Origin of the sequence: Streptomyces sp. NPDC005492 (genome assembly GCF_040605995.1) — a bacterium.
Taxonomy (GTDB): domain Bacteria; phylum Actinomycetota; class Actinomycetes; order Streptomycetales; family Streptomycetaceae; genus Streptomyces.
Genome location: NZ_JBEXDX010000027.1, coordinates 1 through 52,790 on the forward strand (window position 1 = coordinate 1; position 52,790 = coordinate 52,790).

Consider the following 52,790-nt stretch of genomic DNA (forward strand, 5'->3'; position numbering starts at 1 on the left):
GGACCTCACACGGAGGTCCCGCCCGTCGTCGTAGAGCAGTCGTAAAGCAGGTGATGCGGTGGTGCCGGTTTACGGCTCGAACTTGTAGCCAAGACCCCGCACCGTCACCAGATACCTGGGCGCCCCCGGATCCGGCTCGATCTTCGCGCGCAGGCGCTTGACGTGGACGTCGAGGGTCTTGGTGTCGCCCACGTAGTCGGCGCCCCAGACCCGGTCGATGAGCTGCATGCGGGTCAGTACGCGGCCCGCGTTGCGCAGGAGCATCTCCAGCAGGTCGAATTCCTTGAGGGGCAGGTCGACCTTGGAGCCGGAGACCGTGACCACGTGGCGATCCACGTCCATGCGGACCGGACCGGCTTCGAGGGCTGCCGGGGTGACCTCCTCGGGCTCGCCGCGGCGGCGCAGGACGGCCCGGATACGGGCGACCAGTTCGCGGGACGAGAAGGGCTTGGTGACGTAGTCATCGGCTCCTATTTCCAGGCCTACGACCTTGTCGATCTCGCTGTCCTTGGCCGTCACCATGATGACGGGGACGTTGGAACGACCGCGCAGTTGGCGGCAGACCTCGGTGCCGGGCAGGCCCGGCAGCATCAGGTCGAGCAGGACGAGGTCGGCGCCGTTGCGCTCGAACTCGTCGAGTCCGTCGGGCCCGGTGGTCGCGATGGCGACCTCGAAGCCCTCCTTGCGGAGCATGTACGACAGGGCGTCGGAGAAGGACTCCTCGTCCTCGACGACGAGCACTCGGGTCACGGAAGGACCTCCGGGGCGGGAAGCGGTTCGTACGGGGATGGATCAGGGGACCCCTCGACCTCGTCGTCGAGGTCGGGGTGCTGGTGAGCGCGGTCGCGGGCCGCACCCGCCTCCGGCAGCCTCAGGGTGAACGTGGAGCCCTGTCCCTCGGAACTCCACACCGTGACCTCCCCGCCGTGCGAGGCGGCCACGTGCTTGACGATCGCCAGCCCGAGACCCGTACCGCCGGTGGCCCGCGAGCGGGCCGGGTCGACACGGTAGAAGCGCTCGAACACGCGCTCCTTGTCCTTCTCGGAGATCCCGATGCCCTGGTCGGTCACGGCGACCTCGATGTGGTCGCCGCCGGCGGCGGTGAGCCGACGGGCGGCTATGCCGACTCGGGTTCGGGCGGGCGAGTAGTTGACGGCGTTCTCGACCAGGTTGCCGAGGGCGGCGGCCAGTTGGCCCCGGTTGCCCCAGACGTGCAGGTCGGCGGTGCCGCCGGCGGCCATGGTGATCTGCTTGGCGCCGGCCTGGTGCCGGCAGCGGTCGATGGCCTCGGCGACCAGTTCGTCGACGCGGACGGGTTCGGCGTCTTCGAGCGGGTCGTCGTTCTGGACCCGTGACAGGTCGATGAGTTCCTGCACGAGATTGGTCAGGCGCGTGGCCTCGATCTGCATCCGGCCGGCGAAACGCTCCACCGCCTCAGGATCGTCGGAGGCGTCCATGACCGCCTCCGACAGGAGGGAGAGCGCGCCGACCGGGGTCTTCAGTTCGTGGCTGACGTTCGCCACGAAGTCTCGTCGTACGGCCTCGATACGGCGGGCCTCGGTGAGGTCCTCCACGAGGAGCAGGACGAGCCGGGAGCCGAGGGGGGCCACACGTGCGGACACGGCGAGTGCCTCGCCGCGTCCGGTGCCCCGCCTGGGCAGATCCAGTTCGACCTGGCGTATCTCGCCGTCGCGCCGGGTGTCCCGGGCCATCTGGAGCATCGGGTCGACGGAGAGCTTTCCGCCGCGGACCAGTCCGAGGGCGTACGCCGCCGAGCTGGCCTTGACCACGGCGTCCGCCTCGTCGAGAACGACGGCCGAGGAGCGGAGCACCGAGAGCACGGTGTCCACGCCGGGCGGAAGCACCGGATCCGTATGCAGGGAGGTCCTGGTCGGTCGCTTCTGGTCGCGTTCGCTCCAGCGGAACGCCAGCATGGCGATGACACCGGTGAGTACCCCGGCGATCGCTGCCGCTGCGGCGACCGCCGCGTTCACGTCCATGCTCCCAGGTTAGGCATGGGATACCTCCTGGCCACAGCCATCGGAGGGCGACCTCGAACACTCGTCGCCCAGAGTTCACCTTGGAGCCAGTATTGATTCATTTGGGTTGGCGGAAACAGTCGCGTAGGAGCGGGAACGTGGGAGCGTGGGGTGGAAGGGCCGGATTTAAGTCACACGGACAGGCCTTTCAGTCACACCGACAGGCCGGGCCACCTGAGCCCACGAAGCAAACGTAGGAGAGGGAACCCTGATGCGGGACGCGTACCACGAGGAACTTGACTCGATCGGCGACGGTCTGGTGGAGATGGCCCGGCTGGTCGGGTCGGCGATCGGACGCGCCACGACGGCCATCCTGGACTCCGACCTGAAGCTGGCCGAGAGCGTCATCGAGGCCGACAAGAAGGTCGACGACCTCCAGCACGACCTGGAGGCCCGGGCCATAGCCCTGCTGGCCCGCCAGCAGCCGGTGGCGACGGACCTGCGCATCGTCGTGACATCCCTGCGCATGTCGGCCGACCTGGAGCGGTCCGGCGACCTCGCCCAGCACGTGGCGAAGCTGGCCCGGCTGCGCTTCCCGGAGCACGCGGTCCCGCACGACCTGCACGCGACCATCCTGGAGATGGGCCAGCTCGCCCAGCGCCTGATGGCCAAGGCGGCCGAGGTCATCATCACGAAGGACGTCGACCTCGCCCTCCAGCTGGAGGCGGACGACGACGCCATGGACCTCCTCCACCGCACGCTCTTCCAGCACCTGCTGGACGACAAGTGGAAGCACGGCATCGAGACCGCGGTCGACGTGACCCTGCTCGGCCGCTACTACGAGCGCTTCGCCGACCACGCGGTGTCGGTCGCCAAGCGCGTGGTGTTCCTGGTGACGGGCGAACACGCGGACGAACTGCAGCCGGACATCCAGCCGGTCACGGGGGCTGAGGGCGCGTAGGCCTCCGGCGGTGGGGCGGGGGCTTGTGTTCGGTTGTCCTCGGGCGGGGTTCAGGTCTCCGGGCGAGGGGATCGCGGTGGAAGCCTCCATGCGCCGTTGATGCGCCTGGCGGAGTGGGCATCCAATGGGGGCAGGCACGAGCCTCCAGGAGGACCCATGGCCGAATCCCCCGGTACGACCCCCGACCCGACGCAGGAGCGCGAGACGCAGCAGCCCGCCGAGATCAAGAGCCTTCCGCTCTTCGGCGCCTGCGGCTGTGGCTCGGGCTGCGGGTGCGGATGCCAGTCCGGCAATCCGTGCCAGTGCGGCTGACGGACACGTGATGCCATGAGAGGGGCCCCGGCGCGGCAAGCGCCCGGGCCCCTCCGCCGTACGCAAGGGGTGGTGCCCGCCAAGGACCACGACTCCAGTGGTAGCCGCCGACGGCGAACGGGCGCAGCATGAAAGAGGAAGAAGTGAGAGCGGGCGAGCGCACGGAAGGAGGTGCGCGGCCATGGCTCAGTACATGGACGTACACCACGGAATGAAGGGCATCACGGCCGACCAGTTGAGGGAGGCCCACAAGGCGGATCTGGCCGTGGAGAGGGACGAGGGCGTCCACTTCGAGCGGGCCTGGGCGGACCCCGAATCCGGAACCGTCTACTGCCTGTCGGAGGCCCCGTCGCCCGAAGCAGTCCAGCGCGTGCACGAACTCGCGGGCCACCGGGCGGACGAGGTGCACGCGGTGCCGTACTCGGTCTGACGCCGTGCCAGAAGAGGAGCCGGCCCCACCCTCGATCGGGTGGGGCGCTCCATGGTTGCCGTGAGCGGCCGAAGGCCCGGCCCGTTCGATCATTGAGTGCTGGTTGGGCAAAAGGTTCGGCATCGACAGTTCAATAGACTTGTCCTGTGCATGTCTCACTGGGTGAGATGCACGCAGACCATCGCGTCCTCGCGTGCAACTCGGAATCACCCAGGGGGGATTCATGCACATAGCCCGTACCAGACGTGGCCTCGCGGCGTCCACGGCCGCCACCGCCACCCTCGCCGCCGCCGCACTCGCGACCGCCCCGCTGGCCGGTGTCGTCGACGCCGCGCCCGCCGCCGTAGCGCGGACGAAGGCCGTCCCGGCCATCACCGGACACACCCTCGCCCGAGACGTGCCCAGCCCGCTCACCAGCGCGGAGTGCGAGGCCAAGTGGCAGATCGCCTGCTACAACCCGCTCCAGTACCGCACCGCGTACAACCTCAACTCCCTTTACAAGAAGGGGATTACGGGCAAGGGGCGGACGATCGTCATCGTCGACTCGTTCGGCTCGCCGACGATCCAGCACGATCTCGACGTCTACAGCAAGCAGTTCGGGATGCACAGCACCAAGGTCAACGTGGTCAAGTGGGGGAACGTCCCCGTCTTCGACCCGAAGAACGCGGACATGACCGGCTGGGCGGGCGAGAGCACCCTCGACGTCGAGATGGCCCACGCGGTCGCGCCCGACGCGAAGATCGTGCTGGTGGAGACGGCGGTCGCCGAGACCGAGGGCGTCACCGGTCTGCCGGAGATGATGGACGCCGAGAAATACCTGATCGACCACGGCGTCGGCGACGTCATCACCCAGAGCTTCGGCGCCACCGAGAACACCTTCCCCGGCTTCGACGAGGGCGACTTCTCCAGCATCAAGAAGCTGCGCTACGCCTTCCAGGACGCCAACCGCAAGCACGTCACCGTCCTCGCCTCCTCCGGCGACGGCGGCGCCACCGACTACAACGCGGACGGCTCGGCCTTCTACGACAAGCCGGTCAACTCCTGGCCTTCTTCGGACCCGTTGGTGACCTCGATCGGCGGCACCCAGCTCCACCTGGACGACAAGGGCGACCGCGTCACCCCGGACAGCGTCTACAACGACTACGGCGCGGGCGGCGGCGGCCAGTCCCACGTGTTCTCCCGCCCGTCGTTCCAGAACGGCGTGAAGAGCGTCGTCGGCGCCCAACGCGCCACCCCTGACGTGTCGATGGCGGCCGCGGTCAACGGCGGTGCCTGGACGTACTCCAGCTTCGACCCGACCGCGATCGGCTGGGACGTCTACGGCGGCACGAGCGAGGCCAGCCCCCTCTTCTCGGGCATCGTCGCCCTCGCCGACCAGGCGGCGGGCCACCGCGTGGGCAACATCAACGAGGCGCTGTACGCGCTGGCGAGGCACGGCGCCGCCCGCAACGGCATCGTCGACGTCAACGACGGCACGAACAACTCGTATGCGGGCGTGACCGGTTACACCGCCGTCGACGGCTATGACATGGCGACGGGCGTGGGCACGGTGGACGCGCTGCGCTTCGTACCGGCGCTGGCGAAGGCGAGCCGACGGCACTGAGTTCGTACATCGCGTCTACGGCGGCCCGGGTTCCGTACCCGGGCCGCCGTTCGCCTGTTCCCGCTGCTCACATGCTGATCGACTGGGCGTACGAGACCTGGTTCAGGATGTGGAAGACCTGGTCGCGGGACTGTACCGGGACCATCGTGGAGTGGTGCCGGCCGCCGCTGTTGACGCTGACCTGCACGAAGCCGGTGGTGACGCGCTCCTTCATCAGGAGGAACAGCAGCCCGACGAAACAGAGCAGGAAGAAGACGATCGCGAGCACGATCGCGTACGGCGGGATCCGCTCCTCCGTGCGCGACATGTCGGTGGCCGTCCAGATCGCGCCCCTGAGCGGCATCGGCCCGGCCGGGCTCACGATCGTGTCACCGTTGACCGCGATGTCCCCGAGGGTGAACATCGGCCCGCCGAGCGGGGGTTGCTGCGGCTGGGACTGCGGCTGCGGCGGTACGGCTTGCGGGTAGCCGTAGTTGGGCTGCGCGGGATAGCCGTAGCCGCTCTCGCCGTACGGGCCGCCGGTGGGCGGAACCGTGGGCGGGACGGTGGGCGGCCCTGCGGGCGGGCCCGTGTACGGGTTCTTCCCGAACGGCTGGTCGGACGGCTGGCCGGGCGGCTGTTCCGGAGGTGGTCCGGGGTACTGGTTCGCCATGGGTGCTCTTCCCCCCGAGAGTGCGTGCAACGTGCCGTTCATCCTCTCAGTGCGATCACCTGCTGTATGCACGTAATGACAACAATCATGCGACAGTGGGCCATGACGGCACCCGAAGTCACGGTCGACGCCGACCAGACCTTCGGACGCCGAACTCAACACCTCGCTCCACAGCGGTACGGCCGGAATCGACCCCGTACTCCTGGAGGCATGGCGGCACTTCGATGACGACTCCTACGCCGACATGGCTGTGCGCGCGGGCCGCGCCCTCACCGACTCCGCCGCCGAACTCACCGACGATTCCCCCTACTTCGGCCGCATCGGAACGGCCCTCGCCCTGCGGTCACTTCACGACCAACTCGACGACACGTCCGCAGGCGCCGCGGCCGACAGTGCTCTACGACTGGTCCGGTGGCGCTTCCGTGGAACCCGCCGGGGCGAGCTGTTCGAGCTGATGGGCGGCAACGCGGGGATCAGTCTCGGCGCACTCCTGGCCGGCGACGCCGAGTCGGCCGTCCTCGCCGTGGAGCGGTATCTGCGGACGGCGGAGCGGACTCCGGCGGGCGTCCGCTGAGCCCACCGCCCGGGCATCGACGCCCGTCTGCACCACATCTCACACGGCACGCTGCCCAGGTCTTCCGTACCCTCCGCGACATCACGGCCCTCCCCCACCGACAACACCCCGGCTTCTGGGACAACAACGGCCGCTGCTGCGGTACGGCGGGAGTCCTGGCCCTGGCCTGCGACCGGATCGCCGAACAGACCGGGGACGCGTACGACTTCGCCCACGTCCTCGTCACGGACCTCGTCGCGCGCGCGACCCGCGACAGCACCGGCGCCCGCTGGTCCGACGTCGAACACGGTGAGTCGGGGGGGTGATCCTCGATATGCGTTCGGTCGGCCGGATCAGGTCCAACCGGCGTCATTCCAGGGTGCGTAGACCGCGTGCCCGAAAGAAGTGCCGCCCCGCGCGGAGGGTCAGGACCACCGTGGTGACCGCCAACCCGAGGTTGAGGGTGTCCATGACCATGACGACGGCGTGGGGCGCGTGCAGCAGGCGCGGCAGATTGCCGCCGATCATCCCCAGGCCGAGGAGAAGCGGCAGCCACGCCCAGAAGAACCGCACGCCCTGATCAGAACCAGCGGTCCCCTTACGCCGCCCACCCCGCTCCCACCACCGACCACCGATCCCCACAAGGACCAGCGCACACCCCATCACGACCACGGACCAGTCCATAAGCCACAGCACCACAGCCGCCCCCTTCGATCCAACTACTTGATCGTGACAGGGATGGGGCTGCTTGCCCAGCAGTCCCGGGGCAAGGGCGTTGTAGGACGGCCCGATCAACCGGCCACCACAACGACAACACGCCCCCTGCCCGCGAGGAAGCCGCGGACAGGGGGCGTAAAGGGTGCCGCCTACTTCTTCTTGCCCTGATTCTTGACCGCCTCGATCGCAGCCGCAGCCGCGTCGGGGTCGAGGTACGTCCCGCCCGGCTTGAGCGGCTTGAAGGACGCGTCGAGTTCGTAGGACAGGGGGATGCCCGTCGGGATGTTCAGGCCCGCGATGTCGGCGTCGGAGATGCCGTCGAGGTGCTTGACGAGGGCGCGGAGGCTGTTGCCGTGGGCTGCTACCAGGACGGTGCGGCCCGCGAGGAGGTCGGGGACGATGCCGTCGTACCAGTAGGGGAGCATCCGGACGACGACGTCCTTCAGGCACTCCGTGCGGGGGCGGAGCTCCGGGGGGATCGTCGCGTAGCGCGGGTCGTCCGACTGGGAGAACTCCGTGCCGTCCTCAAGGGGCGGGGGCGGGGTGTCGTAGGAACGGCGCCACAGCATGAACTGCTCCTCGCCGAACTCCGCGAGGGTCTGCGCCTTGTCCTTGCCCTGGAGGGCGCCGTAGTGGCGCTCGTTCAGGCGCCACGAGCGGTGGACCGGGATCCAGTGGCGGTCCGCCGACTCCAGCGCGAGCTGCGCCGTGCGGATCGCTCGCTTCTGGAGGGACGTGTGGACCACGTCGGGGAGGAGATCGGCGTCCTTCAGGAGTTCGCCACCGCGGACTGCCTCCTTCTCGCCCTTCTCGTTCAGGTTGACGTCCACCCAGCCGGTGAACAGGTTCTTCGCGTTCCACTCGCTCTCGCCGTGGCGGAGGAGGATCAGCTTGTACGGTGCGTCGGCCATGCCCCAGAGCGTAATCCACGCATTCGGGCCATGGCCTGGCGCCCGCCTCCCGGTCCGACAGTTGACGGCATCTGTTAATTGAGTGGTCCGCCCGGGCCCCGCGTTCGTAAGTTGTGCTCGCGGCCGTAGCCGCTTACATGCCTGCCGTCCGACCGTGGGGGAACGATCCATGTCACTCGCCGCCCTGAGACGCGCCGCCCGGGAATCCGTCTCCGGTCTGCCCCGCGAGTTCTGGTGGCTGTGGACCAGCACCCTCGTCAACCGGCTCGGGGCGTTCGTCTCCACCTTCATGGCCCTGTACCTGACCCTCGACCGCGGCTACTCCGCGACCTACGCCGGTCTCGTCGCCTCGCTGCACGGGCTCGGCGGGGTCGTCTCCTCGATCGGTTCGGGTGTGATGACCGACCGGCTGGGCCGGCGGCCCACCCTGCTCTTCGCCCAGTCGTCGACCGCCGCGGCCGTGGCCCTGCTCGGCTTCATGCACGACCCCGTCGCCATCGCCGGCGTCGCCTTCCTCGTCGGGATGGCGAGCAACGCCTCCCGCCCGGCCGTGCAGGCGATGATGGCCGACATCGTGCGGCCCGAGGACCGGGTCCGCGCGTTCTCGCTCAACTACTGGGCCATCAACCTCGGCTTCGCCGTCTCGTCCATGGCCGCCGGGTTCATCGCCGAGGTCAGCTACCGCGCCGGGTTCCTGCTGGAGGCGGGGATGACGGCGGTCTGCGCGGTCGTCGTCTTCCTGAAGCTGCCCGAGTCACGGCCCGCCGTCGTCACGAATGACGACGGGGAGAGGGCCGCGGACGCGGTCGGGCTCGGGACCGTACTGCGCGACGCGCGGTTCATGAGTGTCGTCGGGCTGTCCTTCCTCGTCGCCGTCGTCTTCCAGCAGGGCTCGGTCGGACTGCCGGTCGCGATGGGCCAGGCAGGGTTCACACCCGCCGACTACGGCACCGCGATCGCCGTCAACGGCTTCCTCATCGTCGCCCTCCAGATCCCGGTCACCCGTCTCATCGAACACCGCGACGCCAAGCGCCTGCTGGTCGTCTCCTCACTCCTCGCGGGCTACGGCTTCGGGCTCACCGCGTTCGCCGGCTCGGTCGGCGTCTTCGCCCTCACGGTGTGCGTGTGGACCCTCGGCGAGATGATCAACGCGCCCACACAGACCGGGCTGGTCGTCCGCCTCTCACCGATCCACGGGCGCGGCCGCTACCAGGGCATGTACACCCTGTCCTGGGCGGTCGCCGCCCTGGTGGCCCCCCTCATGTCCGGTTTCGTCATCGACCGGTTCGGGGCGAAGTGGCTGTGGGGGATGTGCGCGGTCGTGGGGATGGGGGCGGCGGTGGGGTATGGGGTGCTGATGCGACGGATGTCGGACGGGCAGCCGGCGAGGGCTACGGCGGAGGCGGAGCCGGCGGTGGTCGGCGCGGAGGCGGACGTCACGGCGGCCTGATCATGGCAGCAAGCCCTCCACCAGCGGCGAACCGCAGGTGGAGGGCTTGTCGGCGCAAGCGGTCGGACGCCCGCTGATTCAGATGCCGACGGTCACGCTGACCTGGGGAAGCTGGGCGACGGTGCCCAGGGCCAGGTCCTTGACCGAGGCGACCTGCGTCAGGACGTCCGCGCTGGTGATCGAGGTGTCGCCGGCGGTGAGGCCGATCTGCGGGCTCAGGCCACCCGAGACGGTGTCGAGCTCGGCGTCGGAGATCTCAAGGGTCTGAACCTGGGGAGCGGAGTTCATGAGGAGACTGCCCTTCGCGTGGATCACGGATGGTGCACGTGGTGCACTTGGGGGAGAGCGGCTCCGCTGGGGGGCAGGCGGTGGGCCGCGGTGCGCAGGATCAAACCACGCCACGTGCCGGGCATCCACTCCGTCCCTGTTCCCGACAGGCAGTTGAGTGGATCGGCGGCCGAACCGTGTGGACACGCACACGAGTTGGGGCCGGCTTCTCTACACACGGCGCCGCACAGAGAGTCCACAGACGGTGCCGCCGCCGAGCCGAACCGGACAACTCCGCACCAACAGCACCCACTCGCCCCACGATTGCGCAGCCGCTGTGCAGATTCGGTCGTAGCCGCGGTCACGGGTGCATCCGCGCCCCCTTCACCACCTTGTCCACCCCGTTCCGCGGCCCATACACCGCCAGCCCCACCACATCCAGCTCAGCCGTGGCCACGGCCCGCACAGCCGCGCGGTTGTCCCGGTCATTGCCGGTACCGAAGAGGTCGGACGTGAAGATCGCGCGCGGCAGGGCGCGGGACAGGGAACGCGCGTGGGCCGCCGTCAGCGTCTCCTTCGTGGCCTCCAGAACCACCACCGGCTGCCGGAACATCGGCAGGTACCGCACCCCGTCCGCGTCCTCGTACGGCTCCCCGATCACCTCGGGAACCTGCGTGCCCAGGCCGCTGACCAGGAAGGACGTGACGTTCAGGCGCTGCCAGGGCTCAAGGTCCTCGCGCAGCAGGACAGCGATCTTGGTGTCGAAGCGGATCGGTTCGCCCGTGATGTCAGTGCTCATGGATCGAGACTGCCGACCGCCCCGCGCCCCCGTCTTGTACGTTCTTTGCATGGCCCCGCAAACCGGCCCACCTCGCCCCCAGCAGGAGGTCTCCGCGTGGCGGCCCCGCATCCCCGGTGTCGTCGAGGTCTTCCACGCCCACTTCACCGAGTACGCGTACCCCATGCACGTGCACGACGCCTGGACGCTGCTGATCGTCGACGACGGGGCCGTACGGTACGACCTCGACCGGCATGAGCACGGCACCCCGCACGACACGGTCTCCCTGCTCCCGCCGCACGTCCCGCACAACGGCTCCCCCGCCACCCCGCACGGCTTCCGCAAGCGCGTCCTCTATCTCGACGGCACCCACCTCCCGGACGGCCTGATCGGTTCCGCCGTCGACCGGCCCGACCTCCGTGACCCCGAACTCCGGCTGCGGGTGGGGCAGTTGCACACCGCGCTCGACCATCCCGGCGACGAACTGGAGGCCGAGAGCCGCCTCACCCTCATCGCCGAACGACTGCACGCCCATCTACGGCCGTCCGCCCCCGCCCCCGCCGGTGACCCCGCCCTCGCCCGCACCCTCCGCGAACTCCTCGACGAGCGCGTCACGGAAGGCATCGCCCTCGACGAGGCCGCGCGGCTGGTGCACGCCCATCCCGCCCATCTGGTACGGGCGTTCAGCGGTGCGTACGGCATCGCGCCGCACCAGTACCTGATGTCCCGCCGCGTCGACCGCGCCCGCCGGCTCCTCCTCGACGGCCTCCCGCCCGGCGAGGTCGCGGCCGCCACCGGCTTCTACGACCAGTCCCATCTCACGCGCCATTTCCGGAAGTTGGTGGGGGTGACGCCGGGGCGTTATTCACGCGACAGGGATCAGCACCGCCGCTAGATTCCGCACATGGAGCGCATCGACTGGCACGAGTGGCACGACGCCTACGACTCCCCCGACTCCTACCTCAGCGAGCGCCTGGCCCTCGTCCAGGAACGCGTCCGCCACGCCCTCGACACCGCCCCGCCCGGCCCGCTCACCGCGATCAGTCTCTGCGCCGGACAGGGCCGCGATCTCATCGGCGTACTGGCCGATCATCCCCGCCGGGCCGAAGTCCGTGCGCGGCTGGTCGAGTTGGACGAGCGGAATGTCGCCCACGCGACGCGAGCCGCACGGGACGCCGGTCTCCCCCGTGTCGAAGTCGTCACCGGGGACGCCTCATTGACGGACGCGTACGCCGACCTCGCGCCCGCCGACCTCGTCCTCCTGTGCGGTGTGCTCGGCAACATCACCGACACCGACGTCGAACGCCTCCTCGACCACTGCACCGCACTGTGCCGGACCGGCGGCACGGTCGTATGGACGCGCAACCGCAAGGCCCCGGACCTCGTTCCTCAGATCTGCGCCTGGCTGGAGCAGCGCGGGTTCGAGCGCCTCTGGGTCTCCGAGCCCTCCCGCCCCGCATCCGTCGGCGCCCACCGCTTCACCGGCGAGAACCGCCAACTCCCGCCCGGCACTAGCATGTTCGACTTCATCGGCTACGACACCCTGTGGCGGACCTGAGCCGACCCGACCTACAGCTCCCGCTGCGCCTCGTACAGGTTCCGCGGCCGTACGACATCCGTCGTGCCGTAGAGCTCAAGGCGTGCGTGCAGGTCGCCGGTGAAGTCGGGGACGTCGGTCTGGTCGAACTCGGTGACCGTGTTGAGGCCCACCGTGGCGCTGTACGGGGCCAGTTGGTCGATCTTCATCAGGCCGGCGCGGCCGTTGGTGACACGGACGTTCCAGTGGGTGAAGCGGGCGCCGAACAGCGGGCCGGCGCTGGCGTCGCCGCCGTGGCGGCCGTTGTTGTTCACCGTGATGTCGGTGCGGACGTTGGCGAAGGGCAGGCCGCGGTGGCTGTCGAAGGTGCCCATGCGCATGTCGCCGCGCGACCAGACGTTGTACGAGGACAGGCCCTCGACGTTGATGCCGTGGAGCTGGGTGTTGGCCGGGGCCGGGGCCGTGCGCTCCTCGATGGTGAAGTCCTCGACGAGGTTGTCGTGCGAGCCCTCGCGGCAGAAGTAGGGGTGGTGGGAGCCGCGGCCCGCCACCGTCGTGCCGCGCAGGGTGCATGCCGAGGCGGCCACCAGCCCGAAGCCGTTGTCGACATGACGGACCGTCACATCGTCCAGCCAGCAGTCGTAGGCGCATTGGAGGACGACTCCGTTGTAGCCCTTGTCGAGGAGGTGTGGTTGCTGTGGGGTCTCCACTGCTTCCAGGGTGAGGCCTTCGACGCCCGAACCCGTCAACTCCTCTACATAGGTGGTGAGTTGCGGATTCCATTCGGGGCGGATATCGAGAGGGAGCGGGCGTTCCAGGGTGACTTCGCGGCCGTGGACGCGCGCGATGCGGACGGGCCATTCGTAGGGGACGTAGGACAGGAGTTTCGTCTTGTCGTCCCAGTAGTACGACTCGGGGCCGGGGCCGCCGCCCGCCATGTGCTGGAGGAGGGTGTGGCCGGGGTCGTCGGCGAGGCGGAGGAGGACCAGGGTGCCCGGCCTCAGGTGCGAGGCGTCCGCGACCGTCACCGTCCAGGAGCCCTGCCGGGCCGGCTCGACCGTCGTCAACTGCCGCCAGTCGTCTCGCCTGTTGCCGGTCCAGCCCTCGAAGGGCCAGGCCTTCGCCCTGATCGCGGCGACCAGTGAGTCCAGGCGGGCGCTCGGGGCAAGCCAGATGAGGCCGCCCGCCCAGGACCAGGAGGATTTGTCACCGCCGTAGCGGGAGCCGTAGACACCGATCAGTTCGGTGAGGCTCTTCGTCGCATAGAGCTTCGTACGGTCGCTGCCCGCGCCCCTGACCACCACGTTCGAGTGGCCCACGCGGATCACGTCGTCGATCCGGAAGGTGCCGGGCGGGATGAGAACCGTGCCACCGCCGGCCCCACCGGCAGCGGCGATGGCACGGTTGATCGCGGGGGCGGAGTCGGTCGTGCCGTCCGCCACGGCGCCGTAGGCACGGACGTCCAGCACGCGCGAGGGTCGGGGGTGGCGCCGCGCGCCCGCCTTCCCGACGTACGGGATCTGCGGGTGGGTGAAGGGGGTGCGGGTGAACTCACGCCAGAGGGACGGGACTTGACCTCGCGATGCCCCTGTCGGCAGGGGGACCGCCAGGGCCAGCGTGCTTCCGAGCAGGGTTCTTCTGGTGAGACGGGTGCGGCTCATGTACGTACGTCCTCCCACGCGGCTCTTCATGGATATGAACGACGTTCAGAAATGTGCTGGCGGTGAGCATGCCACGATGCCCGGGCACAACGAAAGGGGTCGGTACGAGATCAGTCGGTGGGCCGCTGGGTCAGGTGCGTGAACGCGTCCAGGTTCCGCGTCGACTCCCCGCGCGACACCCGCCACGCGTACTCCTTGCGGATCGCGGAGGCGAAGCCCAGCTCCAGCAGGGTGTTGAAGCTGCCGTCGGCGGCCTCCAGGACCTGGCCGAGGAGGCGGTCGATCTCGGCCTCGGTGATGGCGGAGAGGGGCAGCCGGCCGGTGACGTACACGTCACCGAGCTGGTCGACGGCGTAACTCACGCCGTACAGCTTGAGGTTGCGCTCCAGGAGCCAGCGCTGGACGGCCGTCTCGTTCTCGTCGGGGTGGCGGATGACGAAGGCGTTGAGCGAGAGGGAGTGGCGGCCGACGATGAGGGAGAGGGTCGTCGACAGCTTGCGGGTGCCGGGGAGTTGGACGACGTAGGTGCCCGACTCGGGGCTCTCCCAAGCGAGTTCGGCGCTCTTGAGGAAACCCTCGATGACCTGCGCCGCCCGGTCCTGGTCCGTTGCCTCACCCATGGTGCGAGCGTACGTGACGGCGGTGGGCCTGCGCGGCGGCCGCGTAGACGTCCGCCGTGGCGGCGGCCGCGGTGTCCCAGCCGAAGCGCTGGGCATGCCGGGCGGCGGCCTCGCCCATGCGGGGCGCGAGGTGCGGGTCGTCGGCGAGGTCGCGCAGCACGCGCGCGTAGGCCGCGGGATCGTGGCCCTGGACGAGGAAACCAGTCTCTCCGTCGCGCACGGCCACCGGAAGGCCGCCGACCGAGGCCGCGAGCACCGGCGTACCGGCCGCCTGCGCCTCTATGGCGACCAGCCCGAACGACTCGCTGTACGACGGCATGACCAGCACGGACGCGGCCCGGAACCAGTCCGCGAGCTGCTCCTGCCCGACCGGCGGCCTGAACCGTACGACATCCGCGATGCCCAGCCGCGCGGCCAGCTTCTGCAGGCCCTCCGGCTTGGCGAGGCCGCTGCCGCTGGGGCCGCCGACGACGGGGACGACGATGTTCGAGCGCAGTTCGGGCCGCTCGTCCAGCAGGACCGCGACGGCGCGCAGCAGCACGTCCGGCGCCTTCAGGGGCTGGATGCGCCCGGCGAAGAGCGGGATCAGGGCGTCCTGGGGGAGCCCGAGGCGAGCGCGGGCGGCGGCGCGGCCGTCGGCCGGGCGGAAGCGGTCGAGGTTCACGCCGGGGTGGACCACGGCGACCTTGGCGGGGTCGGCGTCGTAGTGCCGTACGAGTTCGTCGGCCTCCTCCGCCGTGTTGGCGATGAGGCGGTCGGCGGCGGCGACGATCTGGGTCTCGCCGATGACGCGGGCGGCCGGTTCGGGGGTGTCGCCGTCGGCCAGGTTGGCGTTCTTGACCTTGGCCATGGTGTGCATGGCGTGCACGAGGGGGACGCCCCAGCGCTGGGCGGCAAGCCAGCCGACGTGGCCCGAGAGCCAGTAGTGCGAGTGCACGAGGTCGTAGTAGCCGGGGCGGTGGCCCGCCCACGCCTGCATCACGCCGTGCGTGAACGCGCAGAGCTGGGCGGGGAGTTCCTCCTTGGCGAGACCTTCGTAGGGGCCCGCGTCGACGTGCCGGACGAGGACGCCGGGGGCCAGTTCGACGGTCGGGGGGAGGACGGCGGTGGTCGCACGCGTGAAGATCTCGACCTCGATGTTGATCGCGGCGAGGCGCTGCGCGAGCTCCACGATGTAGACGTTCATGCCGCCCGCGTCGCCCGTGCCGGGCTGGTGGAGCGGGGAGGTGTGCACGGAGAGCATGGCGACACGGCGGGGTTTGCGGTGCAGCCGCAGCCGGGCGGGCGTGGCGGCGGAGCGCCGCCCGAGCCTGCTGACGTACTGGCTCACGTGGCGTTCCTCCTTGCTTGCGGGCATGCCTGACGGAGGGCGTGCGGTTCCCTCCGAGGTGCTGCAACGCCCGACGCTCGCATTCCCATTCCGAGGCCGGGGGATTTTGCTGAGCCATTACCGTGCGTCGCTCAACCGTTCGAGCGGTTGCTGCGTGGTCGGTGGGCGGGGCGGGCGTGCCACCGTAACGGTCGGACCGCTCACCGCTCCGTCTGCCCGAAGGCCGGACCCACATGCCCATGCCCCGCTCTTGATCACCCCTTGACCGCGCGCATGGCGTTCGCCGATCACTTCTTCGTCGACTCTTGACCTTCGCCGATACAACCTTTGACAGGAAGGGCACAGGGCTTGTAAACGTGACGGGCCTCAGGCTCTTCGACGTCTCGGGCACCTCCGATCTCCTCGGGCTCTCCCCACCTAAGGACAAGCGTGCCCAGATCCCCTCGTGCCGCCAGGGCGGCCCGTGTCATAGGTACCTCGACCGCCGCGGTCGCGCTCTCCGTCGCCGCCGCCCACACCGCGCTGGCCTGCGACATCAGCGACTTCTCCGCGGCCGTGGTCTGCGACAGCACGGACACCGGCGTCATCCGCGTCACCGACAAGGACGCGTCCGGCACCCCGGCCACGATCAGCGTGTACATCCAGCTGAGCATGCCCGGCGGGGAGCGGCTGACCGGCACCGAGACGATCACTCATCCGACCGCCGAGGGCGTCAGCGTCGACTTCAACCCCCACGGTCTGTACCCCGGTCAGACCTTCCGGGTGCATGTGAAGGCGGGCGACCAGGTCGACGAGGACATCACGCCGAACGTGGTGGTGCCGGACATGACGTGCGGGGCTTCCTCGTCGGCGTCGGCGTCGGCCTCCGCATCGGACTCCGCGTCGCCGCAGCCCTCCTCCACCGACGACTCCGCGTCCCCGACCGCCACCGAGAGCAGCAGCCCCGTGCCGGCGGCGAGCAGCGCTCCGTCGCCTGCGGGGGGCGGCACCCACCTCGCGGAGACCGGCGCGAGCAACGACACCACCGCCTTCACGGCCACCGCCGCAGCGCTGGTCGCGGCCGGTGCCGGAATCGTCCTCGCGCTGCGCCGCCGGGGGATGCGCGCGTCGCGCTGATCGGGGGCCTGGCTGGAGGGGCTGGGGGGGTCCGCCCGGCCCCCACACCGACATCGCCCGCATACCCTCGTAGCCATGAATGCCCGCGCGACAACCCTCCCCCACTCTCGACTTCGCTCGAGCGGGGGGACCCCCATCGTGGGAACGGTGACGCGCGGGACGACCAACCCCAACCGGCTGCGCCGCATGGACCGCTGGATCGCGGCGACGCACGGCGCGGAGCTGCGGCGGGCCGTCGATCCGGTCGCCGTCGACCTCGGGTACGGCGCGGCGCCCTGGACCGCCGTGGAGCTGCTGCAACGCCTCCGTACCGTCGCCCCGCACGCGCGCGTGGTCGGTGTCGAGATCGAACCGGCCCGGGTCGCGGCGGCGAAACCGTACGAGCGCGAGGGGCTGGCCTTCCGGCACGGCGGCTTCGAGGTTCCCGTCCCGCAGCGGCCTACGCTGATCCGCGCGGCGAACGTCCTGCGGCAGTACGACGAGGCGCGGGTCGCCGAGGTCTGGGCGCGGCTGTGCGGACGGCTCGCGCCGGCCTCGGCGCACTCCCGGGGCGGGCTGCTCGTCGAGGGGACCTGCGACGAGATCGGGCGCCGGCACGTGTGGGTCGCGCTCGGGCCGGAGGGACCGCGCACGGTCACCTTCGCCACCCGGCTCGGCTCCCTGGACCGGCCCTCCGACCTCGCCGAGCGCCTCCCCAAGGCCCTCATCCACCGCAATGTGCCCGGCGAACCGGTGCACACCTTCCTCCGTGACTTCGACCGTGCGTGGGCGGCCGCCGCGCCCTACGCCTCCTACGGCGCACGTCAGCGCTGGATGCGGGCGGTACGGGACCTCACGGCCGACTGGCCGGTGACGGACGGGCCGGTACGGTGGCGGCAGGGCGAAGTGACCGTGGCCTGGGGGGCGTTGGCCCCGCGCGGGTGAACTCTCGGCGCGTCGCGATCAGTCCCTGAGCGGCCCCCCCCCATCGGTCCCTGATCGGCCCCCGGCCGACCCCCGACCGACCCCCGACCGGCCCCCGACCGGCCCCCGATCGATCCCGACCGGTCATGACCTGGAAGGAAAGGAGAGAAGTACGGGAAGTACTGCCTCTGTCGTTTTGTGTGCGGGCATGGCACGATCCCCCAGGCGTCCGTAAGTTACTGACGGTGAATCAGATGCGTCGGGCATGTACAGATGTGGGGGCAGGGGTATGGGAGCGGGCAGGCGAGCCCTGATCACGACGGCCGTGGCGGTGGTCTGCGGGGTCACCGTACTCGCGGCACCCGGCACCGCGTTCGCGAGCCCGACACCGACCCCTTCAACGACCCCTTCAACGACAGCCTCAGCAACTCCCGTGAGCAACAAGGACCTTGAGGCCGTACGCACGAAGCTCGACAAGCTCTACCACGACGCCGCCGTCGCCACCGACGCCTACAACGCGGCCGAGGAGCAGGCGAAGAAGCAGTCCGCCGAGATCGTCGAGCTGGCCAGGAAGATCGTCCAGGGCCAGGCGAAACTGGACGAGTTGAAGGACCGCGCCGGCGCCGCGGCCCGCGCCCAGTACCGCACGGGCGGCCTCCCGGACGAGGCGCGGTTGATGCTGAGCGACAATCCGCAGGAGTTCCTGGACGGTGCCGGGCGGGTGCTCCAGGGCGAGCGCGCCACCAAGGGTCTGATCGCGGAACTGACGCGCACCCAGCAGGACTTGAAGCAGTACACCGCCGACGCCTCGGCGCAGTGGCAGCAGTTGGAGAAGAACCGCCAGGCCAAGGCCACCGCCAAGAAGAAGGTCACGGCTCAGATCGCGGCGGCCGAGAAGCTCGAGTCCCACCTGGAGAAGCAGGAGAAGGAGCGCCTGGCCAAGCTGGAGCAGCAGGCCGCGCTGAAGGCGCAGACCGCGTGGCTCGACTCCGGCGTCCTCAAGGACATCAGCGGCAAGGCGTCCACGGCGGGCAAGGCGGCGGTGGCCTACGCGACGGCCCAGCTCGGCAAGCCGTACGAATGGGGCGCCGAGGGCCCGTCGTCGTACGACTGCTCGGGGTTGACCTCGCAGGCCTGGGCGAGCGCCGGCGACCCGATCCCGCGCACCTCGCAGGAGCAGTGGAAGCAGCTCAAGCATGTCGACGTCAAGGACATGCGCCCCGGCGACCTGATCATCTACTTCGACGACGCCAGCCATGTCGCGATGTACATCGGCGACGGCGCGATCATCCACGCCCCGCGGCCGGGGCGGACGGTGACGATCGCCGGGGCGGGCTCGATGCCGATATTGGGTATTGTGCGACCAGATGCGTAATTTGCCTGCTTGGTAAGCGTGATGCCGGCCGGGTGACCCGAACCACGTGACACGGCACACGCACCACCCGCCCCAAACCCCCGCCGGGCGTGACCTTCGTCATCCCGCCCCCACCGCCGTCCTGCCCAACTGCGGTACGGATCACGGCATATGACAGTGGCCACCTGCCAAGCGACCTGCCTCACACCATTCCTTTACGGCGCCGACTACCGCTATGGTCCCCGTCGGTGGGTCGAGGTCCCTCGCCCCGCTGCCCTCGGGGGGAGGGAAGGAAACAGGACGATGCCCGCACCCATACCGCGGCAGAGAGCGATCCCGGCCGTGGAGAGTGGTCAGGCGCAGGCCGCACCCGCGGCCGACGGCCCCTCCGTAGGCAACCCGGGAGACACCGCACGGGGTGGCTCCGCGGCCACCGAGGCCCCGCGCACTCAGGACCCGGTCGACGACGACACCGGCACCGGCGACAAGGACGGCACCGGCACGGCCGAGGCCGCGCAGCGCGCTGCCCACGGCACCCCGGCCGGTCACCTCACCCTGCTGATGATCGAGGACGACCCCGGCGGCTCGCCGATCGTGCCCGAGCTGCTCGACCCGACCGGCAAGCCGATCCGGATCCGCACCGCCCGCAACCTCACCGAGGCCGAGCGGCTGCTCACCGACGACGTCCACTGCATCCTGCTCGACCTCGCGCTGCCCGCCCCCGGCCGGGCGGCGGAGGGCGCCGACGGTGTCGTGGACGAGCTGGCCGTGCTCAAGCACGTGCTGAGGATCGCGCCGCACCACGCCGTCCTCGCCCTCACCGCGTCCGGCGACACCGAGCGCGGCGCCGAGGCGGTCCGCGTGGGCGCCCAGGACTATCTCTTCCGCGACGAGCTGGACGGACGGCTGCTCAGCCGCGCGATCCGCTACGCGGTGGAGCGCAAGCGCTCGGACCGGGCGGAGCGCAAGCTCACCGAGTCCAAGCTGCGCGCCCAGGAGAACGCCCGCCTGGAACGCGGCCTGCTGCCCACGCCCCTCCTCGACGGCTCCCCGCTGCGCTTCGCCGCCCGCTACCGCCCCGGCCGCTCCCGCGCGCTGCTCGGCGGCGACTTCTACGACACCGTGCGCACCCCCGACGGCACGGTGCACGCGATGATCGGCGATGTCTGCGGACACGGCCCCGACGAGGCCGCGCTCGGCGTGGAACTGCGCATCGCCTGGCGCGCGCTCACCCTGGCGGGCCTGTGTGGCGACCAACTGCTCGGCACCCTGCAACAGGTCCTGGAGCACGAGCGCCCCGACGACGAGATCTTCGCGACGCTCTGCACGGTCGACATCGCGCCCGACGGCCGCCGCGCGGGCCTGTGCCTGGCCGGCCACCCGTCCCCGCTGCTCGCCCGCCCCGGCCGCCCGGCCGAACTCCTCCCCTACGACAACAACGGCCCCGCCCTCGGCCTGCTCCCCGGCGCCCGCTGGCCGCGGATGCAGGTGGAACTGGGCGCCGAGTGGAGCCTGATGCTCTACACCGACGGCCTGATCGAGGGCCGGATCGGCGAGGGCCGCCGCGAACGGCTCGGCCAGGACGGCATGGTGGCCATGGTCCGCCGCCAGCTCGCGGAGGGCCTGCGGGGCGAGGAACTGCTCCGGGCCGCGGTGAACGAGGTCCGCGACCTCAACGGCGGTGAGCTGACGGACGACGTGGCGGTCCTGCTGCTGGACCGGGCGCCGTAGCCCCCGGCTCCTCGGTCGCGGTCGTACGGCTTCAGCGGCCGCCGTTGTACGGGCCGTACGGGCCGTCGCTGCTGGAGCCGCCTCTGCGGCTGCGGCCGCCGCCGGGGAGGCCGCGGAGGGCCGGGCGTACGTCGACCATGTACACGATCGTCGCGACGAGGCCGATGATCGGCAGGAACGACAGGATGTTGAAGATCAGGTTCACCACGAAGGCGAGCCCGAGGATGATCAGCCAGAACGGCTTGGTCTTCTTGTCCGCCGCGCGATAGGCGTCCTCGCGACGCGTGGCGGCGTCGACGAGCGCGAAGCCGCTGAAAACGATCAGGGCGGTACTCAACAGCCACATGAACCCTGTGAAGCCCTGCATCAGCACTACGTCCACCACCCGACTCGGCTAGTCCTACGCGGTCACCGTACCCGCAACCGGATTCCCGCTACCCGCAGAACGGGCCGGGCACTCATGGAGTGCCCGACCCGTCAGCGATCACCCGTTCGTGTCACTTCGCGGGCGGGGTGGTCTTCTTCGCGGTGGTCTTGCGAGCCGGCGCGGCCTTCTTCGCGGGCGGGGTGGTCTTCTTCGCCGGGGCGGCGGCGGCCGGCGCGGGGGTCTCGGCCTTGACCACGACGGGCTCGGACACCGGCTTGGGGTCGGGCTCGACCGCGACGGCCAGCTCCTCGATCTCGTCGGCGGCCTCGCCGCGCCAGGTCTTCACGGCCTGCTCGCCGTGCTCGGCGACCTTCTCGTACGCCTCGCGCGCCTTGACGGCGTACTCGGCGGCGACGCCGACACCGCGCAGCGCGAAGTCCTGGGCGGACTCGCCGATCTTCTTCAGGTCGGCGTCGAGCGTGCTGCCGAGCTTCTTGAGGTCGCCGTCGAGACCGGTGAGGAAGTCGTTGACCTTGGTCTGGAGGTTCTCCTGCGCCTCCTTGGCCTTGGCGCTCGCTTCCTTCGCGCGGGCGGCGGCCTTCTCCTGCACGGCCTTCGGGTCGGTACCGCGTACGGCGTCGATCCGGGCCGGAGCCTCGGCCCGCAACTGCTCCACCAGTCCGGGAACCTTCTTGGCCTGCTGCAGCGCGAGGTCGGCGGTACCGGCGGCGAAGTAGAGGGGCGTGGGGTCGCTCAGGGTCTTACGCAGGTCATCGGTGATGGCCATGGTGATGGTCCTCCCGGTTGCTATCAGCTGAGGGTTTTGTGATGTACGTCCGCGGGTCAGCCGGCCGTCCTGTCCTGCTCGGCACTCCCGCCACTGTCCCGCGGGTCGGCGTCACTGCCGTCGGCACCGTCGGTCGCGCCCTCGCCCCCGTCGGCGATCTCGAACCCGTTCTCCTTGCGGAAGGACTCGTAGATCTGAAGCAGCACCTGCTTCTGCCGCTCGGTGAGCGTGGGATCGGCGAGGATGACGGCACGCGTCTCGACCTCGTCCCGATCACGTTCGGCGTCGAGGATGCCGGCTCGCACATACAGCGTCTCGGCGGAGATCCGCAGCGCCTTGGCTACTTGCTGCAACACCTCCGCGCTCGGCTTGCGCAGCCCGCGCTCGATCTGACTCAAATACGGATTCGACACCCCGGCGGCATCGGCGAGCTGCCGCAGTGACAGTTGCGCGTTGCGCCGCTGGTCACGCAGGTACTCCCCGAGATTGCCGACGTTGAGCGTTGCCATACGTCCACCTTGCACCATCGGCGCTAACTATTGCAAGCAGCCGCTTGCAAAAGTGTGTCATGCCACTCGGGGTCGGGCTCTGCCAGGGTGTGCGTCGTGGACGAACTGGTGGAGCGTGTCGACGATCAAGATCGTGTGGTGGGGGTGGTGGTCAGCCGCCGGCAGGCTATCCGGGAGGGGTGGCTGCACCGGGTCGCCGTGACGGTGTGTCGTGATGAGCGTGGCCGGATCCTCGTTCACCGCCGGTCGGAGCATCTGTCGCGCTTCCCCGGGCTCTACGAGGTCGTGGTCGGTGGCGCCGTGGATGCCGGTGAGTCCTATGAACAGGCTGCCGCACGGGAGCTGACCGAAGAGCTGGGCATCCGCGTGCTGCCGCGCCTGCTGTTCACGTTCCTCAACCGCAGCGGTCTGAGCCCTCACTGGCTCGGCGTGCACGAAGCCGTGGTGCCGGACGCCATGGCCGCCGACCCTGATGAGGTCGCCTGGCATGCCTGGTTGACCGAGCCGGAGCTGCGGTCGGCCCTGCTGGAGTGGCACTTCACCCCGGACAGCCACGAAGCCTTCAGCCGGTACCGCGTATTCCGGACCGCGGTGGCCCGGCTCCTCGCGGGGGAGGCGGAGACCGGTGTCCGGTTCGAGGCCGAACCGACCGCCTGCCGCTGGGTCTTCTAACGCGAAGGCGACGACATCTCGATCCGCCTGCTCGAACTACGAGCACTTCCCCCGGCGAGACGGGACAGGGGGCGAGCCCGGTCAGGACGCCTGGACCCCATCGAAGAGCGCGACAGCCTCCGCAGGGTCCGGGCTCACCAGGCGTTCCAGCCCCGCCGTCGTGATCCTCGCCCACTTGCCGGCCCGTGCCCACATCTGTTCCTCGAAGGCGCGGACGGCGTCGTCCGGATCTCCGGGGGCGGCGGTGGCGATGGACTCGGCGAGTTCGGCGCCCTCCAGCATCGCGAGGTTGGCGCCCGCACCCAAGGGGGGCATCAGATGGGCCGCGTCGCCCAGGAGCGTCACCCCGGGGACATGGGGCCAGGTGTGGGAGACGGGCAGGACGTAGAGGGGGCGGTGGACGAAAGCCGTGCCGTGGTGGAGGAGTTCGAGGACAGGGGCGGACCAGCCGTCGAACAGGGTCAGCAGGCTCGAGCGCACGGCCTCGGCGTCGGCCAGGTCCAGGTGCGCGTGCCAGTCCAGCGGTGCGCGGAACTGGGCGTGCACCTTGACGTGGCCACCGCTGTTGCGTTGGGCGACGAGGGCGCGGTTCACGCCGTAGACCGCCATGGAACCGTCGCCGATCAACCGCGCGAGATCGGGGTGGCGGGTGTCGACGTCATCGAGGGAGGTCTCGACCGAGGTGACCCCGGTGTAGTGCGGTGTCGCCGGCGAGACCGCCGGGCGGGTCCGAGACCAGGCGCCGTCCGCGCCGACCACGAGGTCGTACGCCTCCTGGCGCCCGTCGGCGAAATGGACCAGTACGCCGTCCGGGGTCCCCGGCACCACCCGCGTCACACCCCGGCCCCACTGGACGTCGAGCGGGCCTAGCAGCAGGTCGCGGAGTTGCCTGCGGTCGATCTCGGGATGGGCCTCGTCGTCCGGGCGGGGCCGCCAGTCGCGCAGAACGGTCCCGTCCGGGTCCAGGATGCGCATGGCCTGGCCCTCGGGGCGGGACAGCGCGCGGAACTCCGCCAGCAGCCCCGCCTTGTCCAGCGCGAGCTGGCCCCGCCCTTTGTGCAGGTCCAGCGTGCCGCCCGGGGGTCGGGCATCGGGAGCGGGATCGCGTTCGAGGATGGTGACGGAGTGGCCGTGGCGGTGCAGGACACGGGCGAAGGTAAGGCCGGCGGGACCGCTTCCGACCACTGCGATACGACGTCTCATGTCGATACACTGTATCGACTCATTACGGCGTATCGCAACGGTACGGTGGAGCCATGACTGTCTGGGACCGGCCGGAGCCGCCGACTCGACCCGTGCCGCTCGACCGGGAGCGGATCGTCGCCGCCGCCGTCGCGCTGGCCGACGAGGGCGGGCTGGAGGCGGTGTCCCTGCGCAAGGTCGCCGCCCGGCTGAACGCCGGCCCGATGCGGCTGTACGGATACATCGCCACCAAGGAGGAGCTTTTCGACCTCATGGTGGACGAGGTCCAGGCCGAGATCCTCCCCGAGGAGCGGCCCGGCGACTGGCGGGAGGCGCTGCGCGGCCTCGCCCACCGCACCCGGCAGACCGCCCTCCGTCACGAATGGCTCGCCGACCTGCTCGGCGGCCGCCCGGTCCTGGGCCCGAACGGTCTCGCCGTGGCCGAGGCCACCCTGTCCGCCCTCGACGGCCTCGCCGACATCGACACGGTGATGCGCGCCGTGGAGACGGTCAGCGCCTACTCCACCGGCGCGATCAGACGCGAGATCGCCAACCTCCGAGCCGAGCGCTCCACCGGCCTGTCCAAGCGCGACTGGCAGCGCGCCCGCGGCCCGCACATGACGAGGATGCTGGCCACGGGCCACTTCCCGGCCCTGACCAAGGCCGTCCACGACGGCACGGAGGTGGACACCGAAACCACCTTCACCACCGGCCTGGACTGGGTCCTCGACGCGGTGGCCGCGAAACTCGACCCACCGTCGACCTGACGATCGAGGGCGGGGGGGTCGACCGCCCCGTGGCAACTCGCTGTCTCGGAGCGGGTGTTGAATCATCCGGCCACCCGCACAGCCCCACTCATGTCCCCGTCGTCCAGCGCCCCCCCCCACCCCCCGACCGGCCGTCACAAAGCATCCGCATCGCGATCGACAAGGGACATCTCGGAGACCAGCGCGCGAGCGGTGTCGGCGAAGAACTGCTCGTCGGCATCAGGTGCGAGGCCGAGGGTGACCCCCTGACCGAGGCCGGTGAACAAGGCCCTGAGTGCCGTGGTCAGGCGGTGCGCCTGGGGCGGTGTCACGACACCTCCGCGGTGCGATCTCCCGGAGAACAGCGCGATCAGGTGGGTTTCCTGCGACCGGACGGACGCGGCGAGTTGGGCCCCCAGGTCCGGGTCGTGCAGGGCCATGTCCAGCAGGGTGATCTGGAGCGACAGACCGGACCGCGCGTCGGGAGCGTCACAGGTGCGCCGGTAGTACCGGGCGAAGGCGTCGACCGCTTCGAGCAGCTCCAGCCCGGCCGGAACGGCCCGCTCGACGTCGTCGTAATACGGCCGCAGGTAGTCGGCGACCAGGGCCACGATCAGGCCGTTCTTGCTTCCGAACAGGGAGTAGACGGCGCCGGTGGTCAGGCCGGCGCGCTCGGCGATCTCATCGAGCCTGGCCCGGTAGCCGTCCCGGGAAACGACCTGGAACGCGGCGTCCAGCAAGGCGCGGCGATTGCGTTCCCTGGCCTCGGCTCTCGACATTCTCATAGTCAGATTATTGCCGTAATCTCGTTATGGAACCAGCCCACACGCGCTTTCAGGGCCAGTCCGCACGCACCTCAGGACCAGTCCCCACCGGGCCTCACGCCTCAGGAAGGCACGCTCATGACTCAGGCCTTAGCCCCACCGGCCGACCGCAGAACGCTGGGCGTCATCGCCGACGGCGGCTTCAAGCTGTTGCTCGGCGTCACCTGCGCCGTCGCCGCTGCCCCGTTCGGCCGCCTGCTCGGCGCATCCGCCTGGCTGCTGGTCGCCTCCGGCGTGGCCCTGCTGATCTGCGGTGGCGTCGAGATCCGATACGCGCGCAGCCGATCGATGCGCACCTGCACCCGGCTCATGATCGCCTACGACAGCGGCTGGGTCCTGTCAGCCCTCGTCGGTGCCCTGATGGCGTGGCAGGGCAGCGGTGCCGGGGGCGAGGTGTGGATCGGGTACCAGGCGGCGGCCCCCCTCGTGTTCGCCGCACTGCTGGTCACCGCCGACCCGGCTCCTCCGCAAGCACCACCCGGCACTCCCTCCAAGCCGACTCACTCAGCAACGGCCGCAACCGACTGAACAGAGCGAGGAGTTCGGCGCCCCACCGCGCGCGGAAGGCCGGGTCGATGCGGGCGAGGTCGAGTTCGTTGGCGGCGGACAGTTCGGCAAAGTCCCGGCGCGGGCCCAGGTCCGGCGTCCGCACCCGGCCGGTGAACCGGTCGTAGAACGAGGCGTCGGTGTCCGCGAGCGTCGGATACGTGGCCTTGCGGTCGCACGAGGCGTACAGGTACACGATGCTCTCCGCCTCGGCGCCGATCACCTCGGCGAGTTCGTCGCGGCGGTCGAGGGGCAGCGGTGCGACGGGGAAGCCGTCGGTACCGTAGAACGCGTGGCAGAGGCCCGCGAGTTGGAGGGCGGGACGCGCGCCCCAGGCGGCGAGTCGGTCCTGGACGCGCTGGAGGTGCGCGAGGAGGGTGCCGCCCGGATGGGCGGTCTCCGCGGCACCGAGTTCGCGCAGGAGTGCGACGGCCCGAGCGGAAGCGTCAGCCGTGGAGAAAGCCGGCACGGTCGGGATCCTTACGTCTCGTCTCGTGAGGTCGGCACCCGTCCGCGCCTCCGCCGGTGGTCCGGACCCCGGGAAAGCGCGGACGGGTTGCCGCCTGGGCCCTGCACCGATCCTCGGGGACCCCGTCACCCCAGTCAATCCTATGGATTTCTCACCAACTCCAAGCTTTAGCTTGGTAGTTATGACTCTGGAGGATCTGCGTGTCTTCGTGGCTGTGTGCAGGGCGGGCAATCTCAGCGCTGTCGCCCGGGAGTTGGGCCGCACCCAGTCGGCGGTGAGCCAGCATGTGAAGCGGCTGGAGCGGGAGGCCGGTGTGTGCCTGCTGGAGCGTCAGCCGCGCGGGGTCGTCCCCACCGACGCGGGGCGTGTCCTGTGCGAGGCCGCCGCGGACAGCATCGCCGGACTGGATCTGGCCCTACGGCGCCTCGGGGACCTCGTCAACGGCGACACCGGCTCCGTGTGCGTCACCACCGGCGGAACGACCGTGCGGCACTTCATGGCCGAGGCCGTCGTCGCGTTCCGGCAGCGCTATCCGAAGGTCAGCCTGGAGTTCCGGACGGAGACATCGAGCCGCGCCTGCTTCGACGCCCTCCTCACCGGTGACCTGGACCTCGCCTGGGTCACGATCGCCGGTTCGGTACGAGGAGTCGAGCAGCGCCCCGTCGTAGCCCTGCCGTGGGTCCTGGCCGTACGCGCCGACGATCCGCTCGCGGGCCGGGCCCAGGTCGGACCGGCCGAACTCGCCGGCACCAGCCTCATCCGCCTCCCCCCGAACTCCACCTCGGGTGCCCGGCTCGAAGCCGCCCTCGCCGACCTCGGCGTCCAAGGCAACTCCAACACCGGCGTGGCCGACTGGGACACGGCCCTCCTGCTGGCGGAGCTGGGTCTCGGTCATGCCGTCGTGCCCGTCCTCCCCGGCTGGGAGGTACCCGGCGACGGCCCCCTCCGCCTCGTCCCCCTCCCCGACCTGCCCCCGCTCCCGGTCGGCTGGGCCGTCCGCCGCTGGGACGCCCTCACCCCGCTGGCCCGGACCTTCGCCGACACCGTCGCCCGCGGTTGCGCCGAGAAGGCCGCCCTCACGCAATACCCAGACCGCCATTCCCGTTCCACGCCCGCAGCTTGTCCGGATTGACCACCATCCACAGCTCGGTGATCAGCCCGTCCCGCACCTCCACCGCCACCACGGCGAGCGTCGTCCCGCCCATCCGCACCGCCACCCCGGGCAGGCCGTTGACGTCGTCCTCTACGAGTTCCACGCCAGGCTCCCGTCGCAGGAGGCCGAGGAGGAAGCGGGCCACCTTGTCGCGGCCGACGACCGGGCGCAGGGCAGTCCGCACCTTGCCGCCGCCGTCGCTGCGCGAGGCGACGGCGGGATCGAGGAGGGCGACGAGGGTGTCGAGGTCCCCGGTCTCGCAGGCCGCGCGGAACGCGGAGACGACGCGCCCGTGCTCCGCCGCCGTACCGCCGCCGGACGGTCGGTGGGCCAGCCGCCGGCGCGCGGAGGAGGCGAGTTGGCGGCAGGCCGCGGGGGTACGGCCCACCGTCTCGGCGATCTCGGTGAACGGCATCCCGAAGACGTCATGGAGCACGAAGGCGACGCGCTCCGCCGGAGTCATCGCGTCGAGCAGCACCAGCATCCCCATACTGACCGACTCGTCCAGGGTGATCCGGTCGACGGGATCGTCCGCGCCCGCCCCACCCGTGCTGGTCCACGCGGCCCCGTGCCGCACCGGCTCGGGCAGCCACTCACCGGTGTACCGCTCCCGCCGGGCCCGCGCCGAACCGAGCTGGTCCAGGCAGATCCGCGACGCGACCCGGGTCAGCCACGCCATCGGCACGTCGATCGCCCGCTGCTCCGCCTCGGACAGGGCGTACCAACGGGCATACGTCTCCTGTACGACGTCCTCGGCATCCTGCACCGAACCGAGCATCCGGTAACCGAGGTTGAGCAGCCGTCGCCGCTCGCTCATGAGCGAGCCGAGGGTCGGGTCGTCATGGGCGGGCACGGCGCGCTCATCCTCCCCGAGCAAAACGGCGCTGCTCGACAAGTTCCGCGAGCCATTCGTCGTACGTCTGGACACCCCGCGCCCCGGTCTCCCCCGTCTCCCCGGCGACCGGCAACAGCCCGTCCCCCGCCATCCCCGCCCCGACCGCCCCCGGCATCCGCACCGGCACCACCAGCCGCCGCTCATGCCGGGCGCGCAGCAACCGCCGTACCATGTCGACGAGTTGCTCGACGCGCGGACCGGCGAGGTCGGGGGCCATGCCCTGCGCCGGCCCCGTCGCGAGCCGCACAAGATGCTGGGCGACCTCGCGCGCCGCGACCGGCTGGGTCCGCATCCGGGGCACCACCGCGAGGGGGCTCGGAACCCGGTCGAGGGTCTGCCCCGCGAACTCGTGGAACTGGGTGGCCCGCAACACCGTCCACGGCACCGACCCTTCCCTCACCACGGCCTCCTGCCGGAGCTTGCCCTGGTAGTAGCCGAGGCCGACCCGGTCGATGCCGACGATCGACAGCACCACGTGATGCCGTACGCCGGCCCGCGCGCCCGCGTCGAGCAGGTTGCGGCCGACGGTGTCGAAGAAGGCGACCGACTTCCGCGCGCCCATGGTCGTCACATTGCTCACGTCGACGACCGCCTCGACCCCGTCCAGCGCGGCATCGAGCCCCGCACCCCCGACGAGCAGGTCCAGCCCCTTCGACCGGCTCAGCACCACCGGTTCCTGCCCGCCCGCCACCAATTCCTCGACCACATACCGCCCGAGCAGCCCCGTACCACCCGCCACCGCGACCCGCATACCGATCCTCTCCTTCATCGATACTCACCGCGCTCGGACAGGGCGGCCACCGGCATCAGCAGTACCGCCGCCACCAGAACCAGCGCGGTCAGGACCACCACGTTCAGCACCTGGTCCCGCGTCCCGTACATACGTCTACGACGACGCAGCCCCCGCGGATGTGAGGCGGGCCGGCCGCCCCTCCCGCACCATGAACACGTCCACCTCGTCCTCGGTCTCCACGACGAACCCGTGCCGCTCGTACAACCGCCGGGCCGGGCTCCCCTGCAACACGTTCAGCCGCACGAGGGCGCCATCGTCACGATCGCACCGCTCCAGCAGCTCCCGCAGCACGGCGGAACCGATCCCGACGCCCTGCAGCCGTGCGGCCAGATAGAAGTGCTCCAGCCAGTGGCAGCGGGCGCCCTCGTCCGGCCGTAGCGCCACGCACCCGGCGAACGCGCCGCCCACCTCGATCACCCACGTGTGCTCGGGCTCGAACCTGTCGAGCAGCCGCTGCCGCACGCGCCGCGCGTCGTACCGCCCGAGCCGTTCCAGATCGGCCCGCATCACCTCCGCGCGCAGCTCGGCCACGGCCTCGACGTCCGTCGCCCGCGCGGGCCGCATGTCCCAGTCACCCATGATCGGCACGCTACCGCGCGCACCCCTCCCCGGCTTGGCTGCTACAACTGCCGCCGGACGAGCCCCCGTTCCGATCAGCCGCCCATCAACTACCCACCACCCCCTACCGATTGACGTCCAACCACTCCCGTACGGCATCGAGATCCGCGCCCGTGATCCCGTACCGGTGGTCGACGCGCCGCAGCAGCGCCCGTTCCGGATGATGGGTGCTCACCCAGTCGCGGTCGGCGTCGCCGATCTCGTCGTCCACCCATACGAAGGCCCGTCCGGCGGCCCAGTCGACGAGCGGCCGGGTCTTCCAGTGCAGCCCGCCGGGGGCGCCCTCGGCGGGGTCGGGCCAGTCCACCAGGGGGAGTTGGGGCAACCCGAGCCAGGGCGCGACGCAGGTGTTCGCGTCGTCCATCCAGGTCGTGGCCCACACCAGTTCGCACCGCAGCGCGGTGAGCCGTGCCCCGAGCGAGGGGTCGATGCGGGTCAGCAGCGGCGGGGCATCGGCCCTCGGCGGAGCGAAGGCCGGTTCGTACACCGGGTACGGCCGCGACGCGCCGAAGGGGAGCAGCGTCCCGTCGACATCGAGGAAGAGGAGCATCGGGACCAGGATCGGGCAGTTTCCGCTCCTACGCCACGCACGTCACCCCTCGAATCCGCCCGCGTCCAGGATCTCGTCGACCCGGGCCCGATGCGCCGCCTCCCACTCGTCGAGGCTCTCGGCGGCCTCCTTCTCCAACCGCGCCCGCGCCCCGGCGAGCACCTCCGCCCGCCGCCCTCCCGGCACGACGACGACCCCGTCCTCGTCGGCCACCACGACATCCCCGGCGTCGACGGCCACTCCCCCGCACGTCACCCGCTCGTTCAGCGGCAGTACGGCCTTCTTGACCCCCGGGATCGGCACGACACCCCGCGCGACCACGGGGAACCCCGCCTCCCGCACCTCGCCCACGTCCCGGATCACCCCGTCGAGCACGAACCCGGCGATGCCGCGCCGCTGCGCGACGGCACAGACGTTCCCGCCGGCGAGCGCGTACTCCACGTCCCCCGACTCCACGACGACGACCGAACCGGCCTCGGCGCGGTAGATCGCCGCATGCAGCATGAGGTTGTCACCGGGAGGACACCGCACGGTAAAGGCCGGCCCGGCGAGCCGCGGCATCGGGCCCCACAGCGGCCGGATACCGAGGTCCATCACCTGTCGGCCGCCTAGGAGTTCGGCGAGGGTGGTCGTGGGGATGCTCTGAAAGTCGCTGGCGTCGGTCATGCGTCGGACGCTACCGGGGCACGTCGCACTCATGACTATGGGCCTGAGCACATCCTCAGTTCCGATCCCGCCGCCCTGTCAACGGACGAGCGCCGCCGCGATCCGGGATCGGCTCGGCACCTCGGTCAGGCCCAAAGGGCCCGCGGCGGCGGCCAGAATGGACTGCAGTTTCCGAGTCGCCGACAGCAGCCGAACCGGGCTGCATCCCGACCCGTCACGCCCCTCACGCAGAGACAGCGACACTCGAATGACATCGGTGAACACCGACTGCGCCCTCTTGAAGTCGAGGATGCGTTCCAGGTCCTGTTCCCAACCGGACGCGCCGCGGGGGCGTACGCGATGAACGGCTCTGGACCATTCCTGAGCCATACGGCGCTCCTGGTCCGCTGGGTAGCGCATCAGGTAGAGGTGTGTGGCCAGGTCGTAGAGCGGGTCCCCCATCATCGCCAACTCCCAGTCGATCGCCCAGAGTTGGTCGAGCGGATCGAGGATGAAGTTGTTGCGGTGCAGATCCGCGTGCAGCAGACAGAAGTCGCGCTCTACCAGTCCGGACACGCTCTTTCTGAGCTGGTCGAACGCTTCGTCGCCGATACCCAGGCCCTCGAAGATCGGCCCGAACTCCGCCCGGTTCCGGTGGTAGACGTGGTTTTCCATGAAGACGATCAGACGCTCCAGGAAGCCGTCGCAGTCACCGTTCTCGGGACGGTCGTAGCGCTCACAGCGCCGCTCCACCGCCAACATGTCGGGCGTGATGGGCACCATCTGTCGGAACAGGTCGACGATCTGGTCGAAGACCACATCGGGAACGCGCGAGCCTGTCCAGCGGCGCATGGGCAGCACCTCGCCCTCGATGAACCCCTGTACCCGCATACCCGCCATGTCGATGATGCCGGGGATCCGCGAGATGTACCCGCTCAGGGCGCACAGCAGCTCCTCCTCCGAGCGGAAGCAGCGTCGGTCGAACCACAGGATCTCGCCGCGCGGTTCACGAATCTTGACCACCCGGGTCTTCCCCGGCAGCGAGAGCACATAGGTTTCATGGTGGTAGCCCTTCAGTGGCCCAACAACCCAACTGCCGTTGCCACCTGACAATTCGTCAGCTAGCTGCCTCGCCGAAGAATGCAGCACCGGGCTCATGGGCACCCCTCCCCTCCTCTGCCTCTCCTACCGCCCCGCCTCGCCGAACAATGGAGCGTACGCCCCCAATACGACCTTCGCCCCGGCCCGATGCAGCCGCACCCGCGCCACCCGGCCCGTGTCGTATCCGATGAACCGGACGCCCGCCCGCTCGGCGGCTCGGAGGTCGGTGTCCGTGTCGCCGATCATCACCGCGTTCTCCGGTCGGATGCTCAGGTCCCGCAGGGCTCGTTCGAGGACGTCGGGGTGCGGTTTCATCAGGCCGGGGTTGTCCGTGCGGCCGTGGATGGTCTTGAAGCACGGGTGCAGCCCGTGAGTCCGAAGGTAACTGTCGGCCACCCGCGGCGAGTTGTTGGTGACCACGGCCAGGCTCAGCCCGCGCCGGGCCAGGCGGCGGACGAAGGCGTCCGTGTCCGGTGTGGGCGGTTCGGCGCTCCGAGCGGCCGCCGCCTCGCCTCTCGTCAGGCGTTGCTCCAGCCCTTCCAACAGGGCCGCGAGGTCGTTGTCCTTGGCGCCGAGGGCGTCGAGATCCGCTTCCTGCCGGGCGCGGTGAATCGCGCGCAGCACCATGTGCGGGTCCTTGCCGGTCCGCTCCTTCTTCGTCAGCAGCCGCGTGAAGCCGAAGTCGGCGACCAGACAACGGAGTTCGTCGGCCAGTGGTTTGGAGGAATCCCCGGGAAACAGCCGGCAGAGCGGGCCGTCGAAGTCGAAGAGGACGCAGTGGGTTTGCGCGAGCAGTGTCCGGGCGACACTCACCACGGCATCGCCGCGGCCCACGTCAGCAGCGAAATCGCGCCGGCCGCTCCGCTCAGTGCGCCTCCACCCGGCCTCCCGCCCCGGTCCCGTTTCTTCCATGAGTCGTCCCATCCACGGGCTCCCTTTTCGTGCCCGCACACGGGCTCTGTTCGGTCCTGCGCCGCGTGCCACGTCCTGAGCGCCGTCTCGGCCGCGGCCGTGGTCAACGGCGGTCCCGCGAGGCGCAGCGCCTTCCTGGCCCGCCGTACGGCGCAGCGCACTTTGTTCACGGCGGTGGCGAAGTCCTCCTCGACGGCCTCGTCCGGCAGGGCGAGGGCGGCCCGCATCACGTCGGCGAACACCGACTGGGCCTGCTCGAAGGCCAGGTAGACGGGGAGGTCCTTCTCCATGCCTTCGATCGCCTCGGGGTGCCCGGTCCCGCTCATCGTCCGCGCCCACGTTTCGATCATGGAGCGCCGCTCCGTCACGCCGTACCCCATGCGGACGACATGTGTGGCGAGGTCGTGCAGCGGGTCGCCGTACATGGCCGACTCCCAGTCGATGACCACGAGCCGATCACCGCTCTTGCGCGGGGAGACCACGATGTTGCCGGGGTGGACATCGGTGTGAAGGAGACTGAAGGGGCGCCGGGCGAGTCCGGACACGGTGTCCATGAACCGCTCCATGGCGTCCTCCGGTATACCGACTTCGTCGAAGAGCGAGCCGAAGCGAGGCACATTGGGCCGGTACACCTCCCTGTCGGTGAACCGGGCCTGCCACTCCAGAAAGCCCCAGGTGTCGCGGTCCTCGGCCCAGTCGGCGGGCAGCTCCGGAAGTGCGTCCCTCGGTACGTCGGCCAGCGACGCGAAGAAGCCCGCCATCTGATCCAACCGGTCCGAACCGTAGGTGCGATTCGGGCCGTCGGCGCCCACCACCTTCGACAGCACACGTCCGCGCACGTACGCGTCCACGGTCAGGTTGTCGAAGTGCAGGAGACGGCATGGCACGTCCCGCACCGTGAGGGCAGCGGCGGTCAGGACCTCCGGCTTCCCGCGCCAGATCCGCGGGACCACCTCGATCGCGTCGACGGGGGTACGGAACTTGACCAGAACCCCACCGAACCCCACACCCAGCAGGAGGCCCAGCGGCTGCCCGAGTTGGGTGATGCGGTTCTGGTTGTGGTGGCCCGGGACCACGATCCCGTACGGACTCTGGAGGCGTTTCTCCGCGAACAGGCGCAGCAGCAACCGATATGCACCGGGGCGCAATTGGGGCGTCATGGCGGCAGAGGGTATCCCTTCCGGCAGCACACATCACACGATGTCAGCATATGGACGGCGATCCCTGCGCCGATCCATCGCCGGCCTCACTTGGCCAACAGGTCCCACGTGGAGTTGAACCACATCTGGGCGTTGTCCACCTTCTCGGACGCCTGCGAATGCGGGTCGTCGTCCTTGACGTCGTACGTGAGCGGGGCGCCGACACCCAGCACGTCGATCGCGTCCACATATCTGTTGTGCGCCACCAAGTAGATGGGGCGCTTGACCGGCACATACAGGGCGGACAGCATCGCGGAGCCGTTCACCAGGTACCGCTTGTGTTCCGGGATTTTCCGCACATGGCGGATCTGGATGTCCACGCTCGATACGAGTTCCTCGGCCATGAGGCCCTTGAGCTTCCCCTGGATCGAGGCCGTGCTTCCCCTCGTGGTGTCGAGATGGCGTTCCCACACAGCCTCGTCGTCCTCGTCGTTCACGGCCTTCGGGTAGAGCCGGTCCGCCAGGTCCTCGTCGGGCAGCAGCATGCGAAGGGTGATCGCCTGCAATTTCGGACGACGACCGAGCCGGATCTCCAACTCCTGGCGCTGGATCTGGAAGGCCAGCGACTCGGAACTGAGGGTGTAGACGTCCAGGGTGACCTCGGGCCCCTGAAAGGCCTCGTCCATGAGCTGCTCCAGGGAGACCCTCTGTCCCCCGGAGGACGACACGGACGACTGGCCCCTGATCACCATCGTCCCGCTGCCCTGCCGTGACAGGACCCAGCCTTCTACGGCCAGCTCCTTCAGCACGCGCTGGACGGTGTCACGGGACACGCCGAGTTCTTCCGCCAGCACACGCTGGGCCGGCAGAAGTGTGCCGAGCGGGTACCTGCCGTTGTTCATACGGCTCAGGAGCTCGCCTCTGAGCCGCCGGTACGCACCGCCCTCACCGTCGCCCCGTTCTCCGCTCACGTCTTCGTTCACGCCGCGATCATACTCCCGCCAGCCCAGAAGCAACCCACTTCCAGTCCGACAAACAGTCCCATTGGACTGGAGGTTAGGACGCCAGTCCAGTTGGGAAGATACCAGTCAGGCAAGCAAGCCAATTGGTCGGATAGTTGTAGGGCTGGCGGCGGTGAAAGGAGTGAAGATGAAAGAAGTGACGGGCTCAGCCCCCGAGCGGCTGCATCACTTCCCGCAGCGAGAACACGATGTGCTCGGCCTTCGCCTCCCGCAGCTCCTTCTCCTTCCTCTCGTTGCGCGCGTAGCCGACAAAGGCGACACCTGCGCGTCGAGCCGCCTCGACGTCCGGGGGCGAGTCGCCGAGCATCAGCGCGTCCGAAGGGTCGGCGCCGAACTCGGCCAACGCCTCCTGGAGACAGTGCGGATGCGGCTTCAGGAGGTTCGGGTCCCGGGTCCGGCCACAGACGTAGGTGAAGCAGCCGTCGAGACCCCGTCCTTCCAGGTACTTCCACACGGCCCGGGGGGAGTTGTTCGTAGTGACCGCCAACTGCGCGCCGCTCTTCGCCCAGGTACGGACGAGCGGGTCGGCGCCGGCTGTGGGCATAGCGGACGAGACCGCCTTCAATTCCTCATCGGTGAGCCGTTGCTCCAGCTCGGCCACCAGGTCGCTGCCAGGACGCCGTCGACCGAGCGACCGCAGCACGTCCCACGGATCGCTCGTCCGGCTCTCCTCTGCGGTCAGCAGTTCCCCCGCACCCAGTCCGTCGAGCCACTGGACGAGCCTGAGCGCCACACCGTCGGCCGCATGTCCCGCGAACACACGGCAGATCGGACCGTCGAAGTCGAAGAGCACGTAGCGCGCGCGGGTGATCAGTGTCTGAAGGTTCTCCGTGTGCGATGTCACCGACTCAGTCTGCGACACAACGGGCGGCAGCCGACGGCGCTAACCGAGTGTCAGGTCGGTCGTGATGGTTTCCCAGAGCGCGTCGAACCACTTCTGGGACTCGTCGACGAAGGCCGCGTCCCGTTCGCCGGCCTGTCGCGGGAAGGAGAAGAGGACGGACTGGGAGCCGAGGGCGTCGTACATCTCCAGTGTCTGGCTGTTGTACTCCTCTTCGCGGCGCGTGATCGTGTAGTACGCGATCAGCGCTTCCGATCCGTTGAGCAGGTACAGCTTGACGGGCGGCGTGAAGGGCAGTGCGCGGAAGGTGACATGGACGTCGATGCCATGGGTGCCTCGCAGCGCCAACAGGTTGTGCTGGAGCACCTGTGCCTGGGAATTGCGGATCCTCAGCCAGCGCTGGTGGACCGGATCGTCCTCGCCTCGGCCGTCGACGGGGACCGGGAAGGCGAGGGCGATCTCCCGGGACGGAAGCAGCACACGGACGTCGATCGACTTGGGACGGACGCGACCCTCATGGATCAGCCGGACCGACTCTCCCACCGCCAGCAGGAGACTCTCGGCCGTCAGACAGGCCGCGTCGACCCGTACGTGCGGCTCCGCGAACGCCTCGGACACGCGCGGCGCCAGCGCCACCATCGTCGGCTGAGGATCGTCCTGCACGGCGGGCCGCTCCGCGATCCGCGGCGGACTGCCCTTGCTCACATTCGTCAGCAGCCCCGCCTCCTGAAGAACCCGCAGCGCCTGCCGTACGGTCCCCCGCTCCACCCCGAACTCCTCGGCCAGATCGGCCTGGGTGGGCAGGCGGTCACCCGCCTTGAGGTCGCCGGTGCGGATGCGGTCGCGCAGGGTGTCGGCGATCTCCTGGGGCGGGAGGCTTCTGCGTCCGTTCACTGCCACGTTCTCCGGAGTCACGACCAAACCGTACAACTCTGCTCGACTCGAGGGGAGTTGTACGGAAGTTGCTTATGGATGTCGACCAACTTGGCACAACTGGGCTATAGTTGGAAACCAACTTCTCTAAGTTGGCAGGGTCATCTGATCAAGGAGGCACTGCCGTGCGCGTGACCGGTCTCGTAGGCACCGTCGCCCTCGTCACGTTCGACCAGCTCGCCCGATGGCGATACGGCCCGGTCGGCGTTATCGCGCTGTTGCTGCTGCTCATCGGGATCAAGGCGCGCAACCACACCTGCAGCACGATCGGTGCGGTGGCACTCGCCCTGCTCGTCACCAGGCCGGCGTTGTGACCCGGCCACCGTCACGGGAGGAGGAGCTCATGGCTGATGGTGTTCCACAGCGATTCGAACCAGAGGCAGGACTGCTCCACGAACGACGTGTCCCGCGACCCCGCGCCCCGTTCGAAGGCGAACAGCAGCGACTGAGTGCCCTCCGCGTCGTACAGCTCCACCTGCTCGTGGCCGATCTCCGCCTCACGCCGGCTCAGCGTGTAGTAGGCGAAGAGTGCCTCCGAGCCGTTGAGCAGGTACAGCTTCACGGGTGGGGTGAACGGCAGGGCGCGGAAGGAGACATGGACGTCGATGCCGTGCGTGGCCCGCAGCGCCAGCAGATTGTGGGTGAGTACCTGGCCCTGGGCGTTGCGCTGGGCCAGCCAGCGGCGTTGCAGCCGGCTGTCGGTCGGGGCGTCCACCCGGGAGGGGAAGGCGAGTTCGATGTCGCTGCTCGGCAGCAGCACCCGGACGTCGACCTTGGCCGGTTTCAGTCGTCCGGCGTGGATCTGGCGCAGCGGTTCGCCCATGGCCAGCGTCAGGGAGACGGCCGTCAGACACAGGGCCTCTATCTCCACGTGCGGCTGCGCGAACGCCTCCGCCATGCGCGGCGCGAGGCCCACCGTCGTGGGCTGCGGCAGGGCTCCGGGGCCGGTCAGGGCCGGGGCGGGGTCGGGGGCCACGGTCGCCGGGCTCCCCTTGGACACGTTGGTGAGCAGACGCTCGGACTGCAGGATGCGCAGCGCCTGCCGTACTGCTCCGCGCTCGACCCCGAACTCGTCCGCCAACCTGGCCTGGGTGGGCATGCGCTCGCCCGGCCTGAGCACACCGGACCTGATCCGCCCGCGCAGTTCGTCGGCCAGTTCGTCGGCCACCTTGCGGTGTGTCCACGACGGCCGCTCCGCCCGCTGCCGCCCCTCATGGGAGGCGTCTTCCGAGTCCACACCGGAACACTACAACTTCATGCCATCTCTTGACAGATATACATCAGATGGTCACCAGTTCCTTCCAACAAGGCGAAACCTGGAGTAAGTTGGCTACCAACTTACTCATATGGTCGACCTTTCCGATGGTGGTGTTCTGGTGCCTCGGAAGGATGGATCCCGTGCCATTCGCAGCCCTGGCCATCGCGGCCCTCGCCATCGGATTCGAGCAACTCCTCCAGTGGAAGTACGGCGCGATGGGCATCATCGCCTTCGCCGCCCTCTCCATCGGGCTCAAGGCGAAGAACACCACGATCAGTGGTATCGGAGCGGTCATCATCGTGATGCTGCTCGCCCAGTCCGGCTGACCGGGTCTCTCTCCTGGAGGGGAGCCGAGAGCCCGGTCAGCCTGCACCAAAGCACAACAACCACAACTGAACAGCAGTAACAGCAACAGCTACGGATGAATCATCAGTAGTCGTCAATCCGCCCCGCGGAAAGGGGGTTCAGAAGATGTCCGGGCACCACGGTCGCCTGGACGTACGCAGCAGGGCGTCGGCCACTCGGGCGGCGCCCGCTCGTTCTTCCCGGACCCGGCCCAGCGCCGCAAGTCGTACGGCCGACTCGTCCCCGAGCCACAGTGTCGCCAACTCCCTTACATCCAGCGTGAGTTCCGCGCTCTCCGTGGTCGGCGCACAGGACGCCCCCTGCGCCGAAGCCTCCAACCGGTAGCGCCCGCCCGCCAGTCCGGCCCCGTCGGCCACCTCGAACACCAACGTGCCCTCACCCTCGTACGACCGCGCCTCCATGGCCCGTACGACATCCAGGATCCGCACCCACAGCCAGTCCGCCTGGGTCGTGATCGTGGCCGCGCGCGGGTCCGGCAGCAGGAGGGGCAGCAGGTCGTCGGGGGAACGCCAGCCCGACTTGACCTTCGTCACCCAGTCGATGGAGCAGAGGTGGTGCCACAGGGCGCGTTCGGCGGCCGGGGTGGTGGCGATCAGGCCCTTCACCGTGGCCGTGTCGAGCGGCTGCTTGGCGTCGGTCCAGGTGTCGTCGCAGACGTAGGCGGCCAGGCCCTGCACCTCGCCGTCGGCCGCGCGGTAGACGGCGTAGAACGGCTCGGTCCAGGAAGCGCGGTCCAGGCTCAGCGCACCGGTGTTGACCTGCCACCAGCGGTCGTTTCTGGTGACCGTGCCGGGCTGGGCGACGCGCAGCCGCTCGTGCAGTTCGGGGCCCAGCTTGCGTACGTCCTCGCCGTCCACCAAGTCGATACGGCCGCCGTCCGCCGGAACCGACCAGCGGGGGTCGAGGCCGGCCCGCGTGGTGTCGATCAACCACTCGGTCGCCGTGGTGGCGGGGCCGAAGCCGTAGCGGCCGTAGATGCGGTACTCGGCGGCGATGAGGGTGGCTACGACGTCGCCGCGTTCCTTCGCCGCGGCGAGGTCCTGGGCCATCATGCGGGTCAGGAGGCCTCGGCGGCGGTGGGTGGCCGTGACCGTGACGTTCGAGATGGCGTCGGCGGGGACGGGGGTGCCGCCGACCGCGGTCAGCTCCTGGGGGAAGGAGCGGAAGGTCGCCACGCAGCGGCCGGAGTCGAAGGCACCTAGGGTGCGGGGCGGGTCGATGTAGGTGCTGCGGTCGGCGACCTCTTCGTCGGAGACGGCCGGAGTTCGCAGGAAGCCGGTGTTGAGGGCGCGGATCCAGTCGGGGATCTCGGGGGTGGTGATGGGGCGTACGGCGAGGTCCTGATGGCGGCTGCTCATGTAGTCACGCTAGGTGCACGGTCGTCGGGTGTCGCAGGAATTTCCGGGCATGACCACGGCCCGACCCTGGCTTTGAGAGGCAGCTCGCTCCGGGCCGTGGTGCTCGTCCTTCTGATGCCCCCAGGCCCAGAACTACCCCTGCCGCACCAATTCCAGCAACGGCTGTAGTGAGTCCACGATGGCCTCGGCCCCCGCCCTGCGTAGCAACGTTTCCTTGTACGGGTTACGCGCGTAACCGAGGAACGGAACGCCCGCCCGCCGTGCCGCTTCGCAGTCCGAGGGCGTGTCACCGATCACCAGGGCGTCCCCGGGGACGGCGCCCATGCCGCGCAGCGCCCGGTTCAGGCAGTGCGGGTTCGGCTTCAGCAGATCGAGGTCGTTCGTGCGGCCGTAGATGTGCGGAGTGAAGCATTCCAGCAGGCCTCGGCCGTGGAGGTACTCCGTCACCGTGCGCGGTGAGTTGTTGGTGGCGACGGCGAGTTGGACGCCGATGGCGCTCCAGGTGCGTATGAGCGGATCCGCCCATGGGGTGGGGAACGCCGAGTCGACGGCCTTGAGTTCGTGCTGGGTGAGCAGTTCCTCCAACTCCTCCACCAGGTCGCTGCGTGGATGCCGCTTGCTGACCGCGTGAAGGACGACATGCGGGTCGGGATGTTGCCGCTCTCTCTGCGTCAGCAGCTCACTCAATCCCTGCCGTTCCAGCCAGGACACCAGGTCCTTCGCCACGTTCTCCGCGGCCGAAAGGCCCGAGAACAGTTGGCAGATGGGACCGTCGAAGTCGAAAAGGACGAAGCGAGCACCGGTGATCAGTTCAGGAGTCACTAGGAGAGTGTCAGGTCGGTCGTGACGGTTTCCCAGAGGGCGTCGAACCACTTCTGCGATTGCTCTACGAACGCGGCGTCCCGCTCGCCGGTCTGGCGCAGGAAGGAGAAGAGGAGGGACTGGGAGCCGAGGACGTCGTACATGTCCATGGTCTGGCTGCCGAACTCCTCCTCCCGTCTCGTGAGCATGTAGTAACCGAGCAGCGCCTCCTCGCCGTTGAGGAGATACAGCTTCACGGGTGGGGTGAAGGGGAGGGCGCGGAAGGTGACCTTCACCTCCATGCCGTAGGTGGCCCGCAGCGCCAGCAGGTTGTGCTGGAGCACCTGCCCCTGGGCGTTGCGCATCGACAGCCAGCGCTGGTGGACCGGATCGTCCTCGGCGGTGCCGTCGACCGGGACGGGGAAGGCGAGGGTGATCTCCCTGGACGGGACCAGCAGGCGGACCTCGATCGACCGGGGGCTGAGGCGGCCCTCGTGGATCTGGCGGAGGGGTTCGCCGATGGCCACCATCAGTGTCTCGGCGGTGAGGCACACGACGTCTATGCGCACGTCCGGCACCGAGAACGCCTCGGTCAGCCGCGGCGCCAACCCCACCATCGTCGGCTGGGGGTCATCCGCCGCGGAGGTCCGCTCAGCGATCCGCGGCGGACTCCCCTTGCTGACACTGGTCAGCAATCCCGCCTCCTGAAGAACCCGCAGCGCCTGCCGTACGGTCCCCCGCTCCACCCCGAACTCCTCGGCCAGATCGGCCTGGGTGGGCAGACGGTCACCCGCCTTGAGATCACCGGCACGAATCCGTTCCCTCAAGGCGTCGGCGATCTCCTGGGGCGAGAAGCTTCTGCTGCCGTTCACTGCCACGTTCTCGTGGGTCACGACCAAACGGTACAACCGTCGCAGTCGGAGACGGCCAGGGTCCGCGGGAAGCCGGTGTTCAGAACACCGCCCGGATCTCCCCCACTTCACGCCCCCCGCCCAGCACAGCCACCCTCCCCAACCGCTCCCCCACATCCACCCCCATCAACCCCAACACCCGCCCCAACACAGTCCCCAACACCCGTCCACCCCCGTCCTCCACCTTGAACGCCAGCGCCCGCCCGTCCGGCAGCGCCACCGCCTGGACCGCCTCCGCGCCCATCTTCGACAGCGCTCCCGGTACCGCGCGCATCAGCCAGGTGTCGGGGCGGCGGGTGCCGGCAACGTATTCGGGGTGGGCGCGCATCGCGTCGGCGACCCGGCGTTCGGCGGAGCCCGGGGTGGCGAGGACGAAGGAGCGGAAGGCTCGGGCCAGGCCGGTCAGGGTGATCGCCATGAGTGGGGCGCCGCAACCGTCCGTGCCTACGGCGGCCACCCGCTCGCCCGCCGCTTCCTCCACAACCCTGTGGATGAGTTGCTGGAGCGGGTGATCGGGGGCGAGGTAGGAATCCAAGGGCCAGCCTCGCAGGGCTGAAGCCGCGAGCATCGCCGTGTGCTTGCCCGAGCAGTTCATGGCCACGCGGTCGCGCACCGCGCCCGACGCCAGGTACGCCTCCTGCTCGACCGGGTCCAGCGGGAGGTCCGGCGGGCACTGCAACTGGCCCGCGTCCAGGCCGTGTTCGACGAGGAGTCGACGTACGAGATCGCGGTGGAAGAGTTCGCCGGAGTGGCTGGCGGCGGCCAGGGCCAGGCGTTCGCCGGTGAGGTCCAGGCCGGCGCGCAGGACTCCTGCCGCCTGCATCGGCTTGTTGGAGGAGCGGGGGAAGATGGGAGTGGTCACGTCGCCCAGGGACCGTTCCACCGAGCCGTCCGGCGCCAGGATCACCAGGCTGCCGCGGTGCCGGCTCTCCACGAAGCCCGAGCGGACGACCTCGGCCAGCACGGGGGGTGCGACGTCAGAATCCCTCATCCGGTGCTCCTCGCCTCACACCAGCAGGTCGTCCACCTGCGCCTCCCCCTCACGGTACCGGCGGGCGATCTCCGAGCTGCAGCCGTCGACCGTGTGTTGCAGGAGCTGACGGCGCCGGGACACCTGCTGTTCGTACCGCACGAGCCGGCCCATCGCGGTGGTCAGCTCCAGGTCGGTGCGCGCCTCCAGGTCCGAGAGCTCGACCTCGGCGAGCATCTCGGCGGCCAGCAGCCGGGACTCCTCGCTCTGCGGGGTGCCCAGCGTGAGGTGCCGGGCCGAGGAGCGGTGCCGGGCGGGCGCGTCGGTGAGGATCTCCGACAACCGGTCGACCAGGTCGGCCCCGGACAGATCGACCGCGGAGGCCGCGCCCGCCGGGGAGCGGCGCGCCAGTTCCGACCGCAGGATGTCGATCCGCCCCTGGAGGAGCCGTCGTACGTAACTGAGGTCGGCCTCGTCGCGCTGCGCGTCGCGGCGCAGCGTGCGCAGCGCCGGGAGCCGCAGCTCGGTCAGGTCGGGTGCGGTCGGTTCGGCGGCCAGCAGCGGGCCGCCGGTCTCCGTGCGTTGCACGGGCGGCCGGTGAACTCCCAGCCACCCGGTGTTCGGTGTGCTCATGTGCTCTACCGTCCCCTCGACCGGCTCGTGCAAGCATCGTGCCACCCCAAGTGGCCATAATGTGACCGAGTGCCCCCGAACGGCCCCAGATGGGGGGTTAAGGAACAAAAATGGGCTACCCTACGGCCCCTCCCGGGGCCCTGCGTGCCCCTTCCGGGCCCCTTCCGAGCCGCTCCCGCCCGCACGGCATCATGGGTCCCATGCGTGCGGTGGTGCAGAGAGTGGACGGCGCGAGCGTCGTCGTCGAGGGCGAGACGGTCGGGGCGATCGACGGCGAGGGCCTGTGCGTCCTCGTCGGCGTCACCCACGAGGACACCAAGGAGAAGGCGGCCCAACTGGCCCGAAAACTCTGGTCGATCCGCATGCTGCACGAGGAGAGGTCGTGCAGCGACATCGACGCACCCCTGCTCGTCATCAGCCAGTTCACGCTCTACGGCGACGCCCGCAAGGGCCGCCGCCCCACCTGGAACGCGGCCGCCCCCGGCGATGTGGCGGAGCCGCTGGTCGACGAGGTCGTCGCCCAACTCCGCGCCCTGGGCGCCACGGTGGCCACAGGCCGCTTCGGCGCCCAGATGCGCGTCTCCCTGACGAACGACGGACCGTTCACCGTCGTCATCGACCTCTGAGACCCAGAGACCACAGAGACCACAGAGACCTAAGGCTCTACGACCGTCTCCTGCGCCGCCGCCGTCGTGTCCGCCAGCAGGCGCGCGTCGAGAGGCACGTTCCGCTTCACCAACGCGAGGGCGATCGGGCCGAGTTCGTGGTGCCGTACGGACGTCGTGATGAAGCCGATCTTCCGGCCGTCCGCCCCCTCCTCCGCGAGGCGCAACTCGGCGCCGTGGCCCGGGAGATGGACCTCGCTGCCGTCGAGGTGGAGGAAGACGAGGCGGCGCGGGGGCTTGCCCAGGTTCTGGACGCGGGCGACGGTCTCCTGGCCCCGGTAGCAGCCCTTCTGGAGATGAACGGCCGTACCGATCCAGCCCAGTTCGTGCGGGATGGTGCGGTGGTCGGTCTCGAAGCCGAGGCGGGGGCGGTGGTGCTCGACGCGCAGCGCCTCGTAGGCCAGGATGCCCGCCGGTGGGCCGTGCTTGTCGGTGTCCTCGGCATAGGACTCCAGGTCGGCGCGCGGGAGGAACAGATCACGGCCGTAGGGCGTCTCGCGTACGACCACGCCCTCCGGGACCTCGGCGATGGAGCCGGCCGGGACGTACACGACCGCGAACTCGCTTGTGCGGTCGGTGACTTCGACGCGGTAGAAGAACTTCATCGACTCCAGGTAGGCGATCAGCGCCTCCTGGGTGTCCGGCTCGGTGTGCATCCACACCGTGGTGCCGTCGTCGACGAGGTACAGGGCGTGCTCGATGTGGCCGTGCGCGGAGAGGATCAGCGCCTCGGTGGCCACGCCCACGGGCAGGTCGCTGACGTGCTGGGTGAGCAGCAGGTGCAGCCAGCTCAGCCGGTCGTCGCCGGTGACCGCGACCACCCCGCGGTGCGAGAGGTCCACGAAACCGGTGCCGTCGGCGAGGGTGCGCTGCTCGCGGAACAGGTCGCCGTAGTGGGCGGCGACGCCTTCGTCCACTCCTTCGGCGGGGACGGCGCCGGGCAGGGACAGCAGGGGGCTCTTCATACCCGTAAGCCTACGACTCGGTAATTGCAGACTCACCTGAAGTCTTCATGGAACAGTCGCGGCATCTGCCGAAGATCGCGAAGTGCTTCATGTCCGTCTCGAAGCCGAAGGTGTCCCGCAGCTTGGCCCGGAACTCGGCGGCCACCTCCACGTCGGCCTCGATGACGTTCGTGCAGTCACGGCAGACGAGGTGGATGTGGTGGTGCCGGTCGGCGAGGTGGTACGTCGGCGCCCCGTGCCCGAGGTGGGCGTGGCTGACCAGCTCCAGCTCCTCCAGGAGTTCCAGGGTGCGGTACACCGTGGAGATGTTGACCCCCGACGCGGTCTTCTTCACCTCGGTGAGGATGTCGTCGGGGGTCGCGTGCTCCAGGGTGTCCACGGCTTCGAGCACGAGTTGCCGCTGCGGGGTCAGCCGGTAGCCGCGCTGCCGCAGATCACTTTTCCAGTCGGTGCTCACCACACTGGAAGTCTAGAGCTACTTGAAGAAAGCGATCCCGTCGTCCGGCATGTCGTCCGGGAGGGCCTTCGCCCAGCGTTCGACGTCCTCCGGGGTGACGACCTTCTTCAGGTGGGCGGACATGTAGGGGCGCAGCTCGACCTCGGGGGTCTGCTTCTCGCCGACCCACATGAGGTCGCTCTTGACGTAGCCGTAGAGACGCTTGCCGCCGGTGTAGGGGCCGGAGGCGGCCGTGCGGGCCACGGCGTCCGTGACCAGGTCGATCTGGGGCTTCTGCTTGGCCAGCTCGCCGTACCAGATCTCGACGACGCCGTCGTCGCGCGTCATCGTGACCTCGACCTTGCGGTCGGCGTCGATGCGCCAGAAACCGGACTCGGTCTCCAGCGGGCGGACCTTGTTCCCGTCGTTGTCCAGGACCCAGGTGTGGGAGCGGTACTCCAGGAAGTCACGGCCGTCGTGGCTGAACGTGACCTCCTGGCCGAAGTTGCACTTCTCGGAGCCGGGGAAGTCGTGCACACCGGCGCCGGCCCAGTCGCCGAGCAGGAAGACGAGGGGGACCAGGTCCTTGTGGAGGTCGGACGGGATCTCGATCATGGGGTCTGCAGTTCCTCGATGGGGGTCAGCGCTGGCCCTGGTACAGCTTCTTCACGCTCAGTCCGGCGAAGGCGATGACGCCGACGCAGACGAGGACCAGCAGGGTTTCGAAGAAGATCTCCACGGGTGCTCCTTGGTGAGCGCGGTGCGGTACGTACGCAGGGCCGGCCCCAGCTTAGTCGTCAGCCCAGGAGCTGGCTCTGCAGGGTGACCGTCTGCTGGAAGGGGACCTCCTTCGCGCCGCCCTTGCGGGACTGCACGATCAGCCCGAGGGTGTCACCGGCCGAGAGATAGGCCTGGCGGACCTGCTCGGCGCCGTACGGCTTGTCCTCGTCGTACGCCGATGCCTTGACGTTCACGGCGAGGATCCCGTCCTTGATCGCGTCGTCATACGTCGTGGCCTCGGCACCGGCCAGGGCGTAGACCGGGCTGTCGTACGAGATGAGACCGGGTGAGAACAGTTCGTCCGCGACGATCGCGGTGCCGAACTGGAGCAGGTAGATCCGGGTGCGTGTGCCGTCCGGTGTGGTCCAGCCGCGGGCCGCGATGTGCCTGAGGCCGTCGTCGGTCAGCTTCTGGCCGAGCGCCTTGCGGTCGTCCGGGTCGGCGTACTGCGCGAGGAACGTCTTCGTCGGCAGCCAGCCGTCCGTGCCGCGCAGCGACGCGTCCGCCTTCGCGCCCTTGGGCGCCGGCAGGACCAGCGCGCGCTGGTCCGCGTAGTGGGCGATGGCCTTGTTGTCCGCGGCGAACGGTCCCGGGCTGCCGGAGGGCAGGGGTGCCCGGGTGATCTCCGGGTAGTCCCAGCGGCCGTCGGACGCGGTCGCCAGACCGGGTACGTCGGACCGCTTCATCTGCGTGATGCCGTACGCCGTCCCCGTCCCGGCCACCGCGAACACCACGACGGCGGCGGTCCAGCGCAGGGCTGCACGCAGGACACGGCGGTCCTTGGGGGCGGCCGGGGGCACCAGCGGGGGCGCTTCCGGCATGGGCGGGATCACGAACTGATGCTCCTGCTGCTGCTCGGTCATACCGCTTCCCCCGTCGTCGTGATGCGTTCGAGCTGCTGGCGCAGGAACGACGCGATCCCCTTCGTGTCCATCGACTTCGTCCCGGACGCGGTGAGCGTGACCAGGACGTCGCCCTCGTATCCGGAGCAGAGCATCTCGCGGAGCTTCTCCCCCGCCTCCGCCTCCGGCAGGAAGCAGCGCGTGTTCTTGTGGCCCTGGATGGTGGGGCCCTTGCGGAACTCGGTCAGGGCGTCGAAGACCTGGTTCCCGTACGTGGCGATGTTCCGCGCGGCCTTCTCGTCCATCTGGGCGAGCTGGACCTCGACGGTGAAGGCGTTGGTGTCCTCGGAGGAGGGGTAGAGGTAGCTGCGCATCGCGATGCCCTTGATCTTCTCCCGGTCGATCTGCTTCTCCAGGAGGAGCCGCTGGGAGCGGGGCAGGTCGCTGATCTCCTCCTTGCGCAGCCCGGTGGCCTCACGCCCGCTGAGCAGGGCGTCGGAACCGAACTCGGCGATGTCCGGCCCACGGACATACCCACTGGCGGTGTACGGCTGCAACATGCCCCGCAGCCCCTTGGCCGGAGCCGCCTTCTGCGCCGCGGCGGCCTTGGGGAACTTCCACGTGGGGGCACCCGCGTCCCGGTCGGCGCCGTTCACGGTCACCACGGTGTACCCGACCCCGCCGAGGAGAGCGACGGCGAGCAGCGAGCAGCCGGTGATCGCGGCGATACGGCCCTTGCGGACGGGCTTCTTCGGGGCCGGGGTCGTGACCGGTTCCGTGGACCCGTCGAGGTCCACCTGCCCGACGCCGAACTGGTTCTCGGTCACAGCCGCTCCATCTGCCGCTCGGCCAGATCCATGATCGTCTTCTTCGGGATCGGCTTGATGTCGTAGAGCCAGATCTCCATGGCCACGTCGCCGCGCCAGGCGTGTGCCTCGGCGCTGTACTCGTCGTACTCCTCGCCGTGGACGTATGCCATGCCGTCGCCCGTGCCCGGGATGGCCCAACTGTGGGTGCCGGCCGTGTCGTCGGCGTAGTAGTAGCCGTCCGAGGCGGCGTCGGAGGCCCCGAGGTTGACCTCCTGGCGGTACTGCACCAGGGTGACCGCCACATCGAGCGTCCCCTGCGACCAGTTGGTGACGGCGGCGCGCCGGAACTCCTCACGGATCTGGTAGCCCAGGGCTTCGTCCGGCTCCGTGAACAACTCGGCGTAGCCGGCCACGTCCAGCCAGCCGTCACTGCCGACGGTGTTCTCGGGGTCCTGCGCCCCGCTCGGCCGCTTGAGCAGGAGCTTGCGCAGGTCGCCGTCCGTCTTGACCGAGTGGTCCTCGGCCGCCGAGAGCGGCTCGGGAGCGGGCCCCTTCGCCTGCGTCAGCGTCTGCTGCGCGAGCGAGGGCAGCTTGTCGGGTGCGCGGTCGGCCTGCACGAGGAAACCCGTGCACGTACCGGCTACGACACCGAGCACGGCGGCGACGGCGATGAGGAGGGTGGTGCGCCCACGGCGGCGGGGCGGTGCCCCTGCGGGCGTTTGGGGCCCCGGTGTTTCAGGCTCGGGTGTTTCAGGTTCAGGTACTTCCACAACGTCCCCCACGGAACATGGCATGCGCATTCCATATGCGCGCGCACAGGAGACCCATGGCTGTTGCAGGGAGTTGTAAGGAAGTTGATTACGATTCGGTCATGGCGAAGAAGCTCGTGATCAAGGTGACCGCGGGGGCCGACGCCCCCGAACGCTGCTCGCAGGCGTTCACGGTGGCGGCGGTGGCCGTGGCCAGCGGGGTGGACGTCTCACTGTGGCTGACCGGCGAGTCCGCGTGGTTCGCGCTGCCGGGCCGCGCCGCCGAGTTCGAACTCCCGCACGCGGCCCCACTGCCGGACCTGCTCGACTCGATCCTCGCGGCCGGCCGCGTCACCCTGTGCACCCAGTGCGCGGCACGGCGGGACATCACCGAGAAGGATGTGCTGGAGAACGTACGGATCGCCGGGGCGCAGGTGTTCGTACAGGAGGCGATGGCCGACGGGACGCAGGCGCTGGTCTACTGACCCTTGACTGAGCCCACGAACTCCGACCAGGCGCCCGCGCCGAAGAGGAGGGTGCCGTGGGTGGGGTTCTTGCTGTCGCGGACGGGGACGAGGGCGGGGAGGTTGGGGGCGACCTCGACGCACTCGCCGCCGTCGGTGTTGCTGTAACTGCTCTTCCGCCACGTCACGTTGGTCAGGTCGATGGCTCGCACGGTAGTTCCTCCAACAGCCGCAGAATGAACATCCGCGACTCGGCCGGGGCCAGCGCCAGGTCGCGTACCGCATCATATGCACGCTGCAGCCGCTCAACCCGGCTGGATTCCTCGATCAGTTCGCCGCGCACATCGTTCTCGGCGTAGACCACGGTGCTGCCGTCCAACAGCCTCAGGAACATCGTGTTGGTGTTCGTCAAGCCGTGCAATCCGGCGCCGAACGGCAGGACATGGAGCGTGATGTTCGGACGCTCCGCCGCCTCCGCCAGAAACTCCAACTGCTCGCGCCAGGCCCGCTTGTCGCGCAGTCCCATGCGCAGCACCGCTTCGGAGATGATGGCGCGGAAGGGAGGCGCCTCGTCCCCCTCCAGCAACTTTCCTCGGCCCATGCGTGCTTCGACCTGCTGCTCCAGCACCTTGCCCTTGGCGCCGCCCGCTGCGAGCGCTTCGCGCATGTACCCCTCCGTCTGGAGCAGGCCCGGCGGCGCACTCGCGGCGTAGTGCCACAGACTCACCGCATCAGCCTCGTACAACATGTACCGCCGATACTGCTCCTTGAACTGCGTCGGGTCCCCAACTGCCATCTCCCACAAGGTGAGTAGCAACGGCGACGTCCCGTAGTACTGATCCAGCGCCTGTACGACCTCGGGCCCACCCAGCGTCGCCCCGCTCTCCATCTTGCCGAACAGAGACGCGTCCCACCCGAGTACCTTCGCCAGCTCGCGCAGACTCATGCCGCGCTCGTTCCTCAACCGCCGTAGCTCCTCGGGGAATCGCTTCCTGGGCTCATGGCTCAGCTCTGTGACCACCAGCCGTTGGGGCATCGCAACCTCCTGTGGAATTTGCCGCATTTCATTGACCGGCGGTGAAGTTGACCAGTTCAGCGCCGTGTCCGCCTCCGGCCTGGGGCATCCTCGTAACACCCAGGAATGCACAGAGTAGTTCAACTGTCGCATTCTGTAAGGAAGTTACACAAAAAGGAGGAGAAGCCGATGGAACCCGGAGCCCTGCTCTACGACCCCGCCACCAACAAGGTCGGCGAGTACCAGGACAAGTCGGGCCCGTACGCGCTGCTGCGTCCCGTGGGCGGTGGGCGGGAATGGCAGGCGGACCCGGGGTCGTTGCGGCCGGCGACGGATCAGGAGCGGCTGAGCGCCGGGGTCCGCGCGGCGAACAGCCGCGCGCGGACCGACGCGCCGTTCCTCGTTCTCGACGCTCCCCGGGCGGACGCCGGTTGTGCGACCTGCGCGGAACTCTCCGAACTCCGGTCCACCGCACGGGCGGAGCGCGACCACAGCGCCGAGACCGACACGAACGTCCTGCTGCGCAAGCACCGGAGTGAGGCCCACCCCGCATGAAACGACCGCTTCCTCACCAACTGATCCAGGTGCCCCCGGGCTGGGCCATGCCGCCGCCCCTCATGCCCCAGCCTCCGGCACGACCACAGGAGCCACCGCCCGAGCCGCAGCCCGTCCCCGAGCCGCGCACCCGGCGCCGACGGTTCCGGCCGCCCCGAGTACTGCGCGAAGACTCCTTCTGGACCGGGGCGTTGACGGCCCTCTGCATCGGTGGCCTGCTGATGGCGATCATCGCGGCGAGCTGACGGCCTGGTCGTGACGCTCGGCATGGTTCTCGGCGACTTCTCCTCTCGCGCTTCGACGCGGGAGCGGTAGCCCTGCCGTAGTAACCCGGGCCATTTCTCCTGCTCCTCGTCGAAGTGCTCTTCGTGCCCCCGCACGTTCGATCACGAGGAGTACGGGCCCACACCATCCGTTCCGCCCGTTGGCATTCCGAGAGCGCCGCACCGTTTCCGGGACGGGTCGTCGTCGCCGATGACCGCATGAAAGCCGACAGCGCCTACCGTCTGGCGTGCGAAGGGCGTCGAGGTACCGGCGCTCGACGCCCGCATCCACCCGCACTACGGCGTGTTCTCCCCGCTCAGGGGCGAGTACGTGGACCTGGTCGCGCAGGCGAACCACGGTGGGGGTGCTCCCCGTACCGCGTTCGCCCATGCCTGTTTCCCGACGGCCGCGCCGACCTCGTCGTCTGCAACCCGCCCTGGATTCCCGGCCGTCCGACGTCTGCCGTCGACCCGAGCACCTCGGGCTGAGGACGCGTGAGGAGTTGCTGACCGTCATCGAGGGAGCTGGGCTCCATGTGCTGGACAGGATCGACACGAAACCGCGGCACCCGCGAGCGAGGGACACCACGGATCCCCTCCACACCGCCCGCGCCGCGGAGGTCACCTCGCTGTGGCGCCTGGCTAGCGGCTGATCCACAGGCAGAACGGATGTCCCGCCGGATCGAAGAACACCCGTACGTCGTCCTGGGGTTGATACTCGGCGAGCCTGGCCCCCTCCGCCAGCGCCCTCGCGGTCTCGGCCTCCAGGTCGTCGACCTCGATGTCGAGATGCATCATCATCTGCTGCTCACCGGGGTTCCGGGTGGGCCACAGGGGCGGGACGTACTCGGGCTCGGTCTGGAAGGAGAGGCCGGTACCCCCGTCGGGCGGGCCGATGACCACCCAGTCGGGTTCCTCCTCCCGCACCACAAACCCGAGCAGGCGCTGATAGAAGTCGGCCAACTCGTGCGCGTCATACGCGTCGAGCACGACGGCGGACAGTCTCGTAGGCGACATGCCCGCCTTCTTACTGGCACCGCCTCCTGCCGTCCAGCCCATCCCACCACCACTCGGGCTTCGCCCCTTCCGCGGTATGTCGCATCTGCTGCCCGTGCAGGCGATCGACACGGCGTCCCGGCCCGCGTATGCGAGGGTGCCGTCCCTGCTGACGGTCGAGTGGTTCGCCGGCGTCGTCCCCGACGACCTCCCGCCGCCGCCCTTCGACGACACCTTCTGGGGCGGCCCGGCGTCGGACACCCTCGTCCTGCGGGGTGAACTCGCGGAGTGGTCGTGCGACGCCGTGGGGTGGCTGGGTGAGGTCCTCGCCGACTGTGCCGCGGCGGCCGGGGTGCGGGCGCCCATGCTGGTCACCGTGGCCCGG

65 protein-coding genes and 1 pseudogene (1 of these 66 running past the window's edge) are annotated in these 52,790 nt (G+C 69.6%); 24 read left to right on the plus strand and 42 right to left on the minus strand.

Translation table 11 applies throughout. From position 1 onward, the window contains the following. Window positions 1-69: 69 nt before the first annotated feature. Together ABZT04_RS29720 and ABZT04_RS29725 are read right to left on the minus strand one after the other, a co-directional pair. Window positions 70-750 (minus strand): response regulator transcription factor, encoded by a 681-nt coding sequence (locus ABZT04_RS29720; protein ID WP_009340348.1) that lies wholly within the window; start codon window positions 748-750, stop codon window positions 70-72. After that, window positions 747-2,000 carry an ATP-binding protein gene (locus ABZT04_RS29725; protein ID WP_355910149.1) on the minus strand — a complete coding sequence of 418 codons (1,254 nt, stop codon included), beginning with the start codon at window positions 1,998-2,000 and terminating at the stop codon, window positions 747-749. The genes ABZT04_RS29720 and ABZT04_RS29725 overlap by 4 nt, the downstream gene beginning before the upstream one ends. 250 nt (window positions 2,001-2,250) lie before the next feature. Here ABZT04_RS29725 and phoU point away from each other — a divergent pair, with 250 nt between their 5' ends. The 4 genes from phoU (at window position 2,251) to ABZT04_RS29745 (ending at window position 5,285) form a co-directional block, all read left to right on the plus strand. Beyond that, window positions 2,251-2,940 carry a phosphate signaling complex protein PhoU gene (gene phoU, locus ABZT04_RS29730; protein ID WP_356060061.1) on the plus strand — a complete coding sequence of 230 codons (690 nt, stop codon included), beginning with the start codon at window positions 2,251-2,253 and terminating at the stop codon, window positions 2,938-2,940. A gap of 156 nt (window positions 2,941-3,096) precedes the next feature. Next, the gene (locus ABZT04_RS29735; protein ID WP_355910143.1) at window positions 3,097-3,252 is read left to right on the plus strand and encodes a hypothetical protein; all 156 of its coding nucleotides are present in this window, start codon (window positions 3,097-3,099) and stop codon (window positions 3,250-3,252) included. A gap of 181 nt (window positions 3,253-3,433) precedes the next feature. Beyond that, window positions 3,434-3,682, plus strand: a complete 249-nt coding sequence (locus tag ABZT04_RS29740) for an SCO4226 family nickel-binding protein (protein ID WP_356060062.1) — start codon at window positions 3,434-3,436, stop codon at window positions 3,680-3,682. A gap of 223 nt (window positions 3,683-3,905) precedes the next feature. Next, window positions 3,906-5,285, plus strand: a complete 1,380-nt coding sequence (locus tag ABZT04_RS29745; protein ID WP_356060063.1) for a S53 family peptidase — start codon at window positions 3,906-3,908, stop codon at window positions 5,283-5,285. A gap of 67 nt (window positions 5,286-5,352) precedes the next feature. On the opposite strand, the gene ABZT04_RS29750 is transcribed toward ABZT04_RS29745, so the two are convergent. Further along, window positions 5,353-5,937 (minus strand): hypothetical protein, encoded by a 585-nt coding sequence (locus ABZT04_RS29750; RefSeq protein WP_356060064.1) that lies wholly within the window; start codon window positions 5,935-5,937, stop codon window positions 5,353-5,355. Window positions 5,938-6,139: 202 nt separating this feature from the next. Between ABZT04_RS29750 and ABZT04_RS29755 the strand changes: the two genes are divergently transcribed. After that, entirely contained in the window at window positions 6,140-6,511 is a 372-nt protein-coding gene (locus ABZT04_RS29755) for a lanthionine synthetase LanC family protein (protein ID WP_356060166.1), read from the plus strand. Window positions 6,512-6,859: 348 nt separating this feature from the next. Here the strand turns inward: ABZT04_RS29755 and ABZT04_RS29760 are convergent, their stop codons facing one another. Both ABZT04_RS29760 and ABZT04_RS29765 read right to left on the minus strand, forming a co-directional pair. Next, the gene (locus ABZT04_RS29760; protein ID WP_356060065.1) at window positions 6,860-7,063 is read right to left on the minus strand and encodes a hypothetical protein; all 204 of its coding nucleotides are present in this window, start codon (window positions 7,061-7,063) and stop codon (window positions 6,860-6,862) included. Window positions 7,064-7,356: 293 nt separating this feature from the next. Beyond that, a complete protein-coding gene (locus ABZT04_RS29765; protein ID WP_356060066.1) occupies window positions 7,357-8,118 on the minus strand; it encodes a phosphoglyceromutase in 762 nt (253 codons plus the stop codon). 169 nt (window positions 8,119-8,287) lie between these two features. On the opposite strand from ABZT04_RS29765, the gene ABZT04_RS29770 reads away from it, so the two are divergent. After that, complete coding sequence (locus ABZT04_RS29770) at window positions 8,288-9,568, plus strand: MFS transporter (protein WP_356060067.1); 1,281 nt, start codon at window positions 8,288-8,290, stop codon at window positions 9,566-9,568. A 78-nt stretch (window positions 9,569-9,646) separates the two neighbouring features. Here ABZT04_RS29770 and ABZT04_RS29775 read toward each other — a convergent pair whose 3' ends face one another. Continuing rightward, a complete protein-coding gene (locus tag ABZT04_RS29775; protein WP_356060068.1) occupies window positions 9,647-9,856 on the minus strand; it encodes a hypothetical protein in 210 nt (69 codons plus the stop codon). A gap of 340 nt (window positions 9,857-10,196) precedes the next feature. Then, complete coding sequence (locus ABZT04_RS29780; RefSeq protein WP_356060069.1) at window positions 10,197-10,634, minus strand: DUF2000 domain-containing protein; 438 nt, start codon at window positions 10,632-10,634, stop codon at window positions 10,197-10,199. A 49-nt stretch (window positions 10,635-10,683) separates the two neighbouring features. Here ABZT04_RS29780 and ABZT04_RS29785 point away from each other — a divergent pair, with 49 nt between their 5' ends. Beyond that, window positions 10,684-11,508, plus strand: coding sequence for an AraC family transcriptional regulator (locus ABZT04_RS29785; RefSeq protein WP_356060070.1), 825 nt, complete (start codon window positions 10,684-10,686; stop codon window positions 11,506-11,508). Window positions 11,509-11,526: 18 nt separating this feature from the next. Beyond that, window positions 11,527-12,171: a methyltransferase domain-containing protein gene (locus ABZT04_RS29790; protein ID WP_356060167.1), complete on the plus strand. Its 645-nt coding sequence runs from the start codon at window positions 11,527-11,529 to the stop codon at window positions 12,169-12,171. Between the two features lie 11 nt (window positions 12,172-12,182). On the opposite strand, the gene ABZT04_RS29795 is transcribed toward ABZT04_RS29790, so the two are convergent. From ABZT04_RS29795 to mshA, 3 genes are all read right to left on the minus strand, one after another. Then, a complete protein-coding gene (locus ABZT04_RS29795; protein ID WP_356060071.1) occupies window positions 12,183-13,811 on the minus strand; it encodes a glycosyl hydrolase family 28-related protein in 1,629 nt (542 codons plus the stop codon). A gap of 110 nt (window positions 13,812-13,921) precedes the next feature. Continuing rightward, the gene (locus ABZT04_RS29800) at window positions 13,922-14,431 is read right to left on the minus strand and encodes a YbjN domain-containing protein (RefSeq protein WP_356060072.1); all 510 of its coding nucleotides are present in this window, start codon (window positions 14,429-14,431) and stop codon (window positions 13,922-13,924) included. Further along, window positions 14,424-15,761 carry a D-inositol-3-phosphate glycosyltransferase gene (gene mshA / locus ABZT04_RS29805; RefSeq protein WP_356060073.1) on the minus strand — a complete coding sequence of 446 codons (1,338 nt, stop codon included), beginning with the start codon at window positions 15,759-15,761 and terminating at the stop codon, window positions 14,424-14,426. The genes ABZT04_RS29800 and mshA overlap by 8 nt, the downstream gene beginning before the upstream one ends. 429 nt (window positions 15,762-16,190) lie before the next feature. Between mshA and ABZT04_RS29810 the strand changes: the two genes are divergently transcribed. The 4 genes from ABZT04_RS29810 to ABZT04_RS29825 all read left to right on the plus strand — a co-directional run bounded on the left by ABZT04_RS29810 (window position 16,191) and on the right by ABZT04_RS29825 (window position 20,865). Next, complete coding sequence (locus ABZT04_RS29810; RefSeq protein WP_356060074.1) at window positions 16,191-16,877, plus strand: LAETG motif-containing sortase-dependent surface protein; 687 nt, start codon at window positions 16,191-16,193, stop codon at window positions 16,875-16,877. Window positions 16,878-17,015: 138 nt separating this feature from the next. Then, window positions 17,016-17,801 carry a class I SAM-dependent methyltransferase gene (locus tag ABZT04_RS29815; protein ID WP_356060075.1) on the plus strand — a complete coding sequence of 262 codons (786 nt, stop codon included), beginning with the start codon at window positions 17,016-17,018 and terminating at the stop codon, window positions 17,799-17,801. Between the two features lie 268 nt (window positions 17,802-18,069). After that, window positions 18,070-19,155, plus strand: coding sequence for an NlpC/P60 family protein (locus ABZT04_RS29820; RefSeq protein ID WP_356060076.1), 1,086 nt, complete (start codon window positions 18,070-18,072; stop codon window positions 19,153-19,155). Window positions 19,156-19,437: 282 nt separating this feature from the next. Next, window positions 19,438-20,865, plus strand: a complete 1,428-nt coding sequence (locus ABZT04_RS29825) for a fused response regulator/phosphatase (RefSeq protein ID WP_356060077.1) — start codon at window positions 19,438-19,440, stop codon at window positions 20,863-20,865. Window positions 20,866-20,896: 31 nt separating this feature from the next. Here the strand turns inward: ABZT04_RS29825 and ABZT04_RS29830 are convergent, their stop codons facing one another. The 3 genes from ABZT04_RS29830 to ABZT04_RS29840 form a co-directional block, all read right to left on the minus strand. Continuing rightward, a complete protein-coding gene (locus ABZT04_RS29830; protein WP_078532710.1) occupies window positions 20,897-21,232 on the minus strand; it encodes a DUF2516 family protein in 336 nt (111 codons plus the stop codon). Window positions 21,233-21,362: 130 nt separating this feature from the next. Next, the gene (locus ABZT04_RS29835) at window positions 21,363-22,019 is read right to left on the minus strand and encodes a hypothetical protein (RefSeq protein ID WP_356060078.1); all 657 of its coding nucleotides are present in this window, start codon (window positions 22,017-22,019) and stop codon (window positions 21,363-21,365) included. A 56-nt stretch (window positions 22,020-22,075) separates the two neighbouring features. Then, window positions 22,076-22,528: a helix-turn-helix transcriptional regulator gene (locus tag ABZT04_RS29840; protein WP_356060079.1), complete on the minus strand. Its 453-nt coding sequence runs from the start codon at window positions 22,526-22,528 to the stop codon at window positions 22,076-22,078. A gap of 87 nt (window positions 22,529-22,615) precedes the next feature. Between ABZT04_RS29840 and ABZT04_RS29845 the strand changes: the two genes are divergently transcribed. Next, window positions 22,616-23,200, plus strand: a complete 585-nt coding sequence (locus ABZT04_RS29845; protein WP_356060080.1) for an NUDIX domain-containing protein — start codon at window positions 22,616-22,618, stop codon at window positions 23,198-23,200. An 81-nt stretch (window positions 23,201-23,281) separates the two neighbouring features. Here the strand turns inward: ABZT04_RS29845 and ABZT04_RS29850 are convergent, their stop codons facing one another. Continuing rightward, window positions 23,282-24,403: an NAD(P)/FAD-dependent oxidoreductase gene (locus tag ABZT04_RS29850; RefSeq protein WP_356060081.1), complete on the minus strand. Its 1,122-nt coding sequence runs from the start codon at window positions 24,401-24,403 to the stop codon at window positions 23,282-23,284. Window positions 24,404-24,456: 53 nt separating this feature from the next. Between ABZT04_RS29850 and ABZT04_RS29855 the strand changes: the two genes are divergently transcribed. Further along, window positions 24,457-25,149 carry a TetR/AcrR family transcriptional regulator C-terminal domain-containing protein gene (locus tag ABZT04_RS29855; protein ID WP_356060082.1) on the plus strand — a complete coding sequence of 231 codons (693 nt, stop codon included), beginning with the start codon at window positions 24,457-24,459 and terminating at the stop codon, window positions 25,147-25,149. A gap of 134 nt (window positions 25,150-25,283) precedes the next feature. Here the strand turns inward: ABZT04_RS29855 and ABZT04_RS29860 are convergent, their stop codons facing one another. Beyond that, window positions 25,284-25,907: a helix-turn-helix domain-containing protein gene (locus ABZT04_RS29860; RefSeq protein ID WP_356060168.1), complete on the minus strand. Its 624-nt coding sequence runs from the start codon at window positions 25,905-25,907 to the stop codon at window positions 25,284-25,286. A 123-nt stretch (window positions 25,908-26,030) separates the two neighbouring features. Between ABZT04_RS29860 and ABZT04_RS29865 the strand changes: the two genes are divergently transcribed. Then, entirely contained in the window at window positions 26,031-26,480 is a 450-nt protein-coding gene (locus tag ABZT04_RS29865; RefSeq protein ID WP_356060083.1) for a hypothetical protein, read from the plus strand. Here the strand turns inward: ABZT04_RS29865 and ABZT04_RS29870 are convergent. Beyond that, on the minus strand, window positions 26,398-26,967 hold the full coding sequence (locus tag ABZT04_RS29870; RefSeq protein ID WP_356060084.1) for a DUF6817 domain-containing protein: 570 nt from the start codon (window positions 26,965-26,967) through the stop codon (window positions 26,398-26,400). The genes ABZT04_RS29865 and ABZT04_RS29870 overlap by 83 nt on opposite strands. Window positions 26,968-27,148: 181 nt before the next feature. On the opposite strand from ABZT04_RS29870, the gene ABZT04_RS29875 reads away from it, so the two are divergent. After that, entirely contained in the window at window positions 27,149-28,099 is a 951-nt protein-coding gene (locus ABZT04_RS29875) for a LysR family transcriptional regulator (RefSeq protein ID WP_356060085.1), read from the plus strand. Here the strand turns inward: ABZT04_RS29875 and sigJ are convergent. From sigJ to ABZT04_RS29930, 11 genes are all read right to left on the minus strand, one after another. Beyond that, window positions 28,044-28,937, minus strand: coding sequence for an RNA polymerase sigma factor SigJ (gene sigJ / locus ABZT04_RS29880; protein WP_356060169.1), 894 nt, complete (start codon window positions 28,935-28,937; stop codon window positions 28,044-28,046). The genes ABZT04_RS29875 and sigJ overlap by 56 nt on opposite strands. Window positions 28,938-28,980: 43 nt before the next feature. Then, on the minus strand, window positions 28,981-29,784 hold the full coding sequence (locus tag ABZT04_RS29885) for an NAD(P)H-binding protein (protein ID WP_356060086.1): 804 nt from the start codon (window positions 29,782-29,784) through the stop codon (window positions 28,981-28,983). A 117-nt stretch (window positions 29,785-29,901) separates the two neighbouring features. Beyond that, a complete protein-coding gene (locus ABZT04_RS29890) occupies window positions 29,902-30,387 on the minus strand; it encodes a GNAT family N-acetyltransferase (protein ID WP_356060087.1) in 486 nt (161 codons plus the stop codon). A gap of 103 nt (window positions 30,388-30,490) precedes the next feature. Then, a complete protein-coding gene (locus tag ABZT04_RS29895) occupies window positions 30,491-30,976 on the minus strand; it encodes an HAD domain-containing protein (RefSeq protein ID WP_356060088.1) in 486 nt (161 codons plus the stop codon). A gap of 42 nt (window positions 30,977-31,018) precedes the next feature. Next, a complete protein-coding gene (locus ABZT04_RS29900) occupies window positions 31,019-31,642 on the minus strand; it encodes an RraA family protein (RefSeq protein WP_356060089.1) in 624 nt (207 codons plus the stop codon). Window positions 31,643-31,720: 78 nt separating this feature from the next. Next, window positions 31,721-32,779 (minus strand): phosphotransferase, encoded by a 1,059-nt coding sequence (locus tag ABZT04_RS29905; RefSeq protein WP_356060090.1) that lies wholly within the window; start codon window positions 32,777-32,779, stop codon window positions 31,721-31,723. A gap of 27 nt (window positions 32,780-32,806) precedes the next feature. Then, window positions 32,807-33,556 carry an HAD family hydrolase gene (locus ABZT04_RS29910; protein ID WP_356060091.1) on the minus strand — a complete coding sequence of 250 codons (750 nt, stop codon included), beginning with the start codon at window positions 33,554-33,556 and terminating at the stop codon, window positions 32,807-32,809. After that, on the minus strand, window positions 33,532-34,794 hold the full coding sequence (locus ABZT04_RS29915; protein WP_356060092.1) for an aminoglycoside phosphotransferase family protein: 1,263 nt from the start codon (window positions 34,792-34,794) through the stop codon (window positions 33,532-33,534). Before ABZT04_RS29915 ends, ABZT04_RS29910 begins: the two co-directional genes overlap by 25 nt. 86 nt (window positions 34,795-34,880) lie before the next feature. After that, window positions 34,881-35,756 (minus strand): winged helix-turn-helix domain-containing protein, encoded by an 876-nt coding sequence (locus tag ABZT04_RS29920; protein ID WP_356060093.1) that lies wholly within the window; start codon window positions 35,754-35,756, stop codon window positions 34,881-34,883. A gap of 184 nt (window positions 35,757-35,940) precedes the next feature. Continuing rightward, on the minus strand, window positions 35,941-36,639 hold the full coding sequence (locus ABZT04_RS29925) for an HAD family hydrolase (RefSeq protein WP_356060094.1): 699 nt from the start codon (window positions 36,637-36,639) through the stop codon (window positions 35,941-35,943). 39 nt (window positions 36,640-36,678) lie between these two features. Continuing rightward, window positions 36,679-37,557, minus strand: a complete 879-nt coding sequence (locus ABZT04_RS29930) for a GntR family transcriptional regulator (RefSeq protein ID WP_356060095.1) — start codon at window positions 37,555-37,557, stop codon at window positions 36,679-36,681. Between the two features lie 137 nt (window positions 37,558-37,694). On the opposite strand from ABZT04_RS29930, the gene ABZT04_RS29935 reads away from it, so the two are divergent. Continuing rightward, window positions 37,695-37,883: a hypothetical protein gene (locus ABZT04_RS29935; RefSeq protein WP_356060096.1), complete on the plus strand. Its 189-nt coding sequence runs from the start codon at window positions 37,695-37,697 to the stop codon at window positions 37,881-37,883. Window positions 37,884-37,894: 11 nt separating this feature from the next. On the opposite strand, the gene ABZT04_RS29940 is transcribed toward ABZT04_RS29935, so the two are convergent. Beyond that, a complete protein-coding gene (locus ABZT04_RS29940; protein ID WP_356060097.1) occupies window positions 37,895-38,806 on the minus strand; it encodes a GntR family transcriptional regulator in 912 nt (303 codons plus the stop codon). A 161-nt stretch (window positions 38,807-38,967) separates the two neighbouring features. On the opposite strand from ABZT04_RS29940, the gene ABZT04_RS29945 reads away from it, so the two are divergent. Then, entirely contained in the window at window positions 38,968-39,153 is a 186-nt protein-coding gene (locus tag ABZT04_RS29945; protein ID WP_356060098.1) for a hypothetical protein, read from the plus strand. Window positions 39,154-39,291: 138 nt separating this feature from the next. Here ABZT04_RS29945 and ABZT04_RS29950 read toward each other — a convergent pair whose 3' ends face one another. The 5 genes from ABZT04_RS29950 to ABZT04_RS29970 form a co-directional block, all read right to left on the minus strand. Further along, complete coding sequence (locus tag ABZT04_RS29950; RefSeq protein WP_356060099.1) at window positions 39,292-40,551, minus strand: GNAT family N-acetyltransferase; 1,260 nt, start codon at window positions 40,549-40,551, stop codon at window positions 39,292-39,294. 132 nt (window positions 40,552-40,683) lie between these two features. Further along, a complete protein-coding gene (locus ABZT04_RS29955) occupies window positions 40,684-41,373 on the minus strand; it encodes an HAD family hydrolase (RefSeq protein WP_356060100.1) in 690 nt (229 codons plus the stop codon). After that, complete coding sequence (locus tag ABZT04_RS29960) at window positions 41,373-42,251, minus strand: winged helix-turn-helix domain-containing protein (protein ID WP_356060101.1); 879 nt, start codon at window positions 42,249-42,251, stop codon at window positions 41,373-41,375. Before ABZT04_RS29960 ends, ABZT04_RS29955 begins: the two co-directional genes overlap by 1 nt. 52 nt (window positions 42,252-42,303) lie before the next feature. Beyond that, a complete protein-coding gene (locus ABZT04_RS29965) occupies window positions 42,304-43,254 on the minus strand; it encodes an asparaginase (protein ID WP_356060102.1) in 951 nt (316 codons plus the stop codon). A gap of 15 nt (window positions 43,255-43,269) precedes the next feature. After that, window positions 43,270-43,866 carry an aerial mycelium formation protein gene (locus tag ABZT04_RS29970; protein ID WP_356060103.1) on the minus strand — a complete coding sequence of 199 codons (597 nt, stop codon included), beginning with the start codon at window positions 43,864-43,866 and terminating at the stop codon, window positions 43,270-43,272. 200 nt (window positions 43,867-44,066) lie between these two features. On the opposite strand from ABZT04_RS29970, the gene dtd reads away from it, so the two are divergent. Next, window positions 44,067-44,492, plus strand: coding sequence for a D-aminoacyl-tRNA deacylase (gene dtd, locus ABZT04_RS29975; RefSeq protein WP_356060104.1), 426 nt, complete (start codon window positions 44,067-44,069; stop codon window positions 44,490-44,492). Between the two features lie 29 nt (window positions 44,493-44,521). On the opposite strand, the gene ABZT04_RS29980 is transcribed toward dtd, so the two are convergent. The 6 genes from ABZT04_RS29980 to ABZT04_RS30005 all read right to left on the minus strand — a co-directional run bounded on the left by ABZT04_RS29980 (window position 44,522) and on the right by ABZT04_RS30005 (window position 49,019). After that, window positions 44,522-45,496 (minus strand): folate-binding protein, encoded by a 975-nt coding sequence (locus ABZT04_RS29980; protein ID WP_356060105.1) that lies wholly within the window; start codon window positions 45,494-45,496, stop codon window positions 44,522-44,524. 10 nt (window positions 45,497-45,506) lie between these two features. Continuing rightward, complete coding sequence (locus tag ABZT04_RS29985) at window positions 45,507-45,956, minus strand: transcriptional repressor (protein ID WP_356060106.1); 450 nt, start codon at window positions 45,954-45,956, stop codon at window positions 45,507-45,509. 15 nt (window positions 45,957-45,971) lie between these two features. After that, window positions 45,972-46,547: an FABP family protein gene (locus ABZT04_RS29990; protein WP_355909989.1), complete on the minus strand. Its 576-nt coding sequence runs from the start codon at window positions 46,545-46,547 to the stop codon at window positions 45,972-45,974. A 182-nt stretch (window positions 46,548-46,729) separates the two neighbouring features. Continuing rightward, window positions 46,730-47,575, minus strand: coding sequence for a hypothetical protein (locus ABZT04_RS29995; protein ID WP_356060107.1), 846 nt, complete (start codon window positions 47,573-47,575; stop codon window positions 46,730-46,732). Beyond that, the gene (locus ABZT04_RS30000) at window positions 47,572-48,381 is read right to left on the minus strand and encodes a hypothetical protein (RefSeq protein WP_356060108.1); all 810 of its coding nucleotides are present in this window, start codon (window positions 48,379-48,381) and stop codon (window positions 47,572-47,574) included. Before ABZT04_RS30000 ends, ABZT04_RS29995 begins: the two co-directional genes overlap by 4 nt. Further along, window positions 48,378-49,019: a hypothetical protein gene (locus ABZT04_RS30005; RefSeq protein WP_356060109.1), complete on the minus strand. Its 642-nt coding sequence runs from the start codon at window positions 49,017-49,019 to the stop codon at window positions 48,378-48,380. The genes ABZT04_RS30000 and ABZT04_RS30005 overlap by 4 nt, the downstream gene beginning before the upstream one ends. Window positions 49,020-49,234: 215 nt before the next feature. Between ABZT04_RS30005 and ABZT04_RS30010 the strand changes: the two genes are divergently transcribed. Then, on the plus strand, window positions 49,235-49,597 hold the full coding sequence (locus tag ABZT04_RS30010; RefSeq protein WP_356060110.1) for a DsrE family protein: 363 nt from the start codon (window positions 49,235-49,237) through the stop codon (window positions 49,595-49,597). Here the strand turns inward: ABZT04_RS30010 and ABZT04_RS30015 are convergent. Both ABZT04_RS30015 and ABZT04_RS30020 read right to left on the minus strand, forming a co-directional pair. Continuing rightward, window positions 49,591-49,788, minus strand: a complete 198-nt coding sequence (locus tag ABZT04_RS30015) for a DUF397 domain-containing protein (protein ID WP_355909974.1) — start codon at window positions 49,786-49,788, stop codon at window positions 49,591-49,593. The two genes, ABZT04_RS30010 and ABZT04_RS30015, sit on opposite strands and share 7 nt — an antisense overlap. Then, the gene (locus ABZT04_RS30020; RefSeq protein WP_356060111.1) at window positions 49,770-50,612 is read right to left on the minus strand and encodes a helix-turn-helix transcriptional regulator; all 843 of its coding nucleotides are present in this window, start codon (window positions 50,610-50,612) and stop codon (window positions 49,770-49,772) included. The genes ABZT04_RS30015 and ABZT04_RS30020 overlap by 19 nt, the downstream gene beginning before the upstream one ends. Before the next feature lie 168 nt (window positions 50,613-50,780). Between ABZT04_RS30020 and ABZT04_RS30025 the strand changes: the two genes are divergently transcribed. The 3 genes and pseudogenes from ABZT04_RS30025 to ABZT04_RS30035 form a co-directional block, all read left to right on the plus strand. Then, window positions 50,781-51,146: a hypothetical protein gene (locus tag ABZT04_RS30025; RefSeq protein WP_356060112.1), complete on the plus strand. Its 366-nt coding sequence runs from the start codon at window positions 50,781-50,783 to the stop codon at window positions 51,144-51,146. Further along, on the plus strand, window positions 51,143-51,391 hold the full coding sequence (locus ABZT04_RS30030; protein WP_356060113.1) for a hypothetical protein: 249 nt from the start codon (window positions 51,143-51,145) through the stop codon (window positions 51,389-51,391). The genes ABZT04_RS30025 and ABZT04_RS30030 overlap by 4 nt, the downstream gene beginning before the upstream one ends. Window positions 51,392-51,653: 262 nt before the next feature. Then, window positions 51,654-52,062, plus strand: a pseudogene (locus ABZT04_RS30035) (methyltransferase); the annotation flags it as partial. Here ABZT04_RS30035 and ABZT04_RS30040 read toward each other — a convergent pair. Then, entirely contained in the window at window positions 52,052-52,426 is a 375-nt protein-coding gene (locus ABZT04_RS30040; protein ID WP_356060114.1) for a VOC family protein, read from the minus strand. The pseudogene ABZT04_RS30035 and the gene ABZT04_RS30040 overlap by 11 nt on opposite strands. On the opposite strand from ABZT04_RS30040, the gene ABZT04_RS30045 reads away from it, so the two are divergent. Beyond that, window positions 52,425-52,790, plus strand: partial view of a hypothetical protein gene (locus ABZT04_RS30045; protein ID WP_356060115.1) — the 5' portion only. Its footprint extends 9 nt past the window's final position; only the first 366 of its 375 coding nucleotides appear in the window; its start codon is at window positions 52,425-52,427; its stop codon lies beyond the right edge, outside the window. The genes ABZT04_RS30040 and ABZT04_RS30045 overlap by 2 nt on opposite strands.

Coding starts and splice junctions, on each gene's coding strand:
- ABZT04_RS29800 (WP_356060072.1), bottom strand. CDS start 14,431: ATGGGTGAGGCAACGGACCAGGACCGGGCGGCGCAGGTCATCGAGGGT.
- ABZT04_RS29830 (WP_078532710.1), bottom strand. CDS start 21,232: ATGCAGGGCTTCACAGGGTTCATGTGGCTGTTGAGTACCGCCCTGATC.
- ABZT04_RS29840 (WP_356060079.1), bottom strand. CDS start 22,528: ATGGCAACGCTCAACGTCGGCAATCTCGGGGAGTACCTGCGTGACCAG.
- ABZT04_RS29750 (WP_356060064.1), bottom strand. CDS start 5,937: ATGGCGAACCAGTACCCCGGACCACCTCCGGAACAGCCGCCCGGCCAG.
- phoU (WP_356060061.1), top strand. CDS start 2,251: ATGCGGGACGCGTACCACGAGGAACTTGACTCGATCGGCGACGGTCTG.
- ABZT04_RS29740 (WP_356060062.1), top strand. CDS start 3,434: ATGGCTCAGTACATGGACGTACACCACGGAATGAAGGGCATCACGGCC.
- sigJ (WP_356060169.1), bottom strand. CDS start 28,937: ATGAGCGAGCGGCGACGGCTGCTCAACCTCGGTTACCGGATGCTCGGT.
- ABZT04_RS29970 (WP_356060103.1), bottom strand. CDS start 43,866: ATGAGCACACCGAACACCGGGTGGCTGGGAGTTCACCGGCCGCCCGTG.
- ABZT04_RS29775 (WP_356060068.1), bottom strand. CDS start 9,856: ATGAACTCCGCTCCCCAGGTTCAGACCCTTGAGATCTCCGACGCCGAG.
- ABZT04_RS29850 (WP_356060081.1), bottom strand. CDS start 24,403: ATGAGACGTCGTATCGCAGTGGTCGGAAGCGGTCCCGCCGGCCTTACC.
- ABZT04_RS29980 (WP_356060105.1), bottom strand. CDS start 45,496: ATGAAGAGCCCCCTGCTGTCCCTGCCCGGCGCCGTCCCCGCCGAAGGA.
- dtd (WP_356060104.1), top strand. CDS start 44,067: ATGCGTGCGGTGGTGCAGAGAGTGGACGGCGCGAGCGTCGTCGTCGAG.
- ABZT04_RS30030 (WP_356060113.1), top strand. CDS start 51,143: ATGAAACGACCGCTTCCTCACCAACTGATCCAGGTGCCCCCGGGCTGG.
- ABZT04_RS29865 (WP_356060083.1), top strand. CDS start 26,031: ATGACTCAGGCCTTAGCCCCACCGGCCGACCGCAGAACGCTGGGCGTC.
- ABZT04_RS29770 (WP_356060067.1), top strand. CDS start 8,288: ATGTCACTCGCCGCCCTGAGACGCGCCGCCCGGGAATCCGTCTCCGGT.
- ABZT04_RS29745 (WP_356060063.1), top strand. CDS start 3,906: ATGCACATAGCCCGTACCAGACGTGGCCTCGCGGCGTCCACGGCCGCC.
- ABZT04_RS30040 (WP_356060114.1), bottom strand. CDS start 52,426: ATGTCGCCTACGAGACTGTCCGCCGTCGTGCTCGACGCGTATGACGCG.
- ABZT04_RS29780 (WP_356060069.1), bottom strand. CDS start 10,634: ATGAGCACTGACATCACGGGCGAACCGATCCGCTTCGACACCAAGATC.
- ABZT04_RS30025 (WP_356060112.1), top strand. CDS start 50,781: ATGGAACCCGGAGCCCTGCTCTACGACCCCGCCACCAACAAGGTCGGC.
- ABZT04_RS29895 (WP_356060088.1), bottom strand. CDS start 30,976: ATGCTCCTCTTCCTCGATGTCGACGGGACGCTGCTCCCCTTCGGCGCG.
- ABZT04_RS29990 (WP_355909989.1), bottom strand. CDS start 46,547: ATGATCGAGATCCCGTCCGACCTCCACAAGGACCTGGTCCCCCTCGTC.
- ABZT04_RS29785 (WP_356060070.1), top strand. CDS start 10,684: ATGGCCCCGCAAACCGGCCCACCTCGCCCCCAGCAGGAGGTCTCCGCG.
- ABZT04_RS29905 (WP_356060090.1), bottom strand. CDS start 32,779: ATGAGCCCGGTGCTGCATTCTTCGGCGAGGCAGCTAGCTGACGAATTG.
- ABZT04_RS29915 (WP_356060092.1), bottom strand. CDS start 34,794: ATGACGCCCCAATTGCGCCCCGGTGCATATCGGTTGCTGCTGCGCCTG.
- ABZT04_RS29890 (WP_356060087.1), bottom strand. CDS start 30,387: ATGGGTGACTGGGACATGCGGCCCGCGCGGGCGACGGACGTCGAGGCC.
- ABZT04_RS29735 (WP_355910143.1), top strand. CDS start 3,097: ATGGCCGAATCCCCCGGTACGACCCCCGACCCGACGCAGGAGCGCGAG.
- ABZT04_RS30010 (WP_356060110.1), top strand. CDS start 49,235: ATGGCGAAGAAGCTCGTGATCAAGGTGACCGCGGGGGCCGACGCCCCC.
- ABZT04_RS29835 (WP_356060078.1), bottom strand. CDS start 22,019: ATGGCCATCACCGATGACCTGCGTAAGACCCTGAGCGACCCCACGCCC.
- ABZT04_RS29995 (WP_356060107.1), bottom strand. CDS start 47,575: ATGACCGAGCAGCAGCAGGAGCATCAGTTCGTGATCCCGCCCATGCCG.
- ABZT04_RS29795 (WP_356060071.1), bottom strand. CDS start 13,811: ATGAGCCGCACCCGTCTCACCAGAAGAACCCTGCTCGGAAGCACGCTG.
- ABZT04_RS29950 (WP_356060099.1), bottom strand. CDS start 40,551: ATGAGCAGCCGCCATCAGGACCTCGCCGTACGCCCCATCACCACCCCC.
- ABZT04_RS30020 (WP_356060111.1), bottom strand. CDS start 50,612: ATGCCCCAACGGCTGGTGGTCACAGAGCTGAGCCATGAGCCCAGGAAG.
- ABZT04_RS29855 (WP_356060082.1), top strand. CDS start 24,457: ATGACTGTCTGGGACCGGCCGGAGCCGCCGACTCGACCCGTGCCGCTC.
- ABZT04_RS29900 (WP_356060089.1), bottom strand. CDS start 31,642: ATGACCGACGCCAGCGACTTTCAGAGCATCCCCACGACCACCCTCGCC.
- ABZT04_RS29725 (WP_355910149.1), bottom strand. CDS start 2,000: ATGGACGTGAACGCGGCGGTCGCCGCAGCGGCAGCGATCGCCGGGGTA.
- ABZT04_RS29765 (WP_356060066.1), bottom strand. CDS start 8,118: ATGGCCGACGCACCGTACAAGCTGATCCTCCTCCGCCACGGCGAGAGC.
- ABZT04_RS29875 (WP_356060085.1), top strand. CDS start 27,149: ATGACTCTGGAGGATCTGCGTGTCTTCGTGGCTGTGTGCAGGGCGGGC.
- ABZT04_RS29820 (WP_356060076.1), top strand. CDS start 18,070: ATGGGAGCGGGCAGGCGAGCCCTGATCACGACGGCCGTGGCGGTGGTC.
- ABZT04_RS29885 (WP_356060086.1), bottom strand. CDS start 29,784: ATGAAGGAGAGGATCGGTATGCGGGTCGCGGTGGCGGGTGGTACGGGG.
- ABZT04_RS29825 (WP_356060077.1), top strand. CDS start 19,438: ATGCCCGCACCCATACCGCGGCAGAGAGCGATCCCGGCCGTGGAGAGT.
- ABZT04_RS29860 (WP_356060168.1), bottom strand. CDS start 25,907: ATGTCGAGAGCCGAGGCCAGGGAACGCAATCGCCGCGCCTTGCTGGAC.
- ABZT04_RS29965 (WP_356060102.1), bottom strand. CDS start 43,254: ATGAGGGATTCTGACGTCGCACCCCCCGTGCTGGCCGAGGTCGTCCGC.